The organism is Kitasatospora sp. NPDC001095, from assembly GCF_053598615.1.
On record NZ_JBSFKQ010000025.1, the window covers coordinates 1 to 57,671 of the forward strand.

A 57,671-nucleotide genomic window follows, 5' to 3' on the forward strand; every position below is an offset into this window, starting at 1 on the left:
GCCCGGTTACATTCCGAACCCGGAAGCTAAGCCTCACAGCGCCGATGGTACTGCAGGGGGGACCCTGTGGGAGAGTAGGACGCCGCCGAACAATTCTTCTGAAAAGCCCCTTCCCATCCGGGAAGGGGCTTTTTGCGTTACCCTCTGCCAATGCAGAACCTGACCCTGACCTGGCAGTCCGCCGGGGCTGCCGCGATCGGTCTCCACACGGGCGCGTACGTCGCGGCGAAGGGGCGGAAGCCGGCGCTGTCCGCGCTGCTGCGGGAGGCCGGCACGCTGCTGGCGCTGTTCGCGCTCTGGCAGCTGGTCGGGCATCTGTCGGTGATGAGTACGGACCACGCGCTGGACCGTGCGAGCTGGATCCACCATACCGAGCAGGTGATCGGGCTGCCGGACGAGGCCTCCTGGCAGAAGGCGGTCACGCCCTACCCGGTGCTGGTGAGGCTGGCGAACTACTACTACGCGGTCATGCACTTCGCCGTGATGCTCGTCGTCCTGCTCTGGGTGTTCGTGCGGCACCGCGAGCGCTACACGTGGGTGCGCAACACGGTGGTGATCACGACCGCGGTCTGTCTGCTGGTGCAGTTCATCCCGGTGGCGCCGCCGCGGATGCTGCCGGAGAGCGGCTTCGTCGACGTGGCCGCCCAGTACGGGCAGTCGGTGTACGGCGGCGCGGTCGGCGGTGTGGTGGTGGCCGACCAGCTGTCGGCGATGCCCTCGGTGCACGTCGCCTGGTGCGTGCTGGCGGCGGTCGCGGTGATCCGGGTGTCAGGCAGTTCACTGCGGTGGATGATGGTGCTGCATCCGGTGTTGACGGTGGCGGTGGTCGTGGTGACGGCCAACCACTTCTGGTTGGACGGCATCGTGGCCGTGGCGATCCTGCTCCTCGCCTACTCCGTGCTGGCGTTGGCGGCACGCCGACGGGGCCGGGTCTCCGTGGGGACGGAGGTCCGGCCCCGCGGCACCGCCGAGGAGCGGCTTGAGCAGGTCACCTGAGCGGCAGGGCGACCTTCCCCCAGGCGCCGTTGCTCAGCGCGGAGGTGGCCCAGTACCAGGCGGCGAGCCCGGACACGGCCGCGATCCAGCCGGCGGCCTTGCCCAGCCCGCCGTAGCCGCCGAAGGTGGCGATGGCGGAGAGCAGAAGGGAGGCCGTCAACAGGCCGTAGACGACGCGGCTGAGCAGGTTCGCGCCCCAGCTCGCGGCGGTGAGGGTGAGTGCGAGCAGGGCCCACAGCAGCAGGAAGAGGCCGGCGGCGTTCTTGCCGGCCCCGCCGGCCGCTGACCAGGTCGCCCAGAAGGCGCCGAGGCTGGTGAAGGCGGTTCCGGTGAAGCCCTCGCCGCCGCGGAGCTGCCAGAGGCCCGCGATGAAGAGGGTTGCGCCGCCGAGCAGATGGGCGAGGTGGGCCGCGTTCCCGACTCCGACGCCGTGCAGGACGCCGGTCGAGAGCAGGCCGTAGGCGAGGAGTGTCAGGCCGAGCGCGAGGTAGCCGAGGTTACTCGCGTCGGCGCCGGTGGATCGGGCGTTCGTTGCCCCGGTAGCGTCGTTGCTCACCGGAGGCTCCTTTCACTCTGGGCGCGCGCAGGGCGCGGTGACGCCGTGGTGTCGTCAGGAGGAGTGGAGGCGGGTGGAGAGAGCGGATGCGCGCGACCGCGCCGAGGGCGCACGGCGGTGAGCGTGCGCGGGCCGCGGTCGGAGGTGATGGGCCGTCGGACGTGTCGGGCCTGCGGAGAACCCGCTGGTCGCGTCCCCGGCCGGGGGAAGTCCCGGTGAGATCGGTCTACCCGACCCGGCCCGCTTGTACCATTGTGAATATAACAATTTGTGACTGCGTCAGTACGGCATGAGCCGCGGGGGTCTCACTCCTTGCGCTGGGTGGGCACCCGCAGGGTCAGGATCGCCATGTCGTCTGACGGCGGCTCCGGGGCGAAGCGCTCGACCGCGCGCTGCACCCGTGCCGCGACCGCGCCGGCGGTCAGGCCGGTGCAGCCGGTGAGCACCTCGGCGAGGCCGTCGTCGCCCAGCATCCGGCGGCCCTCGCGGCGTTCGGTGACCCCGTCGGTGACGCAGAGCAGGACCTCGCCGGGGGCGAGCACCAGGTGTTCGGCGGTGAGGTCGAGGTCGTCCATGACGCCGAGCAGCGGCTGCGGGGTGGCGGCGCGGTCGACCTGGCCGTCGGTGCGCAGTCGCAGCGGCAGCGGGTGGCCGGCGCAGACCAGGGAGAGTTCGGTGCTGCCGTCCGGGCGGGGCGTCAGCTCGCCGTAGAGCAGGGTGAGGAAGCGGCTGCGCGCGCCCTCGTCCAGGATGGCCGCGTTGAGTCGGCGCAGCACCTGCGGGGCGTCCAGGCCCTCGCGGGCGAGCAGCCGCAGCGAGTGCCGGGCCAGGCCGGTGACCGAGGCGGCCTCGGGGCCGGTGCCGCAGACGTCGCCGATGGCGAAGCCGTAGGTGCCCTCGCGGATGGTGAACAGGTCGTAGAAATCGCCGCCGACCTCGTTGCCCTCGCCGGCCGCCTGGTAGTAGACGTCCACCTCGACGCCGGGGATCTCCGGAAGGTCCGGCGGGAGCAGGCTGCGCTGGAGGGCCTGGCTGGTGGCGGTGCGCTCGGAGTAGAGGCGCGAGTTGTCCAGGGCGAGGGCGGCCCGGCGGGAGAGGTCCTCGGCGAGTTCGAGGATCTCCTGGCGGAACCGGACGCCGGCCGGGACGCCGAGCGCCAGCAGGCCGATCACGCGGTTGCGGGCGGTCAGCGCGAGGACGACGGTCTCGCCGAGCAGGCCGGCGAGTTCCGGGCCGTCGGTGAGGCCGCCGGCCTCGGCGGTGTCGGTGGGGGCCGTCCAGAACCGGACGCCGTGGGTGGGGCCGGCCTCCGGGACGGGGGTCTTGTCGAGCAGGTCGCGCAGCGGGTCGATGCGGTCCTCGTCCTCGTGCAGGACGAAGGCGAGCCGGGCCGGGGAGGAGTGGTCGGCGGTGGTGTAGACGGCGCACCAGGAGGCGAGGGTGGGGACGGCCATCTGGGCCATCAGGGCGAGGGTCTGCTCGTGTTCGAGGGTGCCGGCCAGCAGGTCGGAGGCCTCGACCAGGAAGGAGAGCGAGCCGCGGCGGAGCCGTTCGAGCTCGGTCAGCCGGGTGCTCTCGACGGCGAGGGCGACCCGGTCGGCGGCGAACTGGAGGCGCAGCGCGTCCTCGTTGTCGTAGCGGCCCGGCACGGCGGCGGCGATGCCGAGCGAGCCGATCAGCCGGCCCTCGACCTTGAGCGGGACGGTGATCAGGGAGCGCATGCCGCTGTCGGAGAGCAGCGGCAGGCCGGTGGGCCGGGCGGAGAGGTCCTCGTGAACGGAGGGCAGCCGGGCGGAGTCGTAGCGGTTGCCGGTCCCGACCGGGAAGCGGGCGTGCCGGCGGTGTCCTGCGGTGAGGCCGGTGGCGGCGCGGACCTCGAACTCGGCCTCGTCGTCCGTGGTGAGCAGCAGGTACGCGGCGTCGCCGTCGAGCAGGTCGCGGGCGCGTTCGACGGTGCGCTGGAGCAGGGTGTCGAGGTCGTCGGTGGCGACCGGACCGGCCAGCAGGTCGAGCCGGGAGCCGGCCTGCTCGGGGCGCTCGCCGGGCAGGGCGCGGGCGGGGGAGCGCAGCACCGCTCTGTCGGGTTCGAGGACGAGCAGACAGAGCGTGGAGGGGACGCCCTCGGTGTCGCGCAGCCGGACCTGGACGCCGTACACCTCGACCTCGCGGCCGTCCTGGCGGCGGATGCCGTAGCCGCCCTCCCAGCGGGCCATCCGCAGGGTGTCGGTCAGATCGAGGCCGCGGGCCGGGGGCTGCGGCCAGACCGCGAGGTCGGCCCAGGGACGGCCGAGGACGGCGGCGGCGGGGTACTGGAAGAGGGCCTCGGCGTCCGGGTTCCAGGCCAGCACCCGGCCGTCCTCGTCGAGTTGGACGACGGCGACGTGCACCGGTCCCGGGCCGCTGGGCAGGTCGCTGCCGGGGGTGGCGGGAACGGCGTAGCGGGTGCCGAGCACGTGTGCGGGCAGGGTGAGGCGGAACCAGACGGTCTTGCGGCCGGCCGCGTACTCGACGCCCCACCGTTCGGCGAGGGCGGAGCACATCAGCAGGCCGCGGCCGCCCTCGCCGTCCGGGTCGGCGTAGCGGTCGGAGTCGGTGACCGGACCGTCGCCGAGCGAGGGCAGGCCGCGCTCGGGGTGGTGGTCGGTGACCTCGATCCGGACGCTCTCCTCCTCGCGCAGGCAGCAGACCTCCGCGGCGGTGCCGGCGTGCACGACGGCGTTGGTGACGAGCTCGCTGACCAGCACGACCGCGTCGTCGACGACCTCGGGCAGGCCCCAACCGAGCAGCGCGTCCCGGACGAAGCCCCGCGCGGCGGCCGCGGACCGGCCGTCGGGGTCGAAGGTGGCGGCTGCGCGCGCGGTGACCACGTTGCCACTTCTCCTCTGCTGCTCTTGCCCTGGCTGTCCGGGGTGCGGCGCCGAATCCCCGTGCGCGCCGTCGGGGTGCTCGGCGGCGCTGGGTCGGGTCGTGGCCCGGTGCAGCGCTCCACCCTACTTTCCGCTTGGTTCCCCGTGGGGGCGGGGAGTCGAAACAGGCACCAGAGGGTGATTCTGCCCACCATGTTTCGGACGGTGCGGTACCAACCGAGCGCAACCGGCCGTGCACCCAATGCCAGTGCTGCCAGACTGGGGGGTCCGCGACGGCCCGTGCGAGCAGTACGGTCGTGTGGGTGCCGGCGCGTCGAGGGCCGCCGGTACGCAGCCCAGCCGGGTCGGTGCCCGGGTGCGTGCCGCACCGGCACGGCCGGTCACCGGACAGTTCACGATGTGGGAGGGGCCCGTTGAGTTCGGCCACCAAGGACGCAACCGGAACGACGCCGCCCGCTCCGCGCGGTGGGCGCCCCGGGGCCGTGCCGCGGAACGCGGCCGGCCGCCGGGCGAGCCACAACCGTGGCGCGGAGCCCGCCGAGCTGCGCAAGCTGCTGTCGGCTCTGACCGCGATGCGGGACGGCAACTTCCGCCGCCGGCTGACCGTCCCGGGGGACGGGCCGCTGGCGGAGATCGCGGCGGTGTTCAACGAGGTCGCCGAGCGCAACCAGCACCTGACCGGTGAACTGGCGCGGGTGCGGCGGGCGGTGGGCCGCGAGGGTCGGCTGAACGAGCGGCTGGAGACCGGCGCGGGCGAGGGCGCCTGGATGGCGGCGGTCGACAACTGCAACGCGCTGATCGACGACCTGGCCCGCCCGATGGCCGAGGTGGGCCGGGTGCTCACCTCGATCGCCGAGGGCGACCTGGACCAGAAGATGGAGCTGCGCTCGCTGCACAGCAACGGGGTGAGCCACCCGCTGCGTGGCGAGTACCTGAAGATCGGGCGGACCGTCAACGGACTGGTGGACCAGCTCTCCGAGTTCACCGACGAGGTGACCCGGGTGGCCCGCGAGGTCGGCACCGAGGGCAAGCTCGGCGGCCAGGCCAAGGTCCGCAGCGTGTCCGGCAGTTGGAAGGACCTGGCGGACTCGGTCAACACCATGGCGGGCCGGCTGACCGCCCAGGTGCGCAACATCGCCCAGGTGACCACGGCGGTGGCCAAGGGCGACCTCTCCCGCAAGGTCACCGTCGAGGTGGCCGGCGAGATGCTGGAGCTGAAGAACACCGTCAACACGATGGTGGACCAGCTGAACGGATTCGCCGCCCAGGTCACCGCGGTGGCCAGGGACGTGGGGACGGAGGGCCGGCTCGGCGGTCAGGCCCAGGTGCCGGGCGTGGCCGGGGTCTGGCGGGACCTGACCGACTCGGTGAACTTCATGGCCGACAACCTGACCGGCCAGGTGCGCAACATCGCCCAGGTGACCACGGCGGTGGCGCGCGGGGACCTCTCGCAGAAGATCGAGGTCGACGCGCGCGGCGAGATGCTGGAGCTGAAGAACACCGTCAACACGATGGTCGACCAGCTCTCCGGCTTCGCCGAGCAGGTGACCAGGGTGGCCCGCCAGGTGGGCACCGAGGGACGGCTCGGCGGTCAGGCGCAGGTGCCCTGGGCGGCCGGGGTCTGGCGGGACCTGACCGACAACGTCAACTTCATGGCGAACAACCTCACCGATCAGGTGCGCAACATCGCCCAGGTGACGACCGCGGTCGCCAAAGGCGACCTGTCGCAGAAGATCCAGGTGGACGCGCGCGGGGAGATCCTGGAGCTGAAGAACACCATCAACACGATGGTGGACCAGCTGGGCGCGTTCGCGGACGAGGTCACCCGGGTCGCCCGGGACGTCGGTACCGAGGGCATCCTCGGCGGCCAGGCCAGCGTGCCCGGCGTGGCCGGGATCTGGAAGGACCTGACCAACTCCGTCAACCTGATGGCCAACAACCTGACCAGCCAGGTGCGGAACATCGCCGAGGTGACCACCGCGGTGGCGCGCGGCGACGTCTCCAAGAAGATCACCGTCGACGCCCGGGGCGAGATCCTGGAGCTGGTGACCACCGTCAACACCATGGTCGACCAGCTGTCGGCGTTCGCCGACGAGGTGACCAGGGTCGCCCGCGAGGTGGGCACCGAGGGCATCCTGGGCGGCCAGGCCCGGGTGCGCGGGGTGTCGGGCATCTGGAAGGACCTGACCGACAACGTCAACTTCATGGCGTCGAACCTGACCGGACAGGTGCGCAACATCGCCGAGGTCGCCGGTGCGGTGGCCCGCGGCGACCTCTCCAAGAAGATCGCCGTCGACGCGCAGGGCGAGGTGGCGGCGCTCGCCGCGACCCTCAACACCATGGTCGACCAGCTGTCCTCCTTCGCGGTGGAGGTCACCAGGGTGGCCCGCGAGGTCGGCACCGACGGCACCCTGGGCGGCCAGGCGAGCGTGCCGGGCGTGGCCGGGATCTGGAAGGACCTGACCGACAACGTCAACCAGATGGCCAACAACCTCACCGGTCAGGTGCGGAACATCGCGCTGGTGATCACCGCGGTGGCCCGCGGCGACCTCTCGCAGAAGATCGACGTCGACGCGCGCGGCGAGATCCTCCAGCTCAAGACGAACATCAACACCATGGTCGACCAGCTCTCGGCCTTCGCCGACGAGGTCACCCGGGTCGCCCGCGAGGTGGGCACCGACGGACGGCTCGGCGGCCAGGCCCGGGTGCCCGGCGTGGACGGCACCTGGCAGGACCTCACCGAGTCGGTGAACGAGCTGGCCAACAACCTGACCCGGCAGGTGCGCGCGATCGCCCAGGTCGCCACCGCGGTCACCAGGGGCGACCTGAGCCTGCGGATCGACGTGGACGCCGCGGGCGAGCTCGACGAGCTCAAGGACAACATCAACCAGATGATCGCCAACCTGCGCGAGACCACCCGCACCAACCAGGAGCAGGACTGGCTCAAGACCAACCTGGCCCGGATCTCCGGCCTGCTCCAGGGCCGCCGGGACCTGGAGGCGGTCGCCTCGCTGATCATGACCGAGCTGACCCCGGTGGTCTCCGCCCAGCACGGCGCCTTCTTCCTCGCCCAGCCGGCCGGCCGCACCGCCGAACTGATCACCGAGGACGACGACGAGAACGACACCGTGCTGCGCCTGATCGGCAGCTACGGCTACCAGCGGCGGGCGATGCCGACCACCTTCCGGCCCGGCGAGTCGCTGATCGGCCAGGCCGCGGTGGAGAAGCGGGCGATCATCCTCAAGGAGGCGCCGCCCGGGTACCTGAAGATCGCCTCCGGGCTCGGCGAGGCCTCCCCGGCCCACATCGTGGTGCTTCCGGTGCAGTTCGAGGGCCGGCTGCTGGGCGTGATCGAGCTGGCCACCTTCAGCTCCTTCACCACCGTCGCGCTGGACTTCCTGAACCAGATCGCCGACCTGATCGGCGTCACCGTCAACACCATCAGCGTCAACACCAAGACCGAGGGCCTGCTGCTGGAGTCCCAGCGGCTGACCGCCGAACTCTCGATGCGGTCCGCCGAGTTGGAGGCCCGCCAGGAGGAACTGGAGCGCACCAACGAGGAGTTGCAGGAGAAGGCCGAGCAACTAGCCCAGCAGAACCGCGACATCGAGATCAAGAACGGTGAGATCGAGGAGGCCCGGCAGGTCCTGGAGGAGCGTGCCGAGCAGCTCGCCCTGGCCTCCCGGTACAAGAGCGAGTTCCTCGCCAACATGTCGCACGAGCTGCGCACCCCGCTCAACTCGCTGCTGATCCTGGCCAAGCTGCTCTCCGACAACAACGAGGGCAACCTCTCGCCCAAGCAGGTGGAGTTCGCCGACACCATCCACGGCGCGGGCTCCGACCTGCTCCAGCTGATCAACGACATCCTCGACCTGTCCAAGGTCGAGGCCGGCAAGATGGACGTCCGCCCGGCCCGGATCGCCCTGGTCCAGCTGGTCGACTACGTCGAGGCGACCTTCCAGCCGGTCGCGCTGGACAAGAGCCTGGACTTCGCCGTCCGGGTCTCGCCCGCCCTGCCGGTCACCCTGCACACCGACGAGCAGCGGCTCCAGCAGGTGCTGCGCAACCTGATCTCCAACGCGGTGAAGTTCACCGACTCCGGAGCCGTCGACTTCTCGATCCGCCCGGCGGGCCGGGAGGTCCCGCAGCACGTGCGCGAGCGGCTGCTGGAGTCCGGTTCGATCAAGGGCCCGGACGACGAGCTGATCGCCTTCGCGGTCTCCGACACGGGCATCGGCATCCCCGGCAACAAGCTGCGGGAGATCTTCGAGGCTTTCAAGCAGGCCGACGGCACCACCAGCCGCAAGTACGGCGGCACCGGCCTCGGCCTGTCCATCAGCCGCGAGATCGCCCGGCTGCTCGGCGGCGAGATCCACGCCGAGAGCGAGCTGGGCAAGGGCTCCACGTTCACGCTCTACCTGCCGCTGCGCACCGAGGCCCCGGAGACCGTCGGCGAGCCGCGCCAGGGCGCGCCGAACGGCCTGACGCCGCGCGCCTCGGTCGGGGTGACCCCGGTGGGCCTGCCGGTGCCGGTCGGCGAGAACCCGGCCGACCACTGGGCCCAGGAGGTCCGCGAGCTGGCCGAGGAACGCCGCCGGGGCGCGCTGGAGCGCCGCCGCAGCGCCGCCCTGGAGAGCGCCGCCGGACCGCGGACGGTGGAGCCCGCCCCGCCCCGCCCGGTCGACGGGGGCCGCCGCTTCGACGGCCAGCAGGTGCTGATCGTGGACGACGACGTCCGCAACGTGTTCGCCCTCACCAGCGTGCTGGAGCAGCACGGCCTGACCGTCCTGTACGCGGAGAACGGCCGCGAGGGCATCGAGATGCTGGAGCAGCACGAGAGCGTGGCGCTGGTCCTGATGGACATCATGATGCCGGAGATGGACGGCTACGCGACCACCGAGGCGATCCGCCGGATGCCCCAGTTCGCCGGCCTGCCGATCATCGCGCTGACCGCCAAGGCGATGAAGGGCGACCGGGAGAAGTCGCTGCAGGCGGGCGCCACCGACCACATCACCAAGCCGGTGGAGACCGACCACCTGCTGTCGGTCATGCACGAGTGGTTGAGCGGGAACCGCGCGTGATCGCGAAGGGAGGAGTGACCCCGGGCCGGGCTCCGGGGTTCACTCCGGCCGGGCGGTCGGTTTGCTGGCGGTCGGGCCCGGGAACCGGGTAGGGTCACCGATCGTTGCGAACAGTGACCGGACGGCGACACGCTGCTGAGCGTGCGCCGGAGCACTGGCAGCGCGCCGCTCCGGATCGGTCACGACGGGGCGATGTGCCGGGCGAGGGGGTGCGGCTAGCATGACCGGGGTAGCGGTGGGCAGTACGCGGGTGCCTGCACCGGGCGGCAGGCAGGCGACAGGAGGGCGAGCCCTGATGCAGAAGGCCAAGATCCTCCTGGTCGACGACCGACCGGAGAACCTGCTGGCGCTGGAGGCGATCCTCTCGGCCCTGGACCAGACACTGGTCCGCGCGGCCTCCGGTGAGGAGGCGCTGAAGGCGCTGCTCACCGACGACTTCGCGGTGATCCTGCTGGACGTCCAGATGCCGGGGATGGACGGCTTCGAGACCGCCGCCCACATCAAGCGCCGCGAGCGCACCCGGGACATCCCGATCATCTTCCTGACCGCGATCAACCACGGTCCGCACCACACCTTCCGCGGCTACGCGGCCGGCGCGGTGGACTACATCTCCAAGCCCTTCGACCCGTGGGTGCTGCGCGCCAAGGTCTCCGTCTTCGTCGACCTGTACGCGAAGAACTGCCAGCTGAAGGAGCAGGCGGCGCTGCTGCGCCTGCAGCTGGAGGAGGGCGGCGACGGGCAGGCCCTCGGCGGCGCGCTGCTGGGCGAGCTGTCCGCGCGGCTGGCGGCGGTCGAGGAGCAGGCCGAGGCGCTCGGCAAGCAGCTGGACGGCGGCGAGGACGCCGGGGTGGCCGCCACCGCCGCGCACCTGGAGCGCAAGCTCGCGGGGCTGCGCCGGGCCCTGGACGCGATGCGCCCGGGCAGTTCCTGATTCCTGCCGCCGGTTCACCCCTCCGGGTGGTCTTGATGCGGCGACCGGGTGAATCCCGGTCAGGGTGACGGTGTGTCTGCGACACGTCCGGGCGCCCGGCCTCGGGCACATGTGCACTGGTCGCCCGCCCCGGTAGGCTGCTGACCCATGGCCACTCGCACGCCCGGGAACGCAGCACGTAAGACGAGTCCGGGACCGTCCAAGAAGGCCGCGGCGAAGGCACCGGCCAAGCCGCCCGCGAAGAAGGCGGCGGCGAAGAAGGCGGCTCCCGCGAAGCGGACGGCGGCCAAGTCGGCCCCGCCCGCCCCGAAACCGTCCAGGTCGGTGCTGATGGGCGCGCTCAACGCGCTGGGCAGCCCGATCGCCGCGATCTTCCGGGGCTTCGGCGACGGTGCCAAGAACCTGCACCCGGACCACCGCAAGGACGGCGTGGGCCTGCTGCTGTTCGCGCTCGCGCTGGTGACCGCGGCCGGCACCTGGTTCACCCCGCAGGGCTGGCTGGGCGAGGGCGCCACCGCCGTGGTGTCCGGGCTGTTCGGCCGGCTCGACGTACTGGTGCCGTTCCTGCTGGCCGCGATGGCGATCCGGCTCTGGCGCCACCCGGAGCTGCCGGAGGCCAACGGACGGATCATGATCGGGCTGAGCGCGCTGCTGGTCGGCGTCCTCGGCCTGGTCCACATCGGCTGCGGCGCGCCCATGATGGGCAGCGGCGCCTCCCGGATACGGGCGGCCGGCGGGATCATCGGCTGGGCCGCGTCCACCCCGATGATGGCCGCCGCCGGGCCGGCGCTCGCGGTGCCGCTGCTCCTGCTGCTGGCGTTCTTCGGCCTGCTGGTCGTCACCGCCACGCCGATCAACCGGATCGGCGAGCGGGTGCGGGGGATCGGCATACGGCTCGGCGTGGTCGAGCCCAGGCCCGAGGACGAGCTGCACTGGGGGCGCACGCCGGAGCGCGAGCCGTCCACCGACCCGCCGGAGGACGCCGACCCCGACGCGCTGCCGTTCACCGTGGACACGGACGGCGACGACCCCTCGGACGAGGTGGCCGCCCGCCGTCGCCGCCGCCGGCGCAAGCAGACCGAGGAGCCGGAGGACGCCGAGCGGATCTCCCTGGACAAGGAGCCGCTGGACCCGTACGCCACCCGCGACCTCGCCGCCGGCGCGGCCGCCGACCTGGACGGCGCGTTGGTCTACGGCGTGCCCGCCTCCTCCGCGGTGGCGGACATGATGCACCAGGTGCAGGACCGCACCGCACCGCCGGAGGAGCCCGCCGTCCCGGCCGCCCGCAGCGGTGGCCCGGGCGCGCCCGAGGAGCACGGCGCGGCGCCGGTGCGGATGGAGCAGCTCCAGCTCGGCGAGGGCATCACCTACGCCCTGCCCTCGCTGGACCTGCTGGAGCGCGGCGGCCCGGCCAAGGCCCGCAGCGCCCTCAACGACGAGGTGGTCGCCCAGCTCACCGGCACCTTCTCCGAGTTCAAGGTGGACGCCAAGGTCACCGGCTTCACCCGGGGCCCGACGGTCACCCGCTACGAGGTCGAGCTCGGCCCGGCCGTCAAGGTGGAGCGGATCACCGCGCTCGCCAAGAACATCGCGTACGCGGTGGCCAGCCCGGACGTGCGGATCATCAGTCCGATCCCGGGCAAGTCCGCGGTCGGCATCGAGATCCCCAACCGGGACCGCGAGATGGTCAACCTCGGCGACCTGCTGCGCTCGCGCACGGCCGCCGAGGACACCCACCCGATGGTCGTCGGCATGGGCAAGGACGTCGAGGGCCACACGGTGATGGCCAACCTCGCCAAGATGCCGCACATCCTGGTGGCCGGCGCGACCGGTGCGGGCAAGTCGTCCTGCATCAACTGCCTGATCACCTCGATCCTCGCCCGGGCCACCCCGGACGAGGTGCGGATGGTGCTGGTCGACCCCAAGCGGGTCGAGCTGACCGCGTACGAGGGCATCCCGCACCTGATCACGCCGATCATCACCAACCCCAAGAAGGCCGCCGAGGCCCTCCAGTGGGTGGTGCGCGAGATGGACATGCGCTACGACGACCTCGCGGCGTTCGGCTTCCGGCACGTGGACGACTTCAACGCGGCCGTGCGGGCCGGAAAGGTCACCCCGCCGCTGGGCAGCGAGCGCGAGCTGACGCCGTACCCGTACCTGCTGGTGATCGTCGACGAGCTGGCCGACCTGATGATGGTCGCGCCGCGCGACGTCGAGGACTCGGTGGTCCGGATCACCCAGCTGGCCCGCGCGGCCGGCATCCACCTGGTGCTCGCCACCCAGCGGCCCTCGGTGGACGTGGTCACCGGCCTGATCAAGGCCAACGTGCCGTCCCGGCTGGCCTTCGCGACCTCCGCGATGGCCGACTCCCGGGTCATCCTGGACCAGCCCGGTGCGGAGAAGCTGATCGGCAAGGGCGATGCGCTCTTCCTGCCGATGGGCGCGAGCAAGCCGATCCGCATGCAGGGCGCGTTCGTCACCGAGGCGGAGATCGCCAAGGTGGTGCAGCACTGCAAGGACCAGCTGACCGCCGTCTACCGGGACGACGTGACGGCCGGGGGCGGGCCGAAGAAGGAGATCGACGAGGAGATCGGCGACGACCTGGACCTGCTGATCCAGGCGGCCGAGCTGGTGGTCTCCACCCAGTTCGGCTCGACCTCGATGCTCCAGCGCAAGCTCCGGGTCGGCTTCGCCAAGGCCGGCCGGCTGATGGACCTGATGGAGTCGCGCGGCATCGTCGGACCGAGCGAGGGCTCCAAGGCCCGCGACGTGCTGGTCAAGCCGGACGAGCTGGACGGGGTGCTGATCACCCTTCGGGGTTGACGGACCGGGCCGTGCGGGGCCCGGCCCGTGTCCTGACCCAGGTGTCACTCGTTCGGAGGAGGGTAGGCGCCGTGAGGGGAACCGAACGTCCGTACGTCGCGTCACACGGCGGAAAGCGGACGCCGGGTTCCCGGCGCGGCTCGGCTGACGCGTCAGCGGAGTGTCGGACCCAGGTCGGACAGGGCGCGCGCATTCGGGCCCGTTCCGCTTGAGAAACGATCCGCCCACGCCCCTAGACTGTTCCCCAGCAGGTGGCCATCCGCTCGAAAGGCGTGCCCCGTGACCATCGGCAAGTCCCCCGACCGCGAGAACGCCACGTCGTCCGTCGAGCCGACCGACGACGCGGTGCAGGCGGCCGATGCCCCGAGCATCGGCCGGGTGCTGTCCACCGCCCGGATCGACGCGGGGCTCACGGTGGAGCAGGTGAGTACCGCCACCCGGGTGCGGGTGCCGATCGTCCATGCCATCGAGGGGGACGACTTCGCCCGCTGCGGCGGCGACTTCTACGCCCGCGGGCACATCCGGCTGATCGCCCGGGTGGTCGGCCTGGACGGCGAGGAACTGGTCGCCCGGTACGACGCCGCGCACGGCGGCTCGCCCGCCGACAAGCGCCCGGCGACCCAGCTGATCGACAGCGGCCCGATCAGGGTGCCCCGCCGCGGCCGGCCGAACTGGGCGGCCGCCATGGTCGCCGCGATCGTCGCCGTGGTCGCGCTGATCGGCTTCAACCTGGTCAGCGGCAAGGGCGGCCACGGCGCCACCGGCTCGGCCAGCGCGCCGCTGCCCAGCGGTTCCGGGACCGGCTCGCTCTCCCCCGCGTCCACGCCCGCCGTCCAGCCGCCGGCGCCCGAGCCGAGCGCCGCCGCGATCGCCGCCGTCCCGGCCGACAAGGTCACCGTGAAGCTGGTCGCCGAGGGCACCAGCTGGGTCTCGGCGATGGACGGCAACGGCAAGTCGCTGTTCCAGAACAACATCAGCAAGGGTCAGGACCAGACCTTCACCGACCCCAAGCAGATCAAGCTGGTGCTCGGCAACGGCGGGGCCGTGCACGCGTACGTCAACGGGAAGGACCTCGGTCTCCTCGGCAAGGACGGGCAGGTGGTGCACGTCACGTACACCCCCGGAGACCCGCAGGCTGGCTGACCACAGGGGTCGGAACGCCCACTGATGATCAGCTGATCCAAGGCGCGCGCCCTCCGGGGCGAACGGCACCGGAGCCCGCGCGTTAATCTTGGCCCTATGCCTGAACGCCGTACTGTCGCCCTTGTCACGCTCGGATGCGCCCGCAACGAGGTGGATTCCGAGGAACTCGCCGGGCGACTGGAAGCCGACGGCTGGTTGCTCGTCGACGACGCCGCCGAAGCGGACGTCGCCGTGGTCAACACCTGCGGCTTCGTCGAGGCCGCCAAGAAGGACTCCGTGGACGCCCTGCTGGAGGCCAACGACCTCAAGGGGCACGGCCGCACCCAGGCCGTCGTCGCGGTCGGCTGCATGGCCGAGCGGTACGGCAAGGAGCTCGCCGACGCCCTGCCCGAGGCGGACGGCGTCCTCGGCTTCGACGACTACACCAACATCTCCGACCGCCTGCAGACCATCCTCTCCGGCGGCCACCACGCCCCGCACCTGCCGCGCGACCGCCGCAAGCTGCTGCCGATCAGCCCGGCCGAGCGGCAGTCCGCCGCCGAGGCCGTCGCCCTGCCCGGCCACGGCACCGAGGCCGCCGCCGAGCCGATCGCCGACCTGCCCGACGGCCTCGCCCCCGCCTCCGGCCCGCGCACCCTGCGCAAGCGGCTGGACGACAGCCCGGTCGCCTCGGTCAAGCTCGCCTCCGGCTGCGACCGCCGGTGCTCGTTCTGCGCCATCCCGGCCTTCCGCGGCTCCTTCATCTCCCGCCGGCCCTCCGACGTGCTGAACGAGGCCCAGTGGCTGGCCGGGCAGGGCGTGCGCGAGATCGTCCTGGTGAGCGAGAACAACACCTCGTACGGCAAGGACCTCGGCGACATCCGGCTGCTGGAGACGCTGCTCGGCGAGATCGCCGCGATCGAGGGCGTCGAGCGGGTCCGGGTCTCCTACCTCCAGCCGGCCGAGATGCGCCCCGGTCTGATCGACTCGATGACCGGGACCGCCGACGTGGTGCCCTACTTCGACCTGTCCTTCCAGCACTCGGCGCCCGCCGTGCTGCGCCGGATGCGGCGCTTCGGCTCCACCGACCAGTTCCTGGAACTGCTGGGGACCATCCGCGACAAGGCCCCGCAGGCCGGCGCCCGGTCCAACTTCATCGTCGGCTTCCCCGGCGAGACCGAGGAGGACTTCGCCGAGCTGGAGCGCTTCGTCACGCACGCCGGGCTGGACGCGATCGGCGTCTTCGGCTACTCGGACGAGGACGGCACCGAGGCCGCGACCTACGACGGCAAGCTCGCCGAGGACGTGATCGCCGACCGGCTGGACCGGCTGAGCCGACTGGCCGAGGAGATGACCGCCCAGCGGGCCGAGCAGCGGATCGGCACCGAGGTCGAGGTGCTGATCGAGTCGATCGAGGACGGCGTGGTCGAGGGCCGCTCCGCCCACCAGGCCCCGGAGACCGACGGCCTGACCACCCTCACCGGTGTCGAGGCCCCCGAGATCGGCCAGTTCTGGCGGGCCAGGGTCGTCGCCAGCGAGGGCGTCGACCTGATCGCCGAGGCGCTGGAGCAGGTGCGGTCGCCCAAGACCTCGGGAGTCGGGGAATGACCAAGGGGCCCGGCGCTCCGGCCGCGGCCCACCCGGGCAGACCGGTGGCCGCGGTGCCGCCGACCCCGGGGGTCTGGAACATCGCCAACGTGCTCACGATGGTCCGGGTGCTGCTGGTGCCGGTCTTCGTGGCGCTGCTGTTCGCCGACGGCGGGCACAACCCCAAGTGGCGCTCCGTCGCCTGGGCCTCGTTCGCGATCGCGATGATCACCGACCTGTTCGACGGCGAACTGGCCCGGCGCAAGGGCCTGGTCACCGACTTCGGGAAGATCGCCGACCCGATCGCCGACAAGGCGATCATGGGCTCGGCGCTGATCGGTCTCTCGCTGCTCGGCGACCTGCCCTGGTGGGTCACCGCGGTGATCCTGGCCCGCGAACTCGGCATCACGCTGATGCGGTTCTGGGTGATCCGCTACGGGGTCATCCCGGCCAGCCGCGGCGGCAAGCTCAAGACGCTGACCCAGGGCACCGCGGTCGGCATGTACGTACTGGACCTGACCGGCTGGCTGGCCACCGGGCGGGCCGTGCTGATGGGGCTGGCGGTGCTGCTGACCGTCGGCACCGCGCTGGACTACATCGGGCAGGCGCTGCGACTGCGCCGCGAGGGACTGGCCGCGGCGCGGTCGGGCCGCTGAACGACGGGGGAGCCGGGTGGCGGAGCGGGACGTGGCGGAGCAGGGTGCGGTGGAGCGGGACTTCCGGCTGGCCGAGCTGGCGCACGCCGCGCTGCGCGCCGAGGGCGGCACCCTGGCCGTCGCCGAGTCGCTGACCGGAGGTCTGCTGGCCGCGGCGCTGGTGGACGTCCCCGGGGCCTCCGCGACCTTCCGGGGCTCGGTCACCGCGTACGCGACCGAGCTGAAGGCCTCGGTGCTCGGGGTGGACGAGGGCCTGCTGGACGTGTACGGGCCGGTCCACCCGGTGGTGGCCCGGCAGATGGCCGAGGGCGTGCGCGGGCTGCTGGGGGCCACGTACGGGCTCGCGACGACCGGAGTGGCCGGGCCCGACCCGCAGGACGGACAGCCGGTCGGCACCGTACACCTGGCGGTCGCCGGCCCGGGGGGAACTCTGGTCAGTTCGCCCCTGCTGTCGGGCGGTCGTGCCACAATCCGTCACGAGGCGGTGACCGCCGCGCTGGAGCTGCTGGTCGATCGCTTCGCACGCCAGGAGTCCTAGGGGAGGGCTCCACCGGAGCGGGACCCGCCGGTTCGGCGCGCGGGTACGGGACAGCTGGAGGATCGTGTTACATCCAACACCCTGGTTGGGCAGAAACCAGGTGGCGAACGAGTTGCATGACGGTGGCGGGGCGGGTCGCGACGGGTACCACGACGGACCCGCGAACCCGGGTGCGACACCGGAACGAGGAGGGGGACGGCCTTGCAGCCCAGAGTGAACACGACCAGGGTCCCCGCACGCGAAGCGGGCAAGGCGGTACGGTGGGGTCGTGACATCTCGATCCGCAGTCCGAGGAGGGAGGCACCGATGATCCTGCTCCGTCGCCTACTGGGCGATGTACTGCGTCGGCAGCGCCAGCGCCAGGGCCGCACACTCCGCGAGGTGTCGGCGGCCGCCAGGGTTTCGCTCGGGTACCTCTCCGAGGTCGAGCGGGGACAGAAGGAGGCCTCCTCGGAGCTGCTCTCCGCCATCTGCGACGCGCTCGACGTCCGGATGTCCGAGGTCATGCGCGAGGTCAGCGACGAACTGTCGCTCGCCGAACTTGCGGCGATGGCCACCCTCTCCGAAGGTGATCTGCTGAGGCCGGTACTCGAACCGGTTCCGCTGCCCGCCCCCGGCACCGACCGGGCGAACCTCTCGCCCAAGGCCGCCGCGATGGACGTGGTCGCCGCCTGATCCCGGCCTCGACTCCCGGGCGCCCCTGTCCGGGGCGAGCGAAGGGAGGGCGGTCGTGCGAACAGACGCGCAGACGCGCCCGACGGCCCGAATACTGGCCCGGGCGCCGCTGTTCCTCCGGGGACGGCGTCCGGTGCGGTGGGTGCTGGCGGTCTCGGTGGCCGGGCTCGCCTGGTGGCTCCTGGTGGTCCGGGGGCAGCTGACCGACGGTGCGGTGCTGGGACTGCTCGCGGCCGGCGGCTGGGGGCTCGGTCTCATCCCGGTCCACGCCGACTGGAACGCGACCGGACCGTCCCGGCGCCCGTGCGCGGAGCCGGTGGGACCGGTGGAGGCGCAGCCGCCGCCGATCGGGTGATTCGACGTGGCCGGGGGCCGCGGGGTTCTCGGCCCCGCGGTCCCGGCCTTTTCCGTGTCCCGGCGGTTCGTCGGTTCAGGGGCGCAGCCGCAGGCCGCGTGGGGTGGCGTGGAAGCCGGCCTCCTCCAGGGCGCGGCCGAGGGCCGAACCCAGGGCGGGCTCGCCGTTGGTCCGCTCGACCGTGACGCTGCCCAGGGCGCCCTCCCGGACGGCGGCCGCGAGCGCCCCGGCCGCCAACGCCCGGGTGGCCTCGTCCTCGGGCCAGGCCAGCAGGGACTTCCCGCCGCGCTCGACGTACAGCGCCAGCTCGCCGTCCACCAGGACCACCAGGGCGCCCGCCTTGCGGCCCGGGCGGTGGGCCGTGGACTCCCTGCCGCCGCGGGCGGTGGGCGGTTCGGGCCAGGGCAGGGCGGCGCCGTAGGCGTTGGCCGGATCGGCGGCGGCCAGCACCAGCGTCTGCGGCGGCTCGCCGGCCGGGGCGGCCGGCCACTCGGCGGCCCGGGCCCGCTCCAGCCGGCCGTTCACCGAGCGCAGCCGGTCGGCCGCGCCCTCCATGGCGAACTGGGCGCCGCCCAGGCCCTCGACGAAGTACCCCCGGCGGGCCCGGCCGCGCTCCTCCATCGCGGCGAGCACCCGGTAGACCCCGGCGAAGCCGCCGGGCACCCGTTCGGCCGCCACCGTGCCCCTGGTGAGCAGGCCGTGCCGGTCCAGCAGGTTCTGCGCCTGGGCGGTGGCCCGGACCGTCGGGTCGGCGGCGAAGGCGGGCAGCAGCGACCAGCGCCCGGCCACCGTCGGCGGGCCGCCGCGCAGGGCGCCGCCGACCCGGCCGAAGGACCGGCCGGCACCGCCGTAGCGGCCGCGCGGGGTGGACCGGGGCGCCCGGTGGGCGGTGGCGCCCGCCGTCCGGCCCGAACCCAGCAGGGCGCGCAGCGGGGCGAGGGTGTCATTGGTGACGTAGCCCGCCCAGACGAGGTCCCAGAGCGCCTCGACGACCTCCGGCTCGGAGGTCTCCTCCGGGAGCTGCTGGACGAGTTGGCGGAAGAACAGGCCGTAGCCGCCGGCCAGCGCGGACATCAGGGCGCTGTGCACCGGGGTGAGCGTGGGCGGCACGGGCTCGGGGCGCAGCAGGTGGGCGTTCTCGGCGAGGTGCAGGCTGAGCCAGCCGTCCTTGCCGGGCAGGGCGCCGGCCCCGCACCAGCCGACCTCTCCGGCCGCCATCAACTCGTCCAGCAGCCCGGGCGCGTAGTCGGTGAGCCGGGCGGGGAGGACCAGCTTCTCCAGCGCGGAGGCGGGCAGGGCGGTGCCCTGGAGCTGTTCGACCACGCGCAGCAGGCCGTCCGGGCCGCGCAGCCGGTGGCCGGCCAGGTGCTGCCACTGCGGCAGGAAGGCTGCCAGGGCGCGCGGCGGGACCGGTTCGACCTCCTGGCGCAGAGCGGCCAGCGAGCGGCGGCGCAGCCGGCGCAGCACCTCGGCGTCGCACCACTCGGGGGCGGTGTGCTCAAGAGGGGCAGCGCGAAGCGCTTCCGGCGACGGGTGGGCGGCGGGTGGGAGGTACCGGCCCTGGACCAGGCGGCCCGCGGCGGTCAGGCGGTGCAGGGTGCCGGTGACCACGGCGGTGCCGAGGCCGTAGCGGGCGGCGGCCTCGGCGGCGGTGAACGGGCCGTGGGTGCGGGCGTGACGGGCGATCAGATCGCCCAGCGGGTCCTTGACCGGCTCGGTGAAGGCCTCCGGGACGCCGACCGGCAGCGGGGTGCCCAGCGCGTCGCGCAGCCGTCCGGCGTCCTCGATCGCGGCCCAGCGCTGCTGGCCGGCGATCCGGACCTGGATCACCCGGCGGGCCGCCTCCAGCTCCAGGGCCCAGAGCGGCTCGGCGCCGCGGAGGGTCAACTCGGCCTCGGAGAGCGGGCCGAGCAGGCGCAGGGCGTCGGCGACGCCCTCGGCGTCCCTGATCCGGCGTTCGGGGGTGAGGCGCTGGAGTTCGGCCTCCAACTCGGTGAGCACCTGGGGGTCGAGCAGTTCGCTCAGCTCGGCCTGGCCGAGGAGTTCGGACAGCAGCCGGGAGTCGAGCGAGAGGGCGGCGGCGCGGCGCTCGGCGAGCGGGGAGTCCCCCTCGTAGAGGAACTGGGCGACGTAGCCGAACAGCAGCGAGCGGGCGAAGGGCGAGGGCTCCGGGGTGGTGACCTCGACCAGGCGGACGGCGCGGGACTCCAGATCGCCCATCAGCTCGACCAGGCCGGGGACGTCGAAGACGTCCTGCAGGCACTCCCGGACGGCCTCCAGGACGATCGGGAACGAGCCGTACTCGGAGGCGACTTCGAGCAGCTGGGCGGCGCGCTGGCGCTGCTGCCAGAGCGGAGTGCGGCGGCCGGGGCTGCGGCGGGGGAGCAGCAGGGCGCGGCCGGCGCACTCCCGGAAGCGGGAGGCGAACAGGGCGGAGCCGCCGACCTGGTCGGTGACCAGCTGCTCGATCTCGCCGGGGTCGAACAGGGCGGCGTCGGCGCCGACCGGGGCCTCGTCCCGGCCCGACTCGTCCGAGGGGCCGCCGAACCGGCTCGACGGCTCCGCGGGGCCGGCGAAGTCGAAGTCGAGGGCCAGCAGGTCGGCGTCGGGCAGGCGGAGCACGATGCCGTCGTCGGCGTGCATGACCTGGGGGTCCAGGCCGTGCTTCTCGCGCAGCCGGGCACCGAGGGCGAGCGCCCAGGGGGCGTGCACCTGGGCGCCGAAGGGGGAGTGGATGACGATCCGCCAGTCGCCGAGCTCGTCCCGGAAGCGCTCGACCACGATGGTGCGGTCGTCCGGGAGGTGGCCGCAGGCGGCGCGCTGCTCGGCCAGGTAGTCCAGCAGGTTGGCGGCGGCCCAGTCGTCCAGGCCGGCCTGCTTGAGGCGCTCGGTGGCGGCCTCGGGCCGCAGGGTGCCCAGTTCGCGGGTGAAGGCGCCGAGGGCGCGGCCGAGTTCGAGCGGACGGCCGAGGGCGTCGCCCTTCCAGAACGGGAGCCGGCCGGGGACGCCGGGGGCGGGGGTGACCAGCACCTTGTCGTGGGTGATCTCCTCGATCCGCCAGGAGGTGGTGCCGAGGGTGAACACGTCGCCGACGCGGGACTCGTAGACCATCTCCTCGTCGAGTTCTCCGACGCGGCCGCCGCCCTTCTTCGGGTCGGCCCCGGCGATGAAGACGCCGAACAGGCCGCGGTCGGGGATGGTGCCGCCGGAGGTGACGGCCAGGCGCTGGGCGCCGGGGCGGCCGGTCACCGTGCCGGCCACCCGGTCCCAGACCAGGCGGGGGCGCAACTCGGCGAAGGCGTCCGAGGGGTAGCGGCCCGCCAGCATGTCGAGCACGGCGTCGAAGGCGGACTGCGGGAGGGACGCGAAGGGGGCGGCCCGACGGACCACGGCGAGCAGGTCGTCCACCGGCCAGGCGTCCAGGGCCGTCATCGCGACCAACTGCTGGGCGAGCACGTCCAGCGGGTTGCGCGGGATGCGCAGCGCCTCGATCCGGCCGGCCCGCATCCGCTCGGTGACCACGGCGGACTGGACGAGGTCCCCCCGGTACTTGGGGAAGAAGACGCCGGTGGAGACGGCGCCGACCTGGTGGCCGGCCCGGCCGACGCGCTGCAGACCGGAGGCGACCGAGGGCGGGGACTCGACCTGGACGACCAGCTCGACGGCGCCCATGTCGATGCCCAGCTCCAGGCTGGAGGTGGCGACCACGGCGGGCAGCCGGCCGGCCTTCAACTCCTCCTCGACGAGCGACCGCTGCTCCTTGGAGACGGAGCCGTGGTGGGCCCGGGCGATGACCGGGGGCGCGCCCCTGGCCGCGCCCGAGCCGCCCATCAGCTCGGCCGGGGCGTGCGCCTCGGGGATCGCGGTGCCGGTGGCGCGCTCGTGGGCGATCTCGTTCAGCCGGTTGCACAGCCGCTCGGCCAGCCGGCGGGAGTTGGCGAACACGATGGTCGAGCGGTGCGACTCGACCAGGTCGACGATCCGCTCCTCGACGTGCGGCCAGATGGAGGCTTGTCGCTGCGGGTCGCCGCCGGCGGCGGTGCCGGGGCTGCCGTCGGCGGCCGGGGCGGCGGGCAGGTCGTCCAGGTCGGGGACCGGGACGACCACCGAGAGGTCGAACTCCTTGGCGGCGGCGGGCTGGACCACGGTGGCGCCGCGCCGGGGGCTGAGGAAGCGGGCCACCTCCTCGACCGGGCGGACCGTCGCGGACAGGCCGATCCGGCGGGCCGGACGGTCCAGCAGTTCGTCCAGCCGCTCCAGGCTGAGGGCGAGGTGCGCGCCGCGCTTGGTGCCGGCGACGGCGTGCACCTCGTCCAGGATCACGGTGTCCACTCCGCGCAGGGCCTCCCGGGAGGCGGAGGTGAGCAGCAGGAACAGCGACTCGGGGGTGGTGATCAGGATGTCCGGCGGGTGGGTGGCGAAGCGGCGGCGGTCGGCGGCCGGGGTGTCGCCGGAGCGGATGGCGACCTGGACCTCGGGCTCGGGCAGGCCGAGCCGGACGGCGGCCTGGCGCAGGCCGGCCAGGGGGGCGCGCAGGTTCCGTTCGACGTCCACCGCGAGGGCCTTGAGCGGAGAGACGTAGAGGATCCGGCAGCGGCGCCTGGGCTCGGCGGGGGGAGGGGTGTTGCTGAGGCGGTCGAGGGCGGAGAGGAAGGCGGCCAGCGTCTTGCCGGAGCCGGTGGGGGCGACGACCAGGACGTCCGTCTCCCGCTGGATGGCCTGCCAGGCCTCGGCCTGGGCGCTGGTGGGGGCGGAGAAGGCACCGGTGAACCAGGCCCGGGTGGCCGGGGCGAAGCCGGCCAGGGGGTCGGGGGTGGACGGGGTCGGGTGCTGGGACGCCATGCCCCCATGGTGCCGGGTGGGACTGACATGCGGGGGGTGCGGCGGGACGGGGGCCGAGAGGGGTGCAAGCCGGGGAGCGGAAGTGATGATCCGCTCATATGGTGAGGAATCGGATGCTTGATCCATCCGTGACCGACCGGACCGACGAGCGGAGACCGTGCGATGGTGCAGGCGCACTCGTCGGGCGGGACCGCCCGGCGCCGCCGGGTCCGCGGGCCCGCCCGGGCGCTGCTCGCGATGCTGCTCACCGCGCTCGTGGTGGGGGGCGCCGTTCCGTACGTGTCCGGTCCTGGGCGGGCGTACCTCAGCTACCTGGTGCTGGCCGAGGGCGAGGACGCCGCCGGTGCGGCCCGGGCCGGGGCGGAGAGCCGGGCGGCGGGCGGGCAGGTGGTCCAGGAGTACCCGCAGATCGGGGCCGTGCTGGTGTACGCGACCGGGCCGTTCGCCGACCGGGTGCGGGCCCGGCCCGGGATCGCCGCCGTCGGCGCGACCAGGACCGCGCCGGTGGTCGCGCCGCCGCGGGCGGTGGCGGGGGCGGGGGGCTTCACGGCGGCGACGGCCGTGGGGGCGCGCGCGGGCGCGGGGCCCGGCGGGAGACGGGGCGGCGACCGGGCGGACGCGGGGACCCAGACGGTGCCCGATCCGGGGGAGGGTGACGCCTGGAACATCGCCATGGTCGGGGGCACCGCCGCCCGGACGGGGGACGCCTCGGCGCTGTCCGGCGGTGGGGTGCCGAGCCCCGACGCGCTGCGCAAGGTGCTGGTCGCGGTGCTGGACTCCGGGGTCGACGACACCCACCCGGACCTGCGCGCCGCCGTCGATCCGAAGGCCTCCGCCTCCTGCGCGGACGGCCGGCCCGACGGCCGCACCGGCGCCTGGCGGCCCGAAGCCGGGGTGGTCGAGAGCGGCCACGGCACCCACGTCGCCGGGATCGTCGGGGCCGCCAGGGACGGCCGCGGGGTCACCGGGGTCGCTCCGGGGGTGCGGATCGCCGCCGTCCGGCTGCTCGGGCCGCTCGGCCAGTACTACGCGGAGAACATCGTCTGCGGCATGCTCTGGGCCGCCGACCACGGGGCCAGGGCGATCAACAACAGCTACTTCGCCGACCCGTGGAAGTACAACTGCCCGGAGGAGCGGGACCAGGCCGCGCTGATCGCGGCCGTCGGGCGGGCCGCGGGGTACGCTCGGCGCAAGGGCGCGGTGGTGGTCGCCTCGGCGGGCAACGACGGGCAGGACCTCGGTGCCTCGCGGACCGACGACCGGAGCCCCAACGACCGGCTGTCGGGGCCGGCGCTCGTCCGCCACCTGGGCACCGAGTGCGTACGGCTGCCCGGCGAGCTGCCCGGGGTGGTGACCGTCACCGCGGTCAACCGGGACGGGCACCCGGCGGCGTACTCCAACTACGGGCGCGGGCGGGTCTCGCTGGCCGCCCCGGGCGGCGATCCGGACGGCGGGCCGCACGGGGCGATCGTCTCCGACTGGCCGGAGGGGCAGTACGCGGCGCTGGCGGGGACCTCGATGGCGGCCGCCCATGTGACCGGGGCGGTGGCGGTCGCGGCGGCGTCGCATCCGGAGCTGGGGGCGGACGAGCTGGCGGGGTTGTTGGCGAGGGGAGCGGTGGCGGGGTGTCCGGTGGCGGCTCCGGGGTGCGGGGAGCGGCGGTACTTCGGGGCGGGGCTGGTGGCGCTGCCCCGTTGACCGGGGGCGGGCGCCGGCGGAAAAGCGGGTGACGGGGTGGTGGGGCGGGGGTGAGGATCGGGGCATGGATGATTCGGGTGGGGCCGTGTTCCTGGCGACGGAGCGGTTGCTGTTGCGGCGCTTCACACCGGCGGACCTGGACCGGCTGGTGGAGCTGGACGGCGATCCGGAGGTCATGCGCTTCCTGACCGGGGGGAAGCCGAGCGCGCGGGAGTGGCTCGAGGAGGAGGTGCTGCCGCTGTTCCTGGAGCACTACCGGCGGTACGGCGATCTCGGGTGGTGGGCGGCCGAGGAGCGGTGCGGCGGGGCGTTCCTGGGGTGGTTCGAGTTCCGGCCGACGCGCGAGGGGGAGCGGGGCGAGGTCGAGCTCGGCTACCGGTTGCGGCGGGCCGCGTGGGGGCGCGGGTACGCGACGGAGGGCGCGCGGGCACTGGTCCGGCGCGGGTTCGCGGAGCTGGGGGTGGAGCGGGTGGTGGCGTACACGATGGCGGTGAACGCGGGCTCCCGGCGGGTGATGGAGAAGAGCGGGCTGTCGTTCGTCCGCACGTTCCACGAGGACTATCCGGAGATGATCCCGGGGAGCGAGCACGGTGAGGTCGAGTACGCGGTGACGGCCGAGGAGTGGCGGGCCCGGTCCGGGATACTTGGGGCATGAGGCTGACGGAGTTCTGGCGACGGATGTACGCGCACTTCGGGGAGGCGTACGCGGAGTCGTTCGCGACCGACCACGTGATGAGCGAACTGGGCGGGCGGACGGTGCGGCAGGCGCTGGAGGCGGGCTGGGAGGCCAAGGACGTCTGGCGGGTGGTCTGCGACACCCAGGGCGTCTCCGGGTCGCTGCGCTGAGTGCCGGCCTCCGGGCGGCATGGGACAGACTGTCCGGGTGACAAATAGCGCGGAACAGAAGAATTCGGACCGGGACACCGACGGTGCCCCGGCGGGCGGGGGACCGTGGGGCGGGATGCCGCGTTGGCTGCCGCGGGCGATGGTGCTGTTCCTGGTGCTGGTGGGGCTGTTCCAGCTCGCCGACTGGGCGTTCCGGCAGCTGATCGACCTGTTCGTGATGCTGCTGGTGTCGTTCTTCCTGTCGTTGGCGCTGGAGCCGGCCGTGGACCGGATGGCGGCGCGGGGGGTGCGCCGGGGCGTCGGGACCTTCCTGGTGTTCGTGGCGGTCGGGGTGGCGGTGGTGGGGTTCCTCGCCGCGCTCGGCACGCTGCTGGTCGACCAGGTGGCGAAGATCGCCGGTGACCTGCCGCACCTGGTCGACAGTCTGATCGGGTGGATCAACCGGACCTTCCACCAGGAGCTCTCGCTGGGTGAGCTGCAGAATCGATTGCTCAAGGACTCCGGGGCCATCGAGAGCTACGTCCAGCAGGCCGCCGACAACGTCTGGGGTGTCTCCTCCACCCTGATCGGCGGGCTCTTCCAGGCCTTCACGGTCGGGCTGTTCACCTTCTACTTCACCGCCGAGGGGCCGCGGGTGCGCCGGACGGTCTGTTCGATGCTGCCGCCCGCGAAGCAGGGCGAGGTGCTGCGCGCCTGGGAGATCGCGCTCGCCAAGACCGGCGGCTACCTGTACTCCCGGGCACTGCTCGCGGTGGTGTCCTCCGCCGGGCACTGGGTGATGTTCGAACTGATCGGCCTGCCGTACGCGGCGGCGCTGGCGGTCTGGGTGGGCGTCATGTCGCAGTTCGTGCCGACCATCGGGACCTATCTGGCCGGGGCGCTGCCGGTGCTGGTGGCGCTGACGGTGGATCCGGTGGACGCGCTCTGGGTGCTCGGCTTCGTGGTGGTCTACCAGCAGATCGAGAACTACCTGCTGCAGCCGCGGATCACCGCGCGGACGGTGGACGTGCACCCGGCGCTGGCCTTCGGCTCGGTGATCGCGGGGGCGGCACTGCTCGGCGCGGTGGGCGCGGTGATCGCGATCCCGGCGGCGGCGACGCTCCAGGGCTTCGTGGGGACGTACGTCCGACGGTACGAGGTGGCCACCGACCCGCGGATCGACCGGGGCGAGCAGCGCAGGGTCCGGCGGGAGCTGCGCCGGGAGGCGGCCCGGCGGCTGCGCCGGATGGTCGCCGGCGACGGGGCGAGGCGCGGGGAGTGATTCGGAGGCGCCGTCCCCGGGGTGTCCCGGGGGCGGCGTGGGCCGGACGTGCGACGCTTGAATCGAACAGATGTTCTTTGTACTCTCCGGCGTGGAGTTTTCCACAGGCCGGGTCCGATCGGGCTCGTTTGTCAGTGGGACGCGCTAGCGTCGAGGACGATGAAGCGCACAGCACAGAACCCGAGGGAAAAAGCCATGGCAGGTACGGACCGCGAGAAGGCCCTGGAGACCGCTCTCGCCCAGATCGAGCGGCAGTTCGGCAAGGGCTCGGTGATGCGCCTCGGCGAGAAGGCCAACGAGCCGGTCGAGGTGATCTCCACCGGGTCCACCGCCCTGGACGTCGCCCTCGGGGTCGGCGGCATCCCGCGCGGCCGAGTGATCGAGATCTACGGCCCCGAGTCCTCCGGCAAGACCACTCTGACCCTGCACCTGGCCGCCAACGCCCAGAAGGCCGGCGGCACGGTCGCGTTCGTCGACGCGGAGCACGCGCTCGACCCCGAGTACGCCAAGAAGCTCGGCGTGGACACCGACGCCCTGCTGGTCAGCCAGCCGGACACCGGTGAGCAGGCGCTGGAGATCACCGACATGCTGATCCGCTCCGGCGCGATCGACCTGGTGATCATCGACTCGGTCGCGGCGCTCGTCCCGCGCGCGGAGATCGAGGGCGAGATGGGCGACTCGCACGTCGGTCTGCAGGCCCGACTGATGAGCCAGGCGCTGCGCAAGATCGCCGGTGCGCTGAACCAGTCGAACACCACCGCGATCTTCATCAACCAGCTGCGCGAGAAGATCGGCGTGATGTTCGGTTCGCCGGAGACCACGACCGGTGGCCGCGCGCTGAAGTTCTACGCCTCGGTCCGCCTCGACATCCGCCGGATCGAGACCCTGAAGGACGGCACCGAGGCGGTCGGCAACCGCACCCGCGTCAAGGTGGTCAAGAACAAGGTCGCCGCGCCGTTCAAGCAGGCCGAGTTCGACATCCTCTACGGCGTGGGCATCAGCCGCGAGGGCGGCCTGATCGACATGGGCGTGGAGCACGGCTTCATCCGCAAGTCTGGTGCCTGGTACACCTACGAGGGCGACCAGCTCGGCCAGGGCAAGGAGAACGCCCGCAACTTCCTGCGGGACAACCCGCAGCTCGCCGACGAGATCGAGCGGAAGATCAAGGGCAAGCTCGGCATCGGCCCGAAGGTGGAGGAGCCGGCCGAGGCCGGGGCCGAGGCCGCCGCCGACGGTGCCGCCAAGCCGATCACCGCGACCGCCACCAAGACGGCCGCGGCGAAGAAGACGGCGGCGGCCAAGGCCTGAGCCGTTGACGCAGCACGACAGGGCGGGCGGCGGCCCGGAGGACGACGACTACGGGCCGCCGGACTGGTTCGCCGCGGTCGCGGAGGAGCCCGAGCCGGTGGCCGAGGCGCCCCGGGGAGCGCGCCCCCGGCGCGGCCGGCGGTCCATCGCGCAGTGGGCCTCCGGCCCCGAGCCCGAGCTCGACCGGGCTCCGACCCGGGCGGTGCGCGGCGCCGCGTCCGGGCCGGAGCCGGCGGAGCCTTCGGTCGAGGCGCTCGGCCTGGTCTCCGCCTCCGAGCTGCCCACCGGCCGTCGCCGGCGGCGCTCGGCCCTCGCGGCCGAGGAATCCGAAGCGGTCGGGGGGGCCGCTTCGACACCGACGGCCGTGGCGAGCGGCCGCGGCGGGGCCGAGGCGGCCGATCGCGAGGGTGCGGCCGCCTCGGCCGCCCGTCGTGGCGGGCGCCGGGGCCGTGGCGCCACCGGGCGCGCCGGAGAGGAGGACGCCGGCCGCGCCTCCCGGAAGCAGGCCGAGGAGTCGGCCGATCCGGAGAGCCGCGCCCGGGACATCTGCCTGCGGCTGCTGACCGGCGCCGCCAAGACCCGCAAGCAGCTCGCCGACGCCCTGCGCAAGCGGGAGATCCCGGAGGAGGTCGCCGACGAGGTGCTCACCAGGCTCGAAGAGGTCGGGCTGATCGACGACGCGGCCTTCGCCGCGGCCTGGGTGGAGTCCCGGCACGCCGTCCGGGGCCTGTCCCGGCGGGCACTGGCCCAGGAGCTGCGCACCAAGGGCGTCGCCGCCGACCTGGTCGAGCGGGCCGTCGCCCAGCTCGACCACGACGACGAGACGGACGCGGCCAGGGCGCTGGTCGAGCGCAAGCTGCGGTCCACCCGGGGGCTGGACCCGCAGGTGCGCACCCGGCGGCTGGTGGGGATGCTGGCCCGCCGCGGCTACTCCGAGGGGCTGGCGTTCCGGGTGGTGCGCGGCGCGCTGGAGCAGGAGCAGTGTGAACCGTCGGGTCGGGAGTAGTGGCAGTTCTGTAGGCGTCTTGGAGTGAACCAGGTCAACTCTTGACCGTTTCGTGACCCCCACCTAGCCTCGCCTTCAGCGCCAGGGGGGCCTGTGGACGGCACCCCGTGCGGCGACGGGGGAGTGGGCGGCAATGGGGATCTCGGCGGGCACCGGCCCGAGTGGCTCGCTGGTGTCGATCGCCGGATCGGCCGCGCTGCTCCTGCTGGCGCTCGCGGTGGCCGCCGGGCTGGCGGTCAGACGGCTCCGGGCGGCCCGGAGCGGTGCGCCGGCCGAGGCCGAGCGGGCCCGTCGGTGGGCCGAGGAGCAGACCGCCGGGCAGCGGGCCGAACTCGCCCGCCGCGAGGGGGACCTGGCCGAGGAACTGCGCAGGCTGCGCCGCCGGGAGGACGAACTGGCGGCGCGTTCGGCCGAGTTGGAGCGCTCCCGGGGCGAGGCCGAGGCGCTGGTCACCCGCCGGGTGAGGGCGCTGGAACGGGCCGCAGGGCTCTCCGCCGAGCAGGCCCGCGCCGAACTCCTGCGGGAGGCCACGGAGTCGGCCCGGCGGGAGGCCGCCGTCACCGTCCGGGAGATCGAGCGCGAGGCCAGGGAGGAGGGCGAGCGCCGAGCCCGGGACATCGTCGCCGGGGCGGTCCAGCGGCTGGCGACGGAGCAGACCGCGGAGAGCGTCGTCACCGTCCTGCGGCTGCCGAACGAGGACATCAAGGGCCGGATCATCGGCCGCGAGGGCCGCAACATCCGTGCCTTCGAGGCGGTCACCGGCGTGAACCTGATCGTCGACGACACCCCCGCGTCGGTGCAGCTGTCCTGCTTCGACCCGGTCCGCCGGGAGACCGCCCGGCTCACCCTGGAGCAGCTGGTCGAGGACGGCCGGATCCACCCGAGCAGGATCGAGCACCTGCACGAGCGCAGCCGCGAGGAGGTCGGACAGCGCTGCGTCCGGGCCGGCGAGGACGCCCTGCTGGAGGCCAGGATCGGCGGGATGCACCCCGAACTCGTCCGCACCCTGGGCTCGTTGCGCTACCGGGCGTCGTACGGGCAGAACGTGCTCGGGCACCTGCTGGAGTCCGCGCACCTGGCCGGGATGATGGCCGCCGAACTCGGGGTGGACCCGGAGCCGGTGCGGCGCGCGGCGCTGCTGCACGACATCGGCAAGGCGCTCACCCACGAGTCCGAGGGCAGCCACGCCGCGATCGGCGCGGAGCTCGCCCGGCGGTACGACGAGTCCCCCGAGGTCGTGCACGCGATCGCCGCCCACCACAACGAGGTCGACCCGCGCACCGTGACGGCCGTGCTGACCCAGGCCGCGGACGGCTGCTCGGGCGGCCGGCCGGGCGCGCGCAAGGAGTCGCTGGAGCTGTACGTCCGGCGGCTGGCGCGGCTGGAGGAGATCGCGCGCTCGCACGAGGGCGTCGCCGAGGTGTACGCGATGCAGGCCGGTCGGGAGGTGCGGGTGATGGTCCGTCCGGACGCGGTGGACGACCTCGGCGCGGAACTGATCGCCCGCGAGGTCGCCCGCCAGGTCTCCACCGAGCTGACCTACCCGGGCCGGATCCGGGTGACGGTGGTCCGCGAGAGCCGGGCCACGGCGGTGGCGGGCTAGGCGGCCTTCCTAGGAGACGCCCTGGCTCTAGGAGACGCCCTGGCTCGGGGAGTCCACCTGCCGGGCCGCGGGCCGGTCGGACGGGTCGGGGGCCGGAGTGAGGGTGGCCGGGCCGCCGCGGGCGCGGTCGGCGAGGGCGAGGAGGTCCTCGGCGACCGCGCCCTGGGTGACGCCGACCAGGTGGCCGTCCGGGCGGATCAGCAGGACGGTGTGCGGGCCGGCGCCCGGGTAGTCCTCGGTGACCAGCACCTCGGCGGGGACGGGCAGCGCGGCGGCGACTTCGGCGAGGCGGGGCATCAGGCCGGCGCCGAGCCAGTGCTCGGAGGACCAGACGGCGGTACCGGGGGCGACCAGCAGCAGCAGGAAGGCGGTGCCGAGCCGGGCGTGCAGGTGGTCGGGGGTGCCGTCGTCGGCGAGCACCGGCAGGTCCGGGACGAGCACGCCGGGGGCGGTGGCGGGCAGCAGCTCGCTGAGCGAGGTGGTGCCGCGTGTGCCGCGCTGCGCCGGGACCCGGCCGGGGACGCCGGAGGGCGCCGCCGGGTAGGCGGGCGCGCCGCCGAACCGGCCGGTGCCGAGCTGGCCGTCGGCGAGCAGCGGGGCGTGCTTGCGGAAGCCGCCGACCAGCAGTGAGCGCCGGGTCTGCTGCCAGCCGCGCAGCGGGCGCAGCAGCGGCATGGACTGGTCGACCGCGCGCAGTCGGGCGCCGACCGCCCCGCGCCGCTCGGCCTCGTAGCCGTCCAGCAGGGCGCCGCCGGGCTGCGGGCCGCCGGAGTGGAGGTGCCAGGCGAGGGCGAGCCGCCAGGCGAGGTTGTCGGCGTCGCGCAGCCCGTCCACGAGGTTCTGCATGCCGAGGGCGCCGTGCAGGTGGGCGGCGTCGCCGGCCAGGAAGCAGCGGCCGACCCGGAAGCGGGCGGCGAGCCGCTGTTGGGCGGTGTGGTCGGCGGCGGCCAGCAGCTCGAAGCGGGGCAGTTCGCCGCACCAGCCGGTGAGGGTGGAGGTGACCCGGTTGAGCAGGGTGTCGCCGGTGACGATGCCGGGCCAGGTGGCGTGCGGGTCCACCGTCTCGGTGGCGGCGGGGCGGCCGGGGGGCAGCCGCCAGTCGAGCCGCCAGACACCGTCCGGCAGCGGGCGGGCGGAGGCCTCGCGGTCGCCGCGCCACGGGGGCTCGCGGTGCAGCCGGGCGCCGTCGAAGGGCAGGTCGACCCGGACGGTGGCGATGGCGTTGCGGTCGACCGCCGGGCGGCCGGGGAAACGGATCTTCAGGAGCTTGCGGACGCTGGATCTCGCGCCGTCGCAGCCGACCAGGTGGCTGCCGCGCCACCAGGTCGTGGAGCCGTCCTGGGTGCCCGTGGTGCGGATGCTGACGCCGTCCCGGTCCTGTTCGAGTTCGACGACCCGGTTGAGCGGGACCAGCCGGATCAGCGGGGTGCCGGTCAGGGCGTCGCGCAGCCCGCGCTGGAGGCGGTGCTGGGGCAGGTGGAAGGTGGGCGAGTCGGTGAGGTCGATCCGCAGCATCTCCTGGCGGCGGCGCCAGACGGCGAAGGAGTCCCACAGCGCGGAGTCCGAGACGGCCCGCGAGTAGCCGATCCGGGTCAGGAAAGCGGCGGTGTCGGCGCCGAGTACGAGGCTGCGGGGGCCTTCGGGGCAGAGCCCGGAGCCCTCGTCCAGGACGATGGCGGGCACCTCGTGTCGGGCCAGGGCGAGGGCCAGGGCCAGACCGACCGGTCCGGCCCCGACCACGATCACCGGGTCCATGAGGGAACCTCCGGGCACGAACCGGCCGATCGGCCGGCGTCAGTTACCGCTGCCGCATATGCCGTGTGGATGCTCCCGGGAGGTGTCACGAAGAGCAATGCAACAGTTCACCTGCGTGTCCGTCAAGCAGAAGCCGAAGTGCGCCGGTTCGCGCCGCGACGGCCGCGTGCTTCGATCCAGCGTGCGAGCGCGGTCAACAGCAGGCACATCGCGATGTAGATCGGGCCGATCACGAGCACCACGGGGATGTAGGGGAAGCCCGCGGCGTTGATCGGCTGGCTGGCGAGGGCCTTCCCGACGAACAGCAGCTCGTGGTAGGTGATGATGAAGCCGAGCGAGGTGTCCTTGAGGGTGACGACCAGCTGGCCGATCATCGAGGGCAGCATCGAGCGGACGGCCTGCGGCACCAGGATCGACGTCATCACCTGCGTCTTGCGCATGCCGAGCCCGTACGCCGCCTCGCCCTGGCCGCGCGGGACGGCGTTGACGCCGCTGCGGATGATCTCGGCCTGGACCGCCCCGTTGTAGAGGGTGAGGCCGAGCACCAGCGCCCACATCGGCTGCTGGGCGAAGAAGGCGTAGTAGAGCCCGACGATCAGGATCAGCAGCGGCATCGCCCGGAAGAACTGGGTGAAGGCCGTGCAGACCCAGCGGACCGGCCGGTGGTCGGAGAGCTGACCGGCCGCCAGCAGGGCGCCCAGGGTGAGCGAGAACGCCGCGGCCAGCCCGAAGGCCTCCAGGGTGGACAGCAGGCCGTCCACGATCTGCTGCTGGACGTAGGTGTACTGGAAGGCGTCCCAGAGACCGGGGTCGAACTGGCCGTTGTCGTTCAGCGCGCTGAAGACGTACCAGAGGAGTCCCGCGATGGCGAGCACCGAGAGGACGCCGAGCGCGCGGTTGCGGGTGCGGGCCTTCGGGCCGGGGGTGTCGTAGAGGACGCTGGCGGAAGCCTGGCGCTGGAACATGCTCATGCGCCCACCTCGCTGCGCTCGGCAGGGGCGTTCGCCCGTGCGCGCCGTTCGATCGTTCGCTCGCTCATCGGGCCACCGCCAGTCGGGATTCCAGGAAGCGGAAGAACGTGGCGACCGTCGCGCTGATCAGCAGGTAGGCGCAGGCCACCCAGAAGAAGATGGCGAAGATCGAGTAGCCGCGCTCGGAGAAGGTCTGCTGGGCGCTGTACAGCTCGGGGACGCTGAACGCGCCGGCGATCGCCGAGTTCCTCGGAAGGGCGATGAACACGCTGCTCATCGGGCCCAGGACGGTCCGGGCGGCCTGCGGCAGGACGACCAGGGTGAGGGTCTGGCCGAAGCCCATGCCGAGGCTGCGGGCGGCCTCCGCCTGGCCGAGCGGCACGGTGTTGATGCCGGAGCGGATCACCTCGCAGACGAACGAGGCGGTGTACGCGCCGAGCGCCAGCACCGCGAACGCCAGGTGGCTGAAGTGCACGCCCAGCGGCGGCAGCCCGAAGGTGACGGCGAAGAACAGCAGGGTCAGCGGGGTGTTGCGGAAGAGCGTCACCCAGGTGGTGCCGAAGGCGCGCAGGACCGGCACCGGGGAGACCCGGAAGGCCGCCAGCAGGGTGCCCAGCAGCAGGGCGAGCAGCGCGCTGAGCGCGCTCACCTCGATCGTCTGTAGGAAGCCGTCGCGGAACAACGCGAAGTTGTCGTCCTCGAACAGGAACCCCATCCGGCGGCCCTCCTCTCAACTCATGGTCGGGAAACCGACGTACGGCGGGCGGATCAGTAGCGCTCGAGGGCGGGGACCTCGGGCGCCGGGGAGCCGGAGGCGCCCAGGGTGGCGTCGTAGGCCTTCTTCCAGTCGCCGTTGTCCTCGTGGGCCTTGAGGGCGTCGCTGATCGCGTCGCGCAGGGCCTTGTCGTCCTTGTTGAGGCCGACGCCGTAGTTCTCCTTGGTGAACGGCTTGCCGACCACCTTGAGCTTGGGGGCGTACTTGGAGGCGTAGCCCTTGAGGATCGCGTCGTCGGTCGTGACCGCGTCGACCTCGCCGGACATCAGCTTCTCGACGCAGGCCGAGTAGGTGTCGAACTGGGTGACCTTCGGGTTGTACTGCTGGATGTTCTTGATCGAGGTCGAGCCGGTGGCGGTGCAGACGTTCTTGCCGCCGGTGCTCTCCGGGCCGGTGATCGAGGTGTTGTCGGCCTTCACCAGCAGGTCCTGGCCGGCGATGTAGTACGGGCCGGCGAAGGAGACGCTCTTCTTGCGCTCGTCGTTGATGCTGTAGGTGCCGACGTAGAAGTCGATCTGGCCCTTGGCGATGGCCGGCTCGCGCTGCGAGGAGACCAGGGTCTGCCACTTGATCTGCTGCGGGGTGAAGCCGAGGTCGGCGGCGATCATCTTGGCGATCTCGATGTCGAAGCCGCTGCGGTCGCCGCTGGCCACGTCCTCCCAGCCCAGGTTCGGCTGGTCGGCCTTGGCGCCGATGATCAGCTGGCCGCGCTTCTTGGCCTCGGCGAGGACCGCGGAGTCGACCTTGACGTCGGTCTTGACGGTGTAGCTCGGCAGCGCCGGGGCGGCGGCGCCGCTGCTCGCGGCGGTGGCGCCGGGCTTGCCGTCCTTGCCGCAGGCGGCGGTGGCGGTGAGCGCGACGGCACAGAGCGCGACGGCGAGGGTGCGGGAAGTCCTCATGAGGTTCTCCTGGGGGTGGGCCGCGGTGTCAACCGGGCTCTGGCGTCTGGAAGGCGGGCACGGGGCAGGGCCTCCGGCGCCGATGCCGGAGGCGCCCCGCTGGTCTCGGAGCGTCAGTGGTGGAGGATCTTCGAGAGGAAGTCCTTGGCGCGGTCGGAGCGCGGCGCGGTGAAGAAGGCGTCCGGGGTGTTCTGCTCGACGATCCTGCCGTCGGCCATGAACAGCACGCGGTTGGCGGCGGAGCGGGCGAAGCCCATCTCGTGGGTGACCACGACCATCGTCATGCCGTCCGCGGCCAGCTGGCGCATGACCTCCAGCACCTCGTTGACCATCTCCGGGTCCAGCGCCGAGGTGGGCTCGTCGAAGAGCATCACCTTGGGCTTCATCGCCAGTGCCCGGGCGATCGCCACGCGCTGCTGCTGGCCGCCGGAGAGCTGGGCCGGGTACTTGTCCGCCTGCGCGCCGACGCCGACCCGCTGCAGCAGCTCCCGGGCGGTCTTCTCGGCCTGCGGGCGGGGCACCTTGCGCACCTTCACCTGGCCGATGACCACGTTCTCCAGCACGGTCTTGTGCGCGAACAGGTTGAAGCTCTGGAACACCATGCCGACCTCGGCGCGCAGCCGGGCCAGTTCCCTGCCCTCGTCCGGCAGCGGGCGGCCGTCGATGGTGATCGTGCCGGAGTCGATCGTCTCCAGCCGGTTGATCGTCCGGCAGAGCGTCGACTTGCCCGAGCCGGACGGGCCGATCAGCACGACCACCTCGCCCTGGCCGATCCGCAGGTCGATGTCCTGCAGCACGTGCAGCGCGCCGTAGTGCTTGTTGACGTTGCTCAGCACGACCAGTGGGGCGGCTGCGGGGGTGGAGTCCTCGACCGGGCTCTCGGTCATCGCGCCTGCTCCCTCTGTCGTCGAATCACGCCTGCCCGAGAAGTCTCAACTCCCTTGGGAGGCAATGGTGGTACGAAATCCGGGGGCCGCGGCCGGCGGAGCCGCAGCCCCCGGTGGGCCGACCTTAGGAGCCGCGGCCGCGCGCCGTCAGCCGATCTGAGCGGAACTTGAGGATCACGAAACGGCCACACGGCGCCCACCTGCTGTTCGTGCGGATGCCGACGGGGCATGTCACAGCGGGAATCCGTTCCGGTGCTCCCCGTTCCGCACGTGCCCGGTGCGCGGTCGAGCCTGGCGTCGGGCCGTTCACTGGCCCATACTGCGCAGGACCGGGACCTGAACGATCGGCCCGGTGATCACGGGTGATCACGTGGGGGAAGGAGGAGAACAGGATGCGACTGCTGCTCGTCGAGGACGACGAACGCGTGGCCGCCGCGCTGGTCGCGGTGCTGGGCCGGCACGGCTTCCAGGTCCGGCACGCCCGCAGCGGGCACGAGGCGCTGGACGCCCTGGTGCCGGACGGCAACGAGCCGTACCGAGTGGTGCTGCTCGACCTAGGGCTGCCCGACCGCGACGGCTTCGAGGTGTGCAGCCGGATCAGGGCGGGCAGCGGCGTTCCGGTGATCATGGTCACCGCCCGCGCCGACGTCCGCTCCCGGATCCACGGCCTCAACCTGGGCGCCGACGACTACGTCACCAAGCCGTACGACATGGGCGAACTGCTCGCCCGCATCCACGCCGTGGCCCGCCGCGGCGCCGCCCCCGCCGCGGTACCTGCACCCACGACCGACACCGTGCCCCAGCAGCGCGGCCCGCTGGAGTCCCGGGGCATCCGGATCGACCGGGAGCGCCGGCGGGTCAGCGTGGACGGCCGCGACGTGCCGCTCACCCGCAAGGAGTTCGACCTGCTCGCGCTGCTCGCCCAGAGCCCGGGCGTGGTCTACCGGCGCGAGCAGATCTTCAGCGAGGTCTGGCGCAGCGGCTGGGAGGGCAACGGGCGCACCCTGGAGGTGCACATCGGCTCGCTGCGCAACAAGCTGGCGCTGCCAGGCCTGGTCGAGGCCGTGCGCGGAGTCGGCTACCGGCTGATCCCCGACCGTCCGACGGCCCCCGCGCCCGAACCCGCCCCGCCCGCACCCGCGGAGCACTGACCGCACGTGCGCACCCGCCTGCTCGGCATCCTGATCGCCCTGATGCTCTGCGTCCTGGCCGCCCTGGGGCTGCCGCTCGCGGCGGCGGTCGCGGCGGCCGAGCAGACCAAGGTGGTCGTCGACCGGCTCGACGACGCCGCCCGCCTCGCCCAGGACCTGCCCACCTCCGGCGCCGCCGACTCCGCCCGCAAGGGCGACCCGGAACCCGCCCCGGGCGACCTCAGCCGCAAGCGCGCCATCGAGGCCGAGGTCCGCCGCTACCACGACCTGTACGGCGTGCGCCTGGGCATCTTCCAGCGCGACGGCCAGCCGATCGCCGCCGCCCCGAAGGACTGGCGGGTGCCCGCCGGCGGCTGGGGCGCCCAGGCCTTCCAGGAGGCGCTGGACGGGCGGCGCAGCCACAACCCGCCGCAGGTCTGGCCCTGGACGCCGGACCGGACGGTCACCGTCGCCGCCCCGGTGGTGCGCGACGGCGACGTGGTCGCGGTGGTGCTGAGCGAGTCCCCGACCGAGGCGCTGCGCACCCGGGTGCTGCACCAGTGGCTGGTGATCGGCGGCGGCGAGGCCGCCGCGATGATCGTCGCCGTGCTGCTCGCCGTCCGGCTCACCGAGTGGGTGCTGCGCCCGGTGCGCACCCTGGACCGGGCCACCCACGACATCGCCACCGGCCGGATGGCCGCCCGGGTCGCCCCCGGCGGCGGACCGCCCGAACTCCAGCGGCTGGCCCGCTCGTTCAACGAGATGGCGGACCACGTGGTGCTCGCCATGGACCAGCAGAAGGCCTTCGTCGCGGACGCCTCGCACCAGCTGCGCAACCCGCTGTCGGCGCTGCTGCTGCGGGTCGAGCTTCTCGGCCTGGAACTGCCCGAGGGCCACGAGGAGGAGCTCAGCGGCGTACGGGAGGAGGGCGCCCGGCTGGCCCGGGTGCTGGACGACCTGCTCGGACTGGCCACCGCCGAGCACGCCCGCCCCGAACCGGAGCGCACCGACCTCGCCGAGCTCACCCTGGCCCGGGTGGACGCCTGGCGGCCGACGGCGGAGCAGTGCGGGATCGGGCTGCGCTGGGAGGGCCCGGCCCGGGCGATCGGAATGGCCGACCCGATCGGCTTCGGCTCGGCCCTGGACGCCGTGCTGGACAACGCGCTCAAGTTCAGCCCGGCCGGCAGCGAGGTGCGGCTGCGGGTCGCGGTGCGCCGGGACGAGGTCGCGGTGACCGTCACCGACGCCGGGCCCGGCCTCACCGAGGACGAGCTGTCCCGGGCCGGGGACCGGTTCTGGCGCAGCCCGCGGCACCAGAACGTGGACGGGTCGGGGCTCGGGCTGTCCATCGCCCGCACCCTGCTGGCGGCCGGCGGCGGCTCGCTCGGCTTCGCGCCGGTCACGCCGACCGGGCTGGCGGTGACGCTGGCGGTGCCGCGGCCGGAGTAGCCGCGGCCGGGGAGGTGCGGGCCGGAGCCGTGTGGGCGGCCCTACGGCTTCACCGAGCGGTAGTAGCGCGCCGCGCCGGTGTGCAGCGGCAGCGGGTCGGTGTAGACGGCGGTGCGCAGGTCGACCAGCTGGGCGGCGTGCACCTGGGCGCCGATCTGGTCCCGGCTGTCGATCACCGCGCGGGTCACGCCCTCGACCAGGCCCGGGTCCGCGTCGTCCCGGGTGATCAGCAGGTTGGGCACGGCCACCGTGGCGACGGCGTCCTTGGGCTCGGCGTTCGGGTAGGTGCCCTTGGGCATGGTGGCCGCCCGGTAGGCGTCGGTGCCGCCGCCCTCGGCGTTGTGCAGGGCCTCGGAGAGGTCGCTCAGCGGCACGAGCCGGATCGGGAAGTGGTCGGAGAGGTCGGTGAGCGCGCTGGTGGGCAGGCCGCCGGACCAGAAGAAGGCGTCCAGCCTGCCCGCGCGCAGGTCGTCGGCGGCCTCGCCGATCCCCTTCGGCACCGGGACGATGTCGTGGTCCGGATCCAGTCCCGCGGTGGCCAGCAGCCGCTTGGTCACCAGGTTCACCCCGGACTGCGGCAGGCCGACGCCGACCCGCAGGCCCTTGAGGTCGGCGGTGCGGCGCACCGGCGAGGAGGCCGGGACGATCAGCTGCAGGTAGTCGTCGTACAGCCGGGCGATCGCCCGCAGCTTCTCCTTGCCGGGGCGCTGGTAGTCGGCGACCGCGTCGGCGGTGGCTATCGCGAAGGTGTCCCGGCCGTCGATCACCCGGGTGAGGTTGTCCACCGAGCCCTCGGAGTTGTCCAGCGCCAGCCGTACGCCCGGCATCGCCCGGGAGACGTGCGCCTGGAGCAGTTGTCCGTACCGGTCGTAGACGCCGCGCTGCACCCCGGTGGCGAAGCGGACCTCGCCGCGCGGGTACCCGGGCGAGCGGCCCGCCGACAGCCACCAGCCGCCGAACCCGGCCACCAGCAGTACCAGCACCAGCACCGTCCGCCACAACGGGCTGCGGGCCGCGGCGCGGACGGCGGCGCCGAGACGGGACGGGGTGGTGTGGGCCATGCAGGGATACTGCCAGGCGCTCCGGCCGAACGGGAGTGGAACGGGGGGTGGAAGCTCCGGGAAAAGCGCTTCGCCGCTGCCCGTACCCTGGTCTGGTGAGCGGTGAGAGCGGATTGAAGAGCTACAAGGTCGTCACGCACGGCTGTCAGATGAACGTCCACGACTCCGAGCGGCTGTCCGGCCTGCTGGAGGACGCGGGCTACGTCAAGGCCGGGCCCGAGGGCGACCCGGACCTGGTGGTGTTCAACACCTGCGCGGTGCGCGAGAACGCCGACAACAAGCTGTACGGCAACCTCGGCCAGCTCGCGCCGGTCAAGACCCGCCATAAGGGCATGCAGATCGCCGTCGGCGGCTGCCTGGCGCAGAAGGACCGCGAGACCATCGTCAAGCGCGCCCCCTGGGTCGACGTGGTCTTCGGCACCCACAACATCGGCCACCTGCCGGCGCTGCTGGAGCGGGCCGCGGTCGAGCGCAGGGCCCAGGTCGAGATCCTGGAGTCGCTGGAGACCTTCCCCTCCACGCTGCCGACCCGCCGCGAGTCCGCGTACGCCGCCTGGGTCGCCATCTCGGTCGGCTGCAACAACACCTGCACCTTCTGCATCGTCCCCGCGCTGCGCGGCAAGGAGGAGGACCGCCGCCCCGGCGACGTCCTCGCCGAGATCGAGGCGCTGGTGGACGAGGGCGTCATCGAGGTGACCCTGCTCGGCCAGAACGTCAACGCGTACGGCTCCGACCTGGGCGACCGCGAGGCCTTCTCCAAGCTGCTGCGCGCCGCCGGCCAGATCGAGGGCCTGGAGCGGATCCGCTTCACCTCGCCGCACCCGCGCGACTTCACCGACGACGTGATCGCCGCGATGGCCGAGACCCCGAACGTGATGCACCAGCTGCACATGCCGCTGCAGTCGGGATCGGACCGCGTCCTCAAGGCGATGCGCCGCTCCTACCGGCAGGAGCGCTTCCTCGGGATCATCCGCAAGGTCCGCGAGGCGATGCCGGACGCGGCGATCTCCACCGACATCATCGTGGGCTTCCCCGGCGAGACCGAGGAGGACTTCGAGGAGACGATGCACGTCGTCCGCGAGGCCCGCTTCACCAACGCCTTCACCTTCCAGTACTCCAAGCGCCCCGGCACCCCCGCCGCGGAGATGGAGGACCAGGTGCCGAAGGAGGTCGTGCAGGCCCGCTACGACCGGCTGATCGCCCTCCAGGAGGAGATCTCCTGGGAGGAGAACAAGAAGCAGGTCGGACGCACCCTGGAGATCCTGGTCGCCGAGGGCGAGGGCAAGAAGGACGACCAGACCCGGCGGCTCTCCGGGCGCGCGCCCGACAACCGGCTGGTGCACTTCAACCCGAGTCTTCGAGGGTCGAACGACGAGCACAGCACGAACCCGGAGGAGCCGCTGCGCCCCGGCGACATGGTGACCGTCGAGATCACCTACGCCGCCCCGCACCACCTGCTCGCCGAGGGCCCGGCACTCGCGGTGCGCCGCACCCGGGCCGGCGACGCCTGGGAGAAGCGCCAGACCGCGGCCGCCGCCAAGCCGGCCGGCGTGATGCTGGGCCTGCCGAAGGTCGGCGCCCCGGCCGAGCTGCCGCTCGCCGCGCCGGCGGGCGGGGCCTGCTGCGGCGACTGACGCCACGGTCCGTACGGCGGCCCGGCCGGAGCTCCCCAGCTCCGGCCGGGCCGTTCGGCTTCCCGGCTAGAGTGATCCGCATGCTGGTAGCCGCCGCCGTGTGCCCCTGTCCGCCGCTGCTCGTCCCCGAGGTCGCCGCCGGGGCCGCGCCCGAGCTGGACGGCCTGCGCGCGGCCTGCGACGAGGCGCTGGCCGCGCTGGTCGAGGCCGCCCCGCAGCTGGTCGTGGTGGTCGGCACCGGGCCGGCGGCCGAGGTGTGGACCGAGGGCGGGGCCGGTTCCTTCCACCGCTACGGCGTGCCGCTGGTCGCCAAGCTGCCCGGCGAGCGGGTCGAGGGGCCGGAGCTGGCGCCCTCGCTGACCGTCGGCGCCTGGCTGCTGGAGCGCGCCGGGGTGAGCCTGCCGACGCACGCCTGCGCGGTGCCCGCGGACGCCCCCGCGGACCGGATGCTCGGCCTCGGCCAGGGCCTGGCCGGCCTCGCGGACCGGGTCGCCCTGCTGGTGCTCGGCGACGGCAGCGCCTGCCGTTCGGTGAAGGCGCCCGGCTACCTGGACGAGCGGGCCGAGGACTTCGACACCGTCCTGGCCGCCGCCCTGGGCACGGCCGACCTGCCCGCCCTGGCCGCCCTGGACCCCGGCCTGGCCGCCGAACTCAAGGCCGACGGCCGGGCGCCCTGGCAGGTGCTGGCCGGCGCCGCGGAGGGCGCCGGCCTCACCGGGCGGCTGGGCTACCAGGACGCGCCGTACGGGGTCGGGTACTTCGTGGCGTCCTGGTCCTAGCCGACCCGGACGGGGGCAGGCCGCGAGGTGGGAACGGCCGGGTCGGGACTGCCGGTCAGGACGGCCGGTCAGGACTGCGGGGGCTGCTCCGCGCCGCCCGGCTTCGGCTTGTGGGCGAAGTCGCCGACCGCGCCCTTGGCCTTGTCCGCGCCGTGCTCGATCTTGTCGCTGTACTTGCCCTTGGTCGCCTTGTCGATCGCGCCGCCGGCCTTGTCCACGGCCTTCTCGATCTGGTCGCTGTGCTTGCCCGCGAACTCGCTGGCCTTGTCCTTGAGCTCCTCGGCCTTGCCCTTGAGGTTGTCCATCAGGCCCATGGCGATCTCCTTCGTCCGCTGTTTCCCGGACAACGTCCGGGCTCGGCAAAGCGTTCGCAAAACCGGCTCAACCGGGGAAACGGCCGGAAAAGGTCCGGGAAACAGTCATATCGTCGCGCAGCCGCAGGCGGGTGGCAGCCCGGTCTCCGGTCACCCGGCGGTTTTGGGAGACTGGAGCGGTGAGCAGCTCCAGCACCCCGCATGTCGTCTCGGTTGTCGGCGCGACCGCCGCCGGCAAGTCCGACCTGGCCGTCGCCATCGCCCGCAGTCTCGACGGCGAGGTGATCAACACCGACTCGATGCAGCTGTACCGGGGCATGGACATCGGCACCGCCAAGCTCACCACGGCCGAGCGCGGGGGAGTGCCGCACCACCTGCTGGACATCTGGGACGTCACCGAGGCCGCCAGCGTCGCCGAGTACCAGCGGCTGGCCCGGGCCGAGATCGACCGGCTGCTCGCCGCCGGCCGCACGCCCGTCCTGGTCGGCGGCTCCGGGCTGTACGTCCGGGCGGCGATCGACGAGATGGAGTTCCCGGGCACCGACCCGGCGGTGCGGGCCCGGCTGGAGGCCGAGCTGGAGCAGTCCGGCCCGTACGAGCTGCACCGGCGGCTCGCCGAGCTGGACCCGGCGGCCGCCGAGGCGATCCTCACCGGCAACGGCCGGCGGATCGTCCGGGCCCTGGAGGTCATCGAGATCACCGGGCAGCCGTTCACCGCCAACCTGCCGAGCAACACCGCCGTCTACCAGGCGGTGCAGATCGGCGTCGCCGTGCCGCGCCCCGAGCTGGACGAGCGGATCGCCCTGCGGGTCGACCGGATGTGGGAGGCCGGGCTGCTGGACGAGGTGCGGGAGCTGGAGAAGGCCGGGCTGCGGGAGGGGCGGACCGCCTCCCGGGCGCTCGGCTACCAGCAGGTGCTGGACCACTTCGCCGGCGAGTGCACCGAGGACGAGGCCCGGGCCGAGACCGTCCGGGCCACCAAGCGCTTCGCCCGCCGTCAGGAGTCCTGGTTCCGCCGCGACGACCGGATCAACTGGCTCTCCCGACCGGCCGGCACCGACCCCGTCGAGCTGCTGGAACGGTCCCTCGAACTGATCGGCCGTCAGGGAGTTCCGGCCGCGTAGGAAGGGTTTCCGGCCAATCCGGCGGTGCACCTGCGCGCGCAGGGGACCGTGCAGGACGAACCGGCGGTCACGGCCCGATCACGTGATGGCCACGGATCACCCGTCGACCCCGGTCAGGCCGGGAACGCCCCTCTGGACATGCCATCATCGATGCCGTAGGGGTCGTCCGAACGGGCCGACCGTGCCCGGCCGCGAGTCCGCTCGTGTCGAACTGTCAGGGGAGGCCGTGTGTCGACGGGTACCGGCCCCGATTCCGGCCAGAGCGGAAGCGTCACCGCACCGGCCGAGGAGTTCGACGAGTCGACGATGGGCGACCTCCCCGTGCTGACCGGCCTGGAGGCGCCGACCTCCTACGCGGCCGCGGTGCCCGCCCTGGACACCCGCACCCCGCCCGGCGGCGCGGTGCACGAGCGGGAGATCCGCCCGCTGCGCCGGCTGCGCTGGTGGCAGACCCTGCCGATCGCCCTGCTGGGCACCCTCGGCTCGCTGATGTTCGCCTTCCCGCTCGCCTTCGGCTCGGCCGGGGCGCGCGCCACCATGGTCGGGATGCTCGGGCTGCTGCTCACCGCCGCCTCGATGGGCTGGGGCGCGATGGCCGCCCGGCACGCCGGCTACAAGTGGCCGGGGCTGCCGCGCCGGGGCTCCGGGCAGCGGGCCGGCTGGAAGGCCATCGTGGTCTACACCCTGATCGCGGTGGCCGCCTGCGCGCTCGCGGTCTGGCGGGTCGCGTACCTGCGCTGAGCGCCCACCGGCGGCGCCGGTCCGGGTGCGCCCGGGGTGGCGCCGGTCCGGGAGCGCCCGGGGGCGAGCGGGTGGTTCGCCGCTCAGTACCATCGGAGGGGTGAGCGCATCCTCTCCCCAGCAGGTCGGCATCCCCTTCTTCAAGGGGCACGGCACCCAGAACGACTTCGTCATCGTCCCGGACCCGGACGGCGCGCTGGAGATCGGTCCCGAGACCGTCGCCGCGCTGTGCGACCGGCGGGCCGGCGTCGGCGGGGACGGGCTGCTGCGCGTGGTGCGCGCCGCCGCCGACCCGGCGGCCGCGGGGATGGCCGACCGGGCCGAGTGGTTCATGGACTACCGCAATTCGGACGGCAGCACCGCCGAGATGTGCGGCAACGGCCTGCGGGTCTTCGCCCGCTTCCTGGTCGAGGCCGGCCTGGCCGAGCCGGGCGAGCTGGCCGTCGCCACCCGCTCCGGGGTGCTCACCGCGAAGGTCGCCGGGGTCGCCGAGGACGGCACGCCCGGCGACGTCACCATCGACATGGGCCGGGCCCGGCTGCCCGGCCCCGACGGCATCGAGGTCGCGGTCGGCGAGCGGCGCTGGCCGGCCGTGAACGTCAACATGGGCAACCCCCACGCGGTGGCCTTCGTGGAGAGCCTGGACCACGCCGGCGACCTGTTCGACGCGCCGCTCACCAGCCCCGCCGACGCCTACCCGGAGGGCGTCAACGTCGAGTTCGTGGTGGACCGCGGGCCGCGGCACGTCGCGATGCGGGTGCACGAGCGCGGCTCGGGCGAGACCCGCTCCTGCGGCACCGGCGCCTGCGCGGTGGCGGTGGCCGCCATCCGCCGGGACGGCGCCGACCCGGCCGTCACCGGCGAGGCGGTCTCGTACACCGTGGACGTGCTGGGCGGCCGACTGGTCATCACCGAGCACCCGGACGGCCGGGTGGAGATGGCCGGGCCGGCGGTGATCGTGGCCGAGGGGCGCCTGGACGGGCGCTGGTGGGAGTCGGTGCGCTGAGGTCTGCCGGGCCCGAGGCCCGGTTTGCCCAATTCGTGCGGTGACGAATCCCCCCGATCGGGTGATACCGGTCGCGGACGGGAATCAGGGCGTCGCGGAACGTGCTCTGCTCGGTAGCATGGACCACCGGGTCGATCACCCCATGGGGAGGGGTGTCAAGATCACCCCCCTCGCGCGGGGCGGCGCCCGGCGACCGTTGCCGGAGGTGCCGATGACCATCGAAGCAGCCGGGCAGCCCCTGACGGGGCAGCCGACGACCGTACGGCCGGCCGGGGCCAGGAGGCCCCTCGGAGAGCTCGGCCTGGCCGCCCTCGGCCGGGCCGGGCGGGCGGCACTGCTCGCCACCGGCCGGCCGCCCGTGCCGGACGCCCTGGAGCCGCTCGTCCGGGTGCACCGTCGGCACCATCCGCAGGCCGACCTCGGCCTGCTCGCCCGGGCGTACCGGCTCGCCGAGGCCAGCCACCGCGGCCAGAAGCGCAAGAGCGGCGAGCCGTACATCACCCACCCGCTGGCCGTCACCATGATCCTGGCCCAACTCGGCGCCGGGACGACGACCTTGGTCGCCTCGCTGCTCCACGACACGGTCGAGGACACCGAGTTGACGCTGGACCAGGTCGGCGCCGGGTTCGGGCCCGAAGTCGCCTACCTGGTCGACGGGGTGACGAAGCTGGAGAAGGTCGACTTCGGCGCCGCCGCCGAGGCCGAGACCTTCCGCAAGATGCTGGTCGCCACCGGGGACGACGTCCGGGTGATGGTGATCAAGCTGGCCGACCGGCTGCACAACATGCGCACCATCCGGCACATGAAGCCGGCCAGCCAGGTGCGGATCGCCAAGGTCACCCGGGACGTGCTGATCCCGCTGGCCGAGCGGCTCGGCATCCAGGTGCTCAAGGCGGAGCTGGAGGACATCGTCTTCGCCACCCTGCACCCCGAGGAGCACGCCCGCACCCGCGCCCTGATGGCCGGTCACGAGTCCGAGCCGGACACCCTGCTGGAGCCCTTCGCCCGCCGGCTGGCCCGCCAGCTGGCCGAGGCCGGGGTGTCCGCCGAGGTGACCGTACGGCCCCGGCACTGCGTCTCGCTGCACCGGGTGCTGCTCCGGCGGGCCGCCGTGCCCGGCCCGGACGGCCGGCCGCAGGGGCCGCGTCCGGCCGACTTCGGGCGGCTGCTGGTGGTGGTCGAGGAGAACGCCGACTGCTACGCGGTGCTCGGCGAGCTGCACACCTGCTGGACGCCGCTGCCCGGGGAGTTCAAGGACTTCGTGGCCGCGCCCAAGTTCAACCTCTACCAGTCGCTGCACACCGCCGTGGCGCTCAGCGGCGGCGCGGTGGTCGAGGTGCTGGTCCGCACCCGGCGGATGCACGAGGTGGCCGAGACCGGGGTGGTCGCGCTCGGGGACCCGTCCCCGGCCGGCGCCGTGCAGGACGCCGACGAGCTGGACCGCACCGACCCGGCCCGCCCGGGCTGGCTCAGCCGGCTGCTGGAGTGGCAGCAGGAGACGCCCGACCCGGACGCCTTCTGGTCCACGCTCACCGCCGACCTGGCCGGCGACCGCGAGATCACCGTGGTGACGGAGGGCGGCGAAACGCTTCAGCTGAGGGCGGGCGCCACCTGCGTGGACGCGGCCTACCTGCTCGGCGAGGAGACCGGTCACCGGTGCATCGGCGCGCGGGTCAACGGGCGGCTCACCGCGCTCTCCACCGTGCTGGAGGACGGCGACCAGATCGCGGTGCTCACCGAGACCCTCCCGGCCGGCGGCGGGCAGCCCTCCGGCCCCGCCCCCGAGTGGCTGGCGCACGCCCGCACCCCGGCCGCCCGGCTGGCCATCGAGCGCTGGCTGGCCGGCCACCCGGCCCGGCAGCCGGTGGTCCGCACCGGCCCGGCCGGCGGCCAGCCCGCCCCGCCCGGGCGCCCCGCCACCCGGCGGCCGGGCGCCCCGGTCGCGGTGGCCGGCCGGCCCGGGGCTTCGGTCCGGCTGGCCCGCTGCTGCACCCCGGTGCCGCCGGACGAGGTGGCCGGCTACCCGATCCGCGGCGGAGCGGCGGTCGCGGTGCACCGCACCGGCTGTCCGGCGGGGGAGCGGATGCGCGCGGACGGGCGGGCCGAGCTGGAGGTCCGCTGGTGCCCGGAGGGCGCGCCGGCGGCCGGACACCGGGCGACCCTGCGGGCCGAGGCGCTGAACCGGCCCCGGCTGCTCGCCGACCTCACCGCGGCGATCTCCGGCGCGGGCGTCGGCATCGTCTCGGCCGAGGTCGAGCCGCCGCAGGAGTCCAGGGTCCGGCACACCTACACCGTCGAACTGCCCGAGCCGGCCGCGCTGCCGGGGCTGATGCGGGCGATGCTCAAGGTGTCCGGGGTGTACGACGTGAGCCGTCCGCACGCCCCGGAGGGCGCCCGGGAACCGGGGGAGAGGCCTCCGGGGCGCGCCCCCGGCCCGGTGGCGCGGGGGAAATGGGGATGACCGGCCCGCGTCGGGCGTGCGACCATCATGGGGAATTCACGGCCGGTCCACGGCGTTCTCCGGGCACAGGAGCCCGGGTTCGCGTCCGCGGACCTGAGGGGTAGCTCACCCCGCCCGGACGGTAGCCGGGGCGGCAGCTGGGCAGACTCCGTACGGGACCGCCACCGCGGTCCCCGAAGGCCACCCGTACCAGCGAGCCAAAGGACAGAATGACCTCCACGTTCGACACCCGCGACCACGCCGACGCTCCGCGCCGCCTCGACGGTCTGCGGGCGGAAGCCCTCATGGACGAGGACCTCGCGGCCATCGACGAGGACCTCGGCCACCACTACGACGGCGACCAGTACGACCGCAGCGAGCGAGCGGCCCTGCGCCGGGTCGTCGGCCTCTCCACCGAACTCGAAGACGTCACCGAGGTCGAGTACCGCCAGCTCCGCCTGGAGCGCGTGGTGCTCGTCGGCGTCTGGACGGACGGCACCCTGGAGGAGGCGGAGAACTCGATGGCCGAGCTCGCCGCGCTCGCCGAGACGGCCGGCTCCCAGGTGCTGGACGGCGTCATCCAGCGCCGTGACAAGCCCGACGCGGCCACCTACATCGGCTCCGGCAAGGCGAAGGAGCTGCGGGACATCGTCGCCGCCAGCGGCGCCGACACCGTGGTCTGCGACGGTGAGCTCACCCCCGGGCAGCTGATCCACCTGGAGGACGTGGTCAAGGTCAAGGTCGTCGACCGGACGGCCCTGATCCTGGACATCTTCGCCCAGCACGCCAAGTCCCGGGAGGGCAAGGCGCAGGTCTCGCTCGCGCAGATGCAGTACATGCTGCCGCGGCTGCGAGGCTGGGGTCAGTCGCTGTCCCGGCAGATGGGTGGCGGTGGCTCCGGCACCTCGGGCGGCGGTATGGCCACCCGTGGTCCCGGTGAGACCAAGATCGAGACCGACCGGCGCCGGATCCGCGAGAAGATGGCGAAGCTCCGCAAGGAGATCGCCGACATGAAGAAGGGCCGCGACACCAAGCGCCAGGAGCGCAAGCGCCACCAGGTGCCGTCCGTGGCCATCGCCGGGTACACCAACGCCGGCAAGTCCTCCCTGCTCAACCGGCTCACCGGCGCGGGCGTGCTGGTGGAGAACGCGCTGTTCGCCACCCTGGACCCGACCGTGCGCCGGGCCGAGACCCCGAGCGGGCGGCTCTACACCCTGGCCGACACCGTCGGCTTCGTCCGGCACCTGCCGCACCACCTGGTCGAGGCCTTCCGCTCGACCATGGAGGAGGTCGCCGACGCGGACCTCGTCCTGCACGTGGTGGACGGCTCGCACCCCGAGCCGGAGACGCAGCTGGCCGCCGTCCGCGAGGTCATCGTCTCGGTCGACGCGCAGAACGTGCCGGAGATCGTGGTGATCAACAAGGCGGACGCCGCCGATCCGCACGTGCTCCAGCGGCTGCTGCGCCGCGAGCCGCACGCCATCGTGGTGTCGGCCCGCAGCGGCGCGGGCATCGATGAGCTGCTGCAGCTGATCGACGACGAGCTGCCGCGTCCGGCGGTCGAGGTGCGGGCCCTGGTGCCCTACACCCAGGGCGCGCTGGTCTCCCGGGTGCACGCCGAGGGGGAGCTGCTCTCCACCGAGCACACCGGCGAGGGCACCCTGCTGCACGCCAAGGTGCCGGCCGAGCTGGCCGCCGAGCTGGAGTACTTCGCGGTGGCCCTGCAGGGCTGACGCCGGAGCGTACGCGGGGCCCCGGGACGGTGTTCGTCCCGGGGACCCGCGCGTGCCCGGGCCGGCCGGGTCTCACCTGACGTTCTTGGCGAAGTAGTCGAAGGCCTGCTTCGCCTGGTCCTGCAGGGAGGGGCCGGCCTGGTAGCCGGCCGGGTTGCGGTCGCCGACCGCGCCGACGCTGATCAGGTTGGGCTTGCCGTCCCTGGTGACGAACCAGCCGCCGCCGGCGGCGCCGGCCGTCATGGTGCAGCCGATCACGTACATCGGCGGCCGGGTCCGGTCGAAGGACAGCCGCCCGGGCGCGACCGGGGAGTCGCAGTGCGCGAGCTCCAGCCCGTCGAACGGCCGCTCGGCCGGATAGCCGTAGGCGGCGGCCGCGGTGATCTGCTCGCGCGGGGCGTTGAACCAGATCGGCACCGCCCCGCCGACCGCCTCTTCCAGGGACCTGCCGGAGCCGTCCTCGCCGCTCACCCGCAGGACGCCGTAGTCGTACTGGTCGCGGGCGCCGACGCCGCCCTCCTGGAGCCAGGTCGGCGAGACCAGCGCGCGCACCGCCGTCCACCGGCCGTACGGGGCGGCCCGCTGGTCGGGGTTCGGCTTGCCGTGGACCAGCAGGCCGTCCCGGTTGTAGCCCGGCACGAAGACCAGGTTCCGCAGCCAGCCGCCGCCCTTGCCGTCGTGCAGGCAGTGCGCGGCGGTGTACACGAGGTTGCTGCGGCCGGGGTTGACCGGGTCGGAGACCACGGTGGCGGAACAGGTCGCGTCACCCTGCGGCGTGGTCATGAAGAGCCGGCCGACCACCGAGCCGGCCGGGCCGTACGGGTGCGGCTGCGGCGCGGCCGGGACGGCGGCGGGCGGGGCGTCCCGCTCGACGCCGGGCGCGGCGGGGGCGGTCAGGGAGTACTCCGGGGTGGGCCGGGGCCTGGCGGCGTCCATCCGGGCCGCCGTCCAGGGGCGGGGCGCCGGGTCGTCGGCGAAGGCGCTGTCCGCGACGTAGCGGGCCCAGTCCTCCACCTTCCAGCCGCTCAGGTCGCCGGTGCTGGTGGGCGCGGACCTCGGCAGGGCGAGCGGCGCGGTGGGGGGCCGGGCGGGGCCCTCCGGGCCGCACCCGGCCGCGCCCAGCGCGAGCGCGGCGAGCAGCGCGGCGCCGGCCGTCGCGGCCCGGCGCCCGCGGCTGGTGGTTCTCGGCATGCTGGCTCGCCCCCCGTGCTGTGCTGGTGGTTCCGTCACCGCCCCCGGTGGCGGCCGCTGCCGCGTCCCGGGTGGCCGGTCACTTCTTGGAGATCCAGTCCAGCGCCTGCCGGGCGACCGCCTCCAGGTACGGGCCGCTCAGCGAGGTGTGCTCCTGGGTGCCGATCGAGGTGTTGCTGACCAGGGCGGTCCTGCCGTCCGGCATGGTGGCGAACCAGCCGCCGCCGCTGGCGCCCTGGGTCATGTTGCAGCCGATGGTCAGCATGGTCGGGCGCTTGGCGTCGAAGGAGAGCCGGGTGGGCTTGCCGCCTTCGCACCTGTACAGCTCCTGGCCGTCGAACGGCTTCATCAGCGGGTAGCCGACGGCCGCGACCTTGAGCTGGTCGCGCGGGGCGTCGAACCAGACCGGGACGGCCGAACCGACCGTCTCCTCCAGGGACTTGCCGGTGTCGTTCTGGTTGCGCACGCGCATGACCGCGAAGTCGTACTGGTTGGCGGCGTCGCCGCTGCCGCCGCCCTCGACCATCCACTGCGGCGAGGTGGTGACCTGGTCGGCCCACCAGGTGCCGAGCGGGGCCAGCTCGGACAGCGGGGCGCGCTTGCCGCCGCTGGAGGCACCCGAGTTGTTGTAGGCGGGCACGAAGACCAGGTCCTTGTAGAAGTTCCCGCCCTTGCCCTCGTGCACGCAGTGGCCGGCCGTCCAGACCAGGTTGCTCTTGCCCGGGTGCTGCGGGTCGGCGATCACCGTCGCCGAGCAGTTGCCGCGGCCGCCCTGGGCGGAGAAGAACACCTTGCCGGAGGGCTGCTTCGTGTACGGGCGGGGCATCGCCACGGCCTTGACCAGCGCGGGCTCGGGGTCGGTCACGCCGTCGTCGGTGGCCGGCGCGGGCGTGGCCGGGGCGGGCTTGGCGGCGGGCGGCGCCGGGTCGGCGGGCTTGGAGTCGCCCATCTTGTCCGGGTCCCAGAAGTCCTTCACCACCGGGTTGTTGAAGACGTGCTTGGACGCCCACTTGTCCCAGTCCTCGTACTTCCACTTCTTCAGGTCGTCCCAGCTCCTGGGCAGTCCCTCCAGCAGGCTGGTCGGGATCCCGGACGGGAGGGTGATCCCGCCGATCACCCCGCCCGAGCCCGCGGCCGGGGTCGTGGAGGAGGAGGGCGGTGCCGCGGCGGCGGTCCCGCCGCCGCCCGCCGGGCCGTCCGGCCCGCAGGCGGTCACGGCGAGCAGTGTGCCCGCGGCCAGGGCGGCGGCCAGGGCTGACCGGTGGATCGTGGGCATCTGTGCGCTTCCCCCTGTGCTCGTTCGATCGGTGCCGGGTGCCGGGCGGTGCCGGGCCCCCTGACGGTGCCGGGCCGGCGGCTTCGGACCGGAGCGGTACGGGCCCGGCCGGTTCGCGGTGCGGCGCTCCGCCGTCCTGGAGTCTTCCATCGCAGACGAGGACGGCGGTGCCCGCCCCCCGGGTTGCGGCGCGGGCCGGAGGTCACCGATCCGTGACCCGGGCTCGGCCGGCGCACCGGCCCAGCAGGGCGATCGGCCCCGGAGGTGGACAATCGCCGATTCTCACCCGGACGAGTGAGCCGTCCTTGTGATCACCCGTCATGGATAGGTAACCCTTACCTGACGCGACGGTGCGGGTGCCCGCCGATCCCCTCCACCACAGTGCGCGTCCGCACCCCCACGCGCCCCAAGGAGCAGCCTTGAGCACCGCCGCCCTCACCGGAGCCCCGCCCGTACCGCCGCCCGCTGTGGAGCGGGCGGACCCCGAGCACGACCTGCTGCTGCACCCCGACCCGGCCGTCGCCGCCGAACAGGCGGGACTGGAGGCCCTGCTGCGCTGCTGGACGCGCGAGACCGGAGCCCGGCCCGGACCGGACGGCAGGCTGCGGATCGGCGTCCTCGGCGGGGCCGCCCGGCTCACCGCCCCCGTTCGCTACTGGTCGCCCGGCGGCTGGCACCGCTTCGGGCCCGCCACCCTCGCGGTCGGGGAGGCCACCGCGGCGGGCGACGTCGCCGAAGCCCCGGTGGACGCCGTCACCACCGCCGCGCTGCTCGCCGCCGCGGCCGCCGAACGGCCCGACCCCGGGCAGGTCGCCGACCTGGCCGCCAGGGTCGCCGACTCGGTCGTGCGCACCGCCGAGATCCTCGCCCACCGCCGCACCGCCGCCACCCCCGGCGGCCCCGAGCGCTCCCGCTTTCTCGCCGCCGAGCAGTCCCTGCTGCTCGGCCACCCGCTGCACCCCACGCCGAAGAGCCGCGACGGCCTCGGCCCCGCCCAGAGCGCCGCCTACTCGCCCGAACTGCACGGCTCCTTCCAACTGCACTGGTACGCCGTGGACCGCGAGCTGCTCGCGGCCGGCTCCGCCGTCGCCGAGAGCGCCGAACAGCTCACCGCCGGCCTCCTCGACGGCGGCACGGCGCTGCCGCCCGGCACCGCCGCCGTCCCGCTGCACCCCTGGCAGGCCCGCGAACTCGCCCACCGCCCGGCCGTCGCCGCACTGCTCGCCGACGGGCTGCTGCACGACCTCGGCCCGGCCGGCGAGCCCTGGTACCCCACCTCCTCGGTGCGCACCGTCTACCGGCCCGGTAGCCCGTGGATGCTCAAGCTCTCGCTCGGCCTGCGGATCACCAACTCCCGCCGGGAGAACCTGCGCAAGGAACTCCACCGCGGCCTGGAGATGCACCGGCTGCTGGAGAGCGGACTGGCCGCCGAGTGGCGGGCCGCCCACCCCGGCTTCGACATCGTCCGCGACCCGGCCTGGATCGGCGTCGACCACCCCGACCTCGGCGACCCGGGCGGCCTGGACACCGTGCTGCGCGCCCAGCCCTTCGCGCCCGCCGAGCGCGCGCTTTGCGTCGCCGGACTGGTCGCCGAACAGCCGCTGGGCACCGGCGACACCGTGCCCTCCCGGCTCGGCGACACCCTGCGGGCGCTCGCAGCCCGCTTCGCCCGCCCGCTGCCGACCGTCGCCGCCGAATGGTTCCTGCGCTACCTGGACGCGGTCGTGCTGCCCATCCTCTGGCTGGACGGCCGGGGCGGCATCGCCCTGGAGGCGCACCAGCAGAACAGCCTCGTGCTGCTGGACGCCGCGGGCTGGCCGCGCGGCGGCCGCTACCGCGACAACCAGGGCTACTACTACCGGGAGAGCGCCACCGCCAGGCTCGCCGCCCGGCTGCCCGGGCTCGGCACGGACAGCGACACCTTCCTGCCGGACGAGGTGATCGACCACCACTTCGCCTACTACCTCGGCATCAACCACGTGCTCGGCCTGATCGGCGCCTTCGGCTCCCAGCGGCTCGCCGACGAGACGGTGCTGCTGGCCGCGCTGCGCCGGTTCCTGGCCGGCCCGCGGGCCGCCGCCACCGGCTCGGCGCTGCCCGCGCTGCTGCTGGACGCGCCCACCCTGCCCTGCAAGGCCAACCTGCTCACCCGGATCAACGGCATGGACGAGCTGGTCGGCCCGGTCGCCAGCCAGTCCGTGTACGTGGACATCCCCAACCCGGTGGCGGGCGCCTGATGCTCTGCGACCCGCCCGGGTGGGGCTCCGTCCCCACCCCGGCCGGCGAGTTCCGGCTCGGCCCGGTCCGGCTGCCCGCCGACCTGGCACTGCTCGCCGGGTGGATGAACGACCCCGAGGTCGACGCCTTCTGGGAACTCGCCGGGCCGCCGGAGGTCACCGAACGGCACGTCCGGGCCCAGCTGGAGGGCGACGGCCGCAGCACCCCGTGCCTCGGCCTGCTCGACGGCGAGCCGCTGAGCTACTGGGAGGTCTACCGCGCCGACCTCGACCCGCTCGCCGCGCACTACCCGGCCCGGCCGCACGACACCGGCGTGCACCTGCTGCTCGGTCCCGCCGCCAGCCGTGGCCGCGGGCTCGGCGCCGTCCTCCTGGCCGCTTTTGCAGAATTGATTCTGCTCCGGAACCCGCGCTGCGAACGGGTGGTGGCCGAGCCGGACGTCCGCAACCGGCGGTCCGTCCGGGCCTTCGAACGAGCCGGATTCCGGGCCGTCGCCGAACTCGACCTGCCCGACAAGCGCGCCGCCCTGATGGTCCGCGACCGGGCCGACGGGCCCGTCGCGCAGGCCCAACTCCCCGCCTAGGACAACCCTGTGGACACCACGACACACCCTCCGTACGACCTGCTCGGCGTCGGCATCGGTCCGTTCAACCTCTCGCTCGCCGCACTCGCCGAGCCCGTCCCCGGCCTGCGCACGCTCTTCTGCGACCAGCGCCCGGAGTTCCGCTGGCACCACGGGATGCTGGTGGACGGAGCCCGGATGCAGGTGCCGTTCCTCGCCGACCTGGTCTCCCTGGTCGACCCGACCAGCCCGTGGTCCTTCCTCAACTACCTGCGCGACCAGGACCGGCTGTTCCCGTTCTACTTCGCCGAGCGCTTCCAGCTGCCGCGCCGCGAGTACGACCACTACTGCCGCTGGGCCGCCGAGCGGCTCGCCAACTGCCGCTTCGGCACCGAGGTCACCGCACTGCGCTGGGATGCCCCCTGGTACCGCGTCGAGCTGACCGACACCGCCACCGGCCGGCGCTCCGAGGCCAGGGCCCGCAACCTCGCCCTCGGCGTCGGCACCCGGCCGGTCCTGCCCGAGGCCTTCGCCGCGCTGGCCGGCCACCCCCGGGCCTTCCACTCCGCGGAGTACCTGGACCGCCGCGCCGACCTGGCCGGCACCCGGGACATCACCGTGGTCGGCAGCGGACAGTCCGGTGCCGAGGTCTTCCTCGACCTGCTCCGGCACCACGAGGGCGACGGCGTCCGGCTGCGCTGGCTCACCCGCACCAGGGCGCTCGCCCCCATGGAGTACTCCAAACTCGGCCTGGAACACTTCACCCCCGACTACACCCGCTACTTCCACGGCCTGTCCGCACCCGTCCGGGACGCGCTGGTCGCCGCCCAGTGGCAGCTGCACAAGGCCGCCAGCGCCGAGACCCTCGCCGAGATCCACGACCACCTCTACGAGCGCACCATCGGCCGCCCGATCGACACCGCCCAGGTCGAGATCACCCCCGGCACCGCCGTCACCGCCGCCCGCCCCGGCCCCTGCGGCGGCCTCGAACTGCACTGCCGACACTCCGACTCCGGCGCCGAACACCTGCTGCGCACCGACGCCGTGGTGCTCGCCACCGGCTACCGGGCGGCCCGCCCGGCCGCCCTCGAACCGCTCGCCGAACTGATCGACTGGGACGAGGCCGGGCGCTACCGGGTCGACCTGGACCACCGGGTCGCCACCCGGCCCGAACTCACCGGCGGGCTGTACGTCCAGAACGCCGAACTGCACACCCACGGCGTCGGCACCCCCGACCTCGGACTCGGCGCCCACCGGGCCGCCGTGATCCTCAACGCCGTCACCGGGCGCACCGTCCACCGGCTGCCCGGCCGCACCGCCTGGACCGGCTTCGCGCCGCCCGTCACGGCCGCCGCGTCCGCGACCTTCGACCAGACCACCGTCGTCCCCCGCCCCCAGGAGTTGACCCGTGCCGCAACCGTCGGCCGCTGAACCGCCGCTCCACCTGCCCCCGCACCTCACCGCCGGGCACTGGCAGCGGGCCGGCCGCGCCCTGCTGGCCAAGATGCTGGGCGAGTTCGCCTACGAGGAGCTGCTCCGGCCCGTCCCCGGGGACGCGCCCGGCGAGTACCGGCTGGAGCTGCCCGAGGCCGAGTACCGCTTCACCGCCCGGCGCGGCGCCTACGACAGCTGGCAGGTCGACCCCGAGTCCGTCCGCTGCTCCCGCCCCGACGGCCTGGATCCGCTGCGCTTCCTCCCGTACGCCCGGCAGACCCTCGGCATGCGCGGCGAGACCACCGGCCACCTGATCCGCGAGCTCTCCGCCACCCTGACCGCCGACGCCCGCCAGCTCGCCACCGCGCTGACCGCCGCCGAACTCGCCGACCTCGACCACGCCGCCCTGGAGGGCCGGCAGACCGGCCACCCCTGGATCGTCCCCAACAAGGGCCGGATCGGCTTCTCCTCCGCCGACGCCGCCCGCTGGGCCCCCGAGGCCCGCAGCCCCCGCCCGCTGCCCTGGATCGCCGTCCACCGCCGGCTCGCCGAGTACCGCGGTGTGCCCGGACTCGAGCGGCCCGAGCAGCTGTACGCCCGCGAGCTGGACGACGTGGACGCGCTGCGCGCCGCGCTCGGCCCGGACGCCGAGGACTACCTGCTGCTGCCCGTCCACCCCTGGCAGTGGGACGAGACGATCCTGCCGCTGTTCGCGCCCTGGATCGCCTCCGGCGAGATCGTCCCGCTGCCCTCGGACGGGGACCCACGGCTGCCCCAGCAGTCCATCCGCTCCTTCTTCAACACCGCCCACCCCGAGCGCTGCACGGTCAAGCTGCCGCTGTCCATCCTCAACACCCTGGTCTGGCGCGGCCTGCCGGTCGAGCGCACGCTGGCCGCGCCCACCGTCACCGCCTGGCTGCTCGGAGTGCGCGACGCCGACCCGTACCTGCGCGACGAGTGCCGGGTGATCCTGCTCGGCGAGATCGCCTCCGTCACCGTCGACCACCCGCTCTACCGCGAGCTGCCCGAGGCGCCGTACCAGTACAAGGAACTGCTCGGAGCGATCTGGCGCCAGCCGCTCGGGCCCTTCCTGGCCGAGGGCGAGCGGGCCCGCACCCTGGCCGCGCTGCTGCAGACCGGTTCCGACGGGCGGGCGCTCGCCGCCGAGCTGATCGACCGCTCCGGCCTCGCCCCCGCCGAGTGGACCGCCCGGCTTTTCGCCTCGATGATGCCGCCGCTGCTGCACTTCCTCTACCGCTACGGGCTGGTCTTCTCCCCGCACGGCGAGAACGCCATCGTGGTCTTCGACTCCTCCGAGGCGCCCGCCCGGCTCGCGGTCAAGGACTTCGTGGACGACGTCAACCTCAGCGCCCAGGGCCTGCCCGAACTCCACGGCCTGCCCGCCGAGGTGGCCGAGGTCCTGCTGCGGGAGAGCCCGCAGGGGCTCTGCCAGTTCATCCACTCCGGGCTGTTCATCGGCGTCTTCCGCTACCTGGCCCCGCTCCTGGAGGCGCAGACCGG

Annotated in this window: 42 protein-coding genes and 1 rRNA gene (1 of these 43 running past the window's edge); 31 read left to right on the plus strand and 12 right to left on the minus strand. The window is 73.7% G+C overall.

Going from position 1 to position 57,671, the window contains the following annotated elements; genetic code table 11:
* Together rrf and ACWDBB_RS21020 are read left to right on the plus strand one after the other, a co-directional pair.
* Positions 1-91, plus strand: a 5S ribosomal RNA gene (gene rrf / locus ACWDBB_RS21015); the annotation flags it as partial.
* Between the two features lie 59 nt (positions 92-150).
* Positions 151-996, plus strand: coding sequence for a phosphatase PAP2 family protein (locus tag ACWDBB_RS21020; protein ID WP_449791051.1), 846 nt, complete (start codon positions 151-153; stop codon positions 994-996).
* Here ACWDBB_RS21020 and ACWDBB_RS21025 read toward each other — a convergent pair.
* Positions 989-1,552, minus strand: coding sequence for a GPR1/FUN34/YaaH family transporter (locus tag ACWDBB_RS21025; RefSeq protein WP_449791052.1), 564 nt, complete (start codon positions 1,550-1,552; stop codon positions 989-991). The genes ACWDBB_RS21020 and ACWDBB_RS21025 overlap by 8 nt on opposite strands.
* 305 nt (positions 1,553-1,857) lie before the next feature.
* Positions 1,858-4,419, minus strand: a complete 2,562-nt coding sequence (locus tag ACWDBB_RS21030) for a SpoIIE family protein phosphatase (protein WP_449791053.1) — start codon at positions 4,417-4,419, stop codon at positions 1,858-1,860.
* 482 nt (positions 4,420-4,901) lie between these two features.
* Between ACWDBB_RS21030 and ACWDBB_RS21035 the strand changes: the two genes are divergently transcribed.
* The 9 genes from ACWDBB_RS21035 (at position 4,902) to ACWDBB_RS21075 (ending at position 18,187) form a co-directional block, all read left to right on the plus strand.
* Positions 4,902-9,500 carry a HAMP domain-containing protein gene (locus ACWDBB_RS21035; RefSeq protein ID WP_449791114.1) on the plus strand — a complete coding sequence of 1,533 codons (4,599 nt, stop codon included), beginning with the start codon at positions 4,902-4,904 and terminating at the stop codon, positions 9,498-9,500.
* 292 nt (positions 9,501-9,792) lie between these two features.
* Positions 9,793-10,431: a response regulator gene (locus tag ACWDBB_RS21040; protein ID WP_392883744.1), complete on the plus strand. Its 639-nt coding sequence runs from the start codon at positions 9,793-9,795 to the stop codon at positions 10,429-10,431.
* A 147-nt stretch (positions 10,432-10,578) separates the two neighbouring features.
* Positions 10,579-13,254, plus strand: a complete 2,676-nt coding sequence (locus ACWDBB_RS21045; RefSeq protein WP_449791054.1) for a DNA translocase FtsK — start codon at positions 10,579-10,581, stop codon at positions 13,252-13,254.
* 279 nt (positions 13,255-13,533) lie between these two features.
* Entirely contained in the window at positions 13,534-14,397 is an 864-nt protein-coding gene (locus ACWDBB_RS21050) for a helix-turn-helix domain-containing protein (protein ID WP_449791055.1), read from the plus strand.
* Between the two features lie 96 nt (positions 14,398-14,493).
* Complete coding sequence (gene rimO / locus ACWDBB_RS21055) at positions 14,494-15,984, plus strand: 30S ribosomal protein S12 methylthiotransferase RimO (RefSeq protein ID WP_449791056.1); 1,491 nt, start codon at positions 14,494-14,496, stop codon at positions 15,982-15,984.
* The gene (pgsA, locus tag ACWDBB_RS21060; RefSeq protein WP_449791057.1) at positions 15,981-16,619 is read left to right on the plus strand and encodes a CDP-diacylglycerol--glycerol-3-phosphate 3-phosphatidyltransferase; all 639 of its coding nucleotides are present in this window, start codon (positions 15,981-15,983) and stop codon (positions 16,617-16,619) included. Before rimO ends, pgsA begins: the two co-directional genes overlap by 4 nt.
* Before the next feature lie 31 nt (positions 16,620-16,650).
* The gene (locus ACWDBB_RS21065; RefSeq protein ID WP_449791058.1) at positions 16,651-17,157 is read left to right on the plus strand and encodes a CinA family protein; all 507 of its coding nucleotides are present in this window, start codon (positions 16,651-16,653) and stop codon (positions 17,155-17,157) included.
* A gap of 306 nt (positions 17,158-17,463) precedes the next feature.
* On the plus strand, positions 17,464-17,832 hold the full coding sequence (locus ACWDBB_RS21070) for a helix-turn-helix domain-containing protein (protein WP_350739875.1): 369 nt from the start codon (positions 17,464-17,466) through the stop codon (positions 17,830-17,832).
* Positions 17,833-17,887: 55 nt separating this feature from the next.
* Positions 17,888-18,187: a hypothetical protein gene (locus tag ACWDBB_RS21075; RefSeq protein WP_449791059.1), complete on the plus strand. Its 300-nt coding sequence runs from the start codon at positions 17,888-17,890 to the stop codon at positions 18,185-18,187.
* 75 nt (positions 18,188-18,262) lie between these two features.
* On the opposite strand, the gene ACWDBB_RS21080 is transcribed toward ACWDBB_RS21075, so the two are convergent.
* Positions 18,263-23,029 (minus strand): DEAD/DEAH box helicase, encoded by a 4,767-nt coding sequence (locus tag ACWDBB_RS21080; protein ID WP_449791060.1) that lies wholly within the window; start codon positions 23,027-23,029, stop codon positions 18,263-18,265.
* A gap of 162 nt (positions 23,030-23,191) precedes the next feature.
* Between ACWDBB_RS21080 and ACWDBB_RS21085 the strand changes: the two genes are divergently transcribed.
* The 7 genes from ACWDBB_RS21085 to rny all read left to right on the plus strand — a co-directional run bounded on the left by ACWDBB_RS21085 (position 23,192) and on the right by rny (position 30,751).
* Complete coding sequence (locus tag ACWDBB_RS21085; RefSeq protein WP_449791061.1) at positions 23,192-24,727, plus strand: S8 family serine peptidase; 1,536 nt, start codon at positions 23,192-23,194, stop codon at positions 24,725-24,727.
* Positions 24,728-24,791: 64 nt separating this feature from the next.
* Positions 24,792-25,382, plus strand: coding sequence for a GNAT family N-acetyltransferase (locus tag ACWDBB_RS21090; protein ID WP_449791062.1), 591 nt, complete (start codon positions 24,792-24,794; stop codon positions 25,380-25,382).
* The gene (locus tag ACWDBB_RS21095) at positions 25,379-25,573 is read left to right on the plus strand and encodes a DUF3046 domain-containing protein (protein ID WP_449791063.1); all 195 of its coding nucleotides are present in this window, start codon (positions 25,379-25,381) and stop codon (positions 25,571-25,573) included. The genes ACWDBB_RS21090 and ACWDBB_RS21095 overlap by 4 nt, the downstream gene beginning before the upstream one ends.
* Positions 25,574-25,688: 115 nt before the next feature.
* Positions 25,689-26,834, plus strand: a complete 1,146-nt coding sequence (locus tag ACWDBB_RS21100; RefSeq protein WP_449791064.1) for an AI-2E family transporter — start codon at positions 25,689-25,691, stop codon at positions 26,832-26,834.
* Positions 26,835-27,029: 195 nt separating this feature from the next.
* Positions 27,030-28,142, plus strand: a complete 1,113-nt coding sequence (recA, locus tag ACWDBB_RS21105) for a recombinase RecA (RefSeq protein WP_449791065.1) — start codon at positions 27,030-27,032, stop codon at positions 28,140-28,142.
* Positions 28,143-28,146: 4 nt separating this feature from the next.
* Complete coding sequence (gene recX, locus ACWDBB_RS21110) at positions 28,147-29,148, plus strand: recombination regulator RecX (RefSeq protein WP_449791066.1); 1,002 nt, start codon at positions 28,147-28,149, stop codon at positions 29,146-29,148.
* A 133-nt stretch (positions 29,149-29,281) separates the two neighbouring features.
* Positions 29,282-30,751, plus strand: a complete 1,470-nt coding sequence (rny, locus tag ACWDBB_RS21115) for a ribonuclease Y (protein WP_449791067.1) — start codon at positions 29,282-29,284, stop codon at positions 30,749-30,751.
* Between the two features lie 27 nt (positions 30,752-30,778).
* Here the strand turns inward: rny and ACWDBB_RS21120 are convergent, their stop codons facing one another.
* The 5 genes from ACWDBB_RS21120 to ACWDBB_RS21140 form a co-directional block, all read right to left on the minus strand.
* On the minus strand, positions 30,779-32,506 hold the full coding sequence (locus tag ACWDBB_RS21120; protein WP_449791068.1) for an FAD-dependent monooxygenase: 1,728 nt from the start codon (positions 32,504-32,506) through the stop codon (positions 30,779-30,781).
* A 122-nt stretch (positions 32,507-32,628) separates the two neighbouring features.
* A complete protein-coding gene (locus tag ACWDBB_RS21125; RefSeq protein WP_449791069.1) occupies positions 32,629-33,477 on the minus strand; it encodes an amino acid ABC transporter permease in 849 nt (282 codons plus the stop codon).
* 64 nt (positions 33,478-33,541) lie between these two features.
* The gene (locus ACWDBB_RS21130; protein ID WP_449791070.1) at positions 33,542-34,192 is read right to left on the minus strand and encodes an amino acid ABC transporter permease; all 651 of its coding nucleotides are present in this window, start codon (positions 34,190-34,192) and stop codon (positions 33,542-33,544) included.
* A gap of 53 nt (positions 34,193-34,245) precedes the next feature.
* The gene (locus ACWDBB_RS21135; protein WP_449791071.1) at positions 34,246-35,151 is read right to left on the minus strand and encodes a glutamate ABC transporter substrate-binding protein; all 906 of its coding nucleotides are present in this window, start codon (positions 35,149-35,151) and stop codon (positions 34,246-34,248) included.
* 113 nt (positions 35,152-35,264) lie between these two features.
* Complete coding sequence (locus ACWDBB_RS21140) at positions 35,265-36,038, minus strand: amino acid ABC transporter ATP-binding protein (RefSeq protein ID WP_402411541.1); 774 nt, start codon at positions 36,036-36,038, stop codon at positions 35,265-35,267.
* A gap of 392 nt (positions 36,039-36,430) precedes the next feature.
* Between ACWDBB_RS21140 and ACWDBB_RS21145 the strand changes: the two genes are divergently transcribed.
* Positions 36,431-37,189: a response regulator transcription factor gene (locus ACWDBB_RS21145; RefSeq protein WP_449791072.1), complete on the plus strand. Its 759-nt coding sequence runs from the start codon at positions 36,431-36,433 to the stop codon at positions 37,187-37,189.
* 6 nt (positions 37,190-37,195) lie between these two features.
* Positions 37,196-38,617, plus strand: coding sequence for a sensor histidine kinase (locus ACWDBB_RS21150; RefSeq protein ID WP_449791073.1), 1,422 nt, complete (start codon positions 37,196-37,198; stop codon positions 38,615-38,617).
* 41 nt (positions 38,618-38,658) lie between these two features.
* Here the strand turns inward: ACWDBB_RS21150 and ACWDBB_RS21155 are convergent, their stop codons facing one another.
* Positions 38,659-39,678, minus strand: coding sequence for a TAXI family TRAP transporter solute-binding subunit (locus ACWDBB_RS21155; RefSeq protein ID WP_449791074.1), 1,020 nt, complete (start codon positions 39,676-39,678; stop codon positions 38,659-38,661).
* Between the two features lie 95 nt (positions 39,679-39,773).
* Between ACWDBB_RS21155 and miaB the strand changes: the two genes are divergently transcribed.
* Positions 39,774-41,312: a tRNA (N6-isopentenyl adenosine(37)-C2)-methylthiotransferase MiaB gene (gene miaB / locus ACWDBB_RS21160; RefSeq protein WP_449791075.1), complete on the plus strand. Its 1,539-nt coding sequence runs from the start codon at positions 39,774-39,776 to the stop codon at positions 41,310-41,312.
* An 80-nt stretch (positions 41,313-41,392) separates the two neighbouring features.
* Positions 41,393-42,091, plus strand: coding sequence for a class III extradiol dioxygenase subunit B-like domain-containing protein (locus ACWDBB_RS21165; protein ID WP_449791076.1), 699 nt, complete (start codon positions 41,393-41,395; stop codon positions 42,089-42,091).
* Between the two features lie 68 nt (positions 42,092-42,159).
* Here the strand turns inward: ACWDBB_RS21165 and ACWDBB_RS21170 are convergent, their stop codons facing one another.
* Complete coding sequence (locus tag ACWDBB_RS21170; protein ID WP_449791077.1) at positions 42,160-42,405, minus strand: antitoxin; 246 nt, start codon at positions 42,403-42,405, stop codon at positions 42,160-42,162.
* A gap of 179 nt (positions 42,406-42,584) precedes the next feature.
* Here ACWDBB_RS21170 and miaA point away from each other — a divergent pair, with 179 nt between their 5' ends.
* From miaA to hflX, 5 genes are all read left to right on the plus strand, one after another.
* Positions 42,585-43,529, plus strand: coding sequence for a tRNA (adenosine(37)-N6)-dimethylallyltransferase MiaA (gene miaA / locus ACWDBB_RS21175; RefSeq protein WP_449791078.1), 945 nt, complete (start codon positions 42,585-42,587; stop codon positions 43,527-43,529).
* A gap of 228 nt (positions 43,530-43,757) precedes the next feature.
* On the plus strand, positions 43,758-44,270 hold the full coding sequence (locus ACWDBB_RS21180) for a hypothetical protein (protein ID WP_392883641.1): 513 nt from the start codon (positions 43,758-43,760) through the stop codon (positions 44,268-44,270).
* Between the two features lie 100 nt (positions 44,271-44,370).
* Positions 44,371-45,276, plus strand: coding sequence for a diaminopimelate epimerase (gene dapF, locus ACWDBB_RS21185; RefSeq protein WP_449791079.1), 906 nt, complete (start codon positions 44,371-44,373; stop codon positions 45,274-45,276).
* Between the two features lie 211 nt (positions 45,277-45,487).
* Positions 45,488-47,737, plus strand: a complete 2,250-nt coding sequence (locus ACWDBB_RS21190) for a RelA/SpoT family protein (RefSeq protein ID WP_449791080.1) — start codon at positions 45,488-45,490, stop codon at positions 47,735-47,737.
* 209 nt (positions 47,738-47,946) lie between these two features.
* On the plus strand, positions 47,947-49,449 hold the full coding sequence (gene hflX, locus ACWDBB_RS21195) for a GTPase HflX (protein WP_449791081.1): 1,503 nt from the start codon (positions 47,947-47,949) through the stop codon (positions 49,447-49,449).
* Positions 49,450-49,521: 72 nt separating this feature from the next.
* Here the strand turns inward: hflX and ACWDBB_RS21200 are convergent, their stop codons facing one another.
* Both ACWDBB_RS21200 and ACWDBB_RS21205 read right to left on the minus strand, forming a co-directional pair.
* On the minus strand, positions 49,522-50,640 hold the full coding sequence (locus ACWDBB_RS21200) for a trypsin-like serine peptidase (protein WP_449791082.1): 1,119 nt from the start codon (positions 50,638-50,640) through the stop codon (positions 49,522-49,524).
* A 79-nt stretch (positions 50,641-50,719) separates the two neighbouring features.
* Positions 50,720-51,916 carry a trypsin-like serine peptidase gene (locus ACWDBB_RS21205; RefSeq protein ID WP_449791083.1) on the minus strand — a complete coding sequence of 399 codons (1,197 nt, stop codon included), beginning with the start codon at positions 51,914-51,916 and terminating at the stop codon, positions 50,720-50,722.
* A 419-nt stretch (positions 51,917-52,335) separates the two neighbouring features.
* On the opposite strand from ACWDBB_RS21205, the gene ACWDBB_RS21210 reads away from it, so the two are divergent.
* The 4 genes in view from ACWDBB_RS21210 to ACWDBB_RS21225 are tightly spaced (at most 9 nt apart) and all read left to right on the plus strand, a layout consistent with a single transcriptional unit that may run on beyond the window.
* Entirely contained in the window at positions 52,336-54,153 is a 1,818-nt protein-coding gene (locus ACWDBB_RS21210) for an IucA/IucC family protein (RefSeq protein WP_449791084.1), read from the plus strand.
* Positions 54,045-54,737: a GNAT family N-acetyltransferase gene (locus tag ACWDBB_RS21215; RefSeq protein ID WP_449791115.1), complete on the plus strand. Its 693-nt coding sequence runs from the start codon at positions 54,045-54,047 to the stop codon at positions 54,735-54,737. The genes ACWDBB_RS21210 and ACWDBB_RS21215 overlap by 109 nt, the downstream gene beginning before the upstream one ends.
* 9 nt (positions 54,738-54,746) lie before the next feature.
* The gene (locus tag ACWDBB_RS21220) at positions 54,747-56,147 is read left to right on the plus strand and encodes a lysine N(6)-hydroxylase/L-ornithine N(5)-oxygenase family protein (RefSeq protein WP_449791085.1); all 1,401 of its coding nucleotides are present in this window, start codon (positions 54,747-54,749) and stop codon (positions 56,145-56,147) included.
* On the plus strand, positions 56,125-57,671 hold the 5' portion of the coding sequence (locus tag ACWDBB_RS21225; RefSeq protein WP_449791086.1) for an IucA/IucC family protein. It continues 277 nt past the right edge of the window; only the first 1,547 of its 1,824 coding nucleotides appear in the window; it begins with the start codon at positions 56,125-56,127; the stop codon falls past the right edge of the window. Before ACWDBB_RS21220 ends, ACWDBB_RS21225 begins: the two co-directional genes overlap by 23 nt.

Bases quoted from the DNA above. Each gene is read 5' to 3' on its own strand.
- ACWDBB_RS21020 (WP_449791051.1), top strand. From the start codon at position 151: ATGCAGAACCTGACCCTGACCTGGCAGTCCGCCGGGGCTGCCGCGATC.
- ACWDBB_RS21045 (WP_449791054.1), top strand. From the start codon at position 10,579: ATGGCCACTCGCACGCCCGGGAACGCAGCACGTAAGACGAGTCCGGGA.
- rimO (WP_449791056.1), top strand. From the start codon at position 14,494: ATGCCTGAACGCCGTACTGTCGCCCTTGTCACGCTCGGATGCGCCCGC.
- pgsA (WP_449791057.1), top strand. From the start codon at position 15,981: ATGACCAAGGGGCCCGGCGCTCCGGCCGCGGCCCACCCGGGCAGACCG.
- ACWDBB_RS21070 (WP_350739875.1), top strand. From the start codon at position 17,464: ATGATCCTGCTCCGTCGCCTACTGGGCGATGTACTGCGTCGGCAGCGC.
- ACWDBB_RS21080 (WP_449791060.1), bottom strand. From the start codon at position 23,029: ATGGCGTCCCAGCACCCGACCCCGTCCACCCCCGACCCCCTGGCCGGC.
- ACWDBB_RS21085 (WP_449791061.1), top strand. From the start codon at position 23,192: ATGGTGCAGGCGCACTCGTCGGGCGGGACCGCCCGGCGCCGCCGGGTC.
- ACWDBB_RS21090 (WP_449791062.1), top strand. From the start codon at position 24,792: ATGGATGATTCGGGTGGGGCCGTGTTCCTGGCGACGGAGCGGTTGCTG.
- ACWDBB_RS21095 (WP_449791063.1), top strand. From the start codon at position 25,379: ATGAGGCTGACGGAGTTCTGGCGACGGATGTACGCGCACTTCGGGGAG.
- ACWDBB_RS21100 (WP_449791064.1), top strand. From the start codon at position 25,689: ATGCCGCGTTGGCTGCCGCGGGCGATGGTGCTGTTCCTGGTGCTGGTG.
- recA (WP_449791065.1), top strand. From the start codon at position 27,030: ATGGCAGGTACGGACCGCGAGAAGGCCCTGGAGACCGCTCTCGCCCAG.
- rny (WP_449791067.1), top strand. From the start codon at position 29,282: ATGGGGATCTCGGCGGGCACCGGCCCGAGTGGCTCGCTGGTGTCGATC.
- ACWDBB_RS21120 (WP_449791068.1), bottom strand. From the start codon at position 32,506: ATGGACCCGGTGATCGTGGTCGGGGCCGGACCGGTCGGTCTGGCCCTG.
- ACWDBB_RS21125 (WP_449791069.1), bottom strand. From the start codon at position 33,477: ATGAGCATGTTCCAGCGCCAGGCTTCCGCCAGCGTCCTCTACGACACC.
- ACWDBB_RS21130 (WP_449791070.1), bottom strand. From the start codon at position 34,192: ATGGGGTTCCTGTTCGAGGACGACAACTTCGCGTTGTTCCGCGACGGC.
- ACWDBB_RS21135 (WP_449791071.1), bottom strand. From the start codon at position 35,151: ATGAGGACTTCCCGCACCCTCGCCGTCGCGCTCTGTGCCGTCGCGCTC.
- ACWDBB_RS21140 (WP_402411541.1), bottom strand. From the start codon at position 36,038: ATGACCGAGAGCCCGGTCGAGGACTCCACCCCCGCAGCCGCCCCACTG.
- ACWDBB_RS21145 (WP_449791072.1), top strand. From the start codon at position 36,431: ATGCGACTGCTGCTCGTCGAGGACGACGAACGCGTGGCCGCCGCGCTG.
- ACWDBB_RS21155 (WP_449791074.1), bottom strand. From the start codon at position 39,678: ATGGCCCACACCACCCCGTCCCGTCTCGGCGCCGCCGTCCGCGCCGCG.
- ACWDBB_RS21165 (WP_449791076.1), top strand. From the start codon at position 41,393: ATGCTGGTAGCCGCCGCCGTGTGCCCCTGTCCGCCGCTGCTCGTCCCC.
- ACWDBB_RS21170 (WP_449791077.1), bottom strand. From the start codon at position 42,405: ATGGGCCTGATGGACAACCTCAAGGGCAAGGCCGAGGAGCTCAAGGAC.
- ACWDBB_RS21190 (WP_449791080.1), top strand. From the start codon at position 45,488: ATGACCATCGAAGCAGCCGGGCAGCCCCTGACGGGGCAGCCGACGACC.
- hflX (WP_449791081.1), top strand. From the start codon at position 47,947: ATGACCTCCACGTTCGACACCCGCGACCACGCCGACGCTCCGCGCCGC.
- ACWDBB_RS21200 (WP_449791082.1), bottom strand. From the start codon at position 50,640: ATGCCGAGAACCACCAGCCGCGGGCGCCGGGCCGCGACGGCCGGCGCC.
- ACWDBB_RS21205 (WP_449791083.1), bottom strand. From the start codon at position 51,916: ATGCCCACGATCCACCGGTCAGCCCTGGCCGCCGCCCTGGCCGCGGGC.